The sequence below is a fragment of the Haemophilus sp. THUN1690 genome, assembly GCF_059704375.1.
This window is the reverse complement of record NZ_AP046582.1, coordinates 115,343-173,013: the sequence shown is the minus strand read 5'-3', so window position 1 is coordinate 173,013 and position 57,671 is coordinate 115,343. Positions and strand designations below refer to the sequence as shown.

Genomic DNA, 57,671 nt, shown 5'->3' with positions numbered 1-57,671 from the left:
TACACCAACTTTAGCCCAGTCCGCCATGATAAGTTCAGCCATACGTTTTGGATTTGGGTTAGAAGCTCGTACAACAGGTTGAATCCAAAAATCAGTTTCAAAACCATTTGGGTAACCCGCTTCTGCTAAAAGTTGTTTTGCTTTTTCTGGATCATACGGATAATCTTGAACTTCATCGTTGTAACTCCAAATTGTTGGAGGAAGTGGATTTTTAGCTGGTGTACCCGCGCCTTGGTAAACTGCTTCAATAATCGCTTTTTTATCCACTGCGTAGTTCAGTGCTTGACGAACTTTGACATTATCAAACGGTGCTTTTTCGGTATTGAATGCGATATACGCCACGTTCAAACCTTTTTGTTCCAAAAGTTGTACTTTTGGATCTGTTTTCATTTTGACTAAATCCGCTACATTCGGGAATAAAATTAAATCACAAGATCCAGCCTGTAATTTTGCATAACGTGTTGTCGCATCTGGCACAATATTGATAACTAAACGATCCAATGGTGTTCTACCTTTCCAATAGTTTTCGTTTGCTACATACTGGGCTGCCTGATCTGTTTTGTAATCAACAAAAACAAATGGGCCAGTCCCTACTGGGCGATTATCAATTGTTTCTGGCTTACCTGCTTTCAGCATTGCATCAGCATATTCTGCGGAATAAATAGAAATAAAATCCATACCTAAACTTGCCAAGAAAGTCGCATCTTTTTTGTTCAAGGTAATACGAATTGTGTTGTCATCTAGTTTTTCCACTGATTTTAACAATTCAGGGAATTTCATTGCTTTGAAATATGGATAAGTCCCCTTAGATACATTGTGATATGGATGATTTGGATCTAACTGACGTTGGAATGAAAATACAACATCATCTGCATTAAAATCACGTGTTGGGGTAAATTCTTTTGTTGTATGGAATTTAACACCTTTTCTTAGATGAAATGTGTAAGTTAAACCATCATCGCTAATTTCCCAGCTTTCTGCTAAAGCCGGTTCAATATCCGTTGAGCCTTTTTTAAATTCAACTAAGCGGTTATACACTTGTTGTGAGCTGGCATTATAAGATGTTCCCTCCATTACAAGTGCAGGGCTAAATCCTAAAGGTGCTTTTGCTGTACAGTAAACGAAAGTGTTGTTAGATGCAGATTTGGTTTCAGATTGTGCGGTCGGTTTATTTGCTGAACCTGATTGATCGCAAGCTGCTAATACAAGCGTTGCAGCCGCAAGAGTTAGTGTTGCTTTTAGCTTCATGATAGTTCCTCACTTTGTTGGCAAAGATTTATTCGAGCATAGTGATATACCAAAGATGCTAGATAAATCCTATCTAAAATAAATGTTTAATAAGATATAAGCAAATGTCGCTTTTTTTTAAATAAAAAAATTCTATGGATTATAACAAATTAATCTAAGGATTCTTCCGTAAATGATCACCATCATTTTTATGTAATTTCATAAGTGACCAAACTAAGGCGATTGCAAAAAGTGATGAGGTTAAGAAAGTATAGCTAAATGCCTGTTGTAAGCCATCACTTGCGCTAAAGAAATGTCTATAAAGATTTAGAATTATCGATGAAATGGCAATACCAAATCCAATCCCAACTTGCTGCACAATACTTAATACTGTAGAACCTGTGCCTGCCTGTTGTTTTGAAAGATCGCCTACAGTCAACGTATTAATTGAAGTGAAAATTATCGACATGCAAGCACCGTACCACATAAGATTACAAATAATCCAAGTCAGAGAACTTTGTTTATCCAACCAAGCCATGGAAATCACAGATCCCGCCATCAAAAGTGCTGATGAAATTAACGTTGTTTTATAGCCCCAACGATTTAAAATTCGTCCAATTAATATTTTCAAAATTACAGAAATTAACGCAATCGGTGCTAATAGCCAGCCTGACATTTCAGCACTGTAACCGAAAGATAATTGAAACATCAAAGGCAATAAAAAGGGAACGCCAGATGCAGATAATCGGATAAAAATATTGGCAATAATGCCTAATCTAAATGTACGAGTACGGAAAAGGGATAAAGGTAAAATGGCATCTTCATTGTTTTTGGCATAGCTACAATAAGCCACGAGTAACAGAATACCGACAACTAATACGCTATAGGTTGCAATTGGGCTATGCTGGCTTTCACCGAGTAAATCCAAACCAAGCGTGATGCCAACTAACCCTAATGCAAACAGTAAAAAACCTGTCCAATCTAGTTTCTCTGCTTCGCCTTTGATGTTACTCATCACTCTGCCCGATGCCAAAATCCCTAGTGCACCAATTGGAATATTAATTAAAAAAATCCAGTGCCAACTGGCGTGAATGACTAACCATCCACCTAAAATAGGCCCTAGAATTGGCCCAATCAAACCTGCAGTTGCCATTAAATTCCAAGCATTAACTAATTGTTGTTTAGGGACAGCTTGAATAATAGCTAAACGCGCCACTGGCATCATAAAAGCACCGCCTATCCCCTGAATCACTCTGGCTAAGATTAAACTTTCTAAATTAGGGGCCGCGGCACAAGCAACTGAACCTAAAATAAACGTGAAAACTGCACCGCGAAAAACGGTTAATGTCCCAAATTTTGCCGCGGACCACGCGGTTAGAGGAATAAATAATGCAACGGCTAAAGAATAAGCAATAATCGCCATTTGCATTTCAAAGGCGGGCTTATGTAAATCGGAGGATATCGCCGGTAAGGCAGTATTAAGAATGGTGGCATCTAGGCTCTGCATAAAAAGCGCCATTGCTGCTACCCAAGCTAAACCGCGATAAGCATTGGATTCAGTCATCGTGCTCCGTGAAAATGGTGCAACCAATTTTCAATAAAATCGGCAATTTTCGGAATGCGGTTAATATCCAACAAAGTGCGGTCAATTTCAAGGAGATAATTAGTAGCAACCGCCACAACATATTCGTCAATTTCGGGTAAAGGTTTTGCCATTTCTTGACGGTGAAGCAAAATCTTTGGAATAGGCTCTTGTTTAAAGCCTTCCACCAACACTAAATCCGTTAAAGTGTGGTCAAATTGTTGCGCTAAATAATCCAATGAAACAGGTTTTGGCGTTTCCGTCATGATCGCCCAGCGTTCATCATTCGCTAAAATGACTTGAGAAGAACCCACCTCTTTCATACGCCAACTATCTTTGCCTTCTTTATCAACTTGCATATTGTGATGGCTATGTTTAATCACTGAAACGCGAATGTGACGAGCGATAAGCTCTGGGATAAGTTTTTCTAATAATGTTGTTTTACCACTACCGCTATAACCGGTAATTCCAAATAAAGGAATCTGATTGTTCATAAAAATAACCTTAAAAATAACCGCACTTTAGATACCGAAAACCCCGAAAGATCGGGGTTAATAAATTAAGAATGTTTTGCTGCATAATTGGCAAAAATAAGTCCGCCAATAGCAAGAAGAGCAACAATGCCAAGCCCTATAGCAAGCCACATATTATTTTCCCTCCACTAATTGACGAAATTTACGCCCCATCACAAGGCAAGCATAAGCAATAATGAGCAAAAAACTAATATTTAATCCTTTTAGGAAAAGCGGTTGCTCGCCATAAAGTATAACAGGCATTGCTAGAATAGCAACTTTTGCCACATCATCACTAAGTTTTGACCAAGCCTCTAAAGAACTTTTCTCAATGGGTAATTTAAATAAATTCGGCATAGTTTCTCCGATAAATAAAAAAGAAATTTTGCTTAAATAAAAATAGAATTACTCAACTAGCTTTATAGCTTGCGATCTAGATCCAGCAATAATAAAAAGCGAATAAAAACTTAAGATAATATGCGCAATAAAACAGGCTGAAATTCTGTTTGTTGCCCTAATTTTCTGCTATAAGATTTTACAAAAATGAAAGAAAGTGCGGTTAATCCAAAGATTAAAATTGCACGCAAGATTTCATTATGGCTGATGTAATCAGATAACATCGTCGCAATCAATAAGGTCAAAAGCGGTACAACATACATCAATAATGCCGATAACAACATCGACTTTTCTTCTAATCCAATTTCAACAATTTGACCTTCTCGTAATGGCATTAATGTGTCCACATAAAAAATATGCTCGCCACGTTTACCGTTTAATTCGGAAAGACTTGATGTTCCACAACTGTTTTTAGCTGCACATTGGCCACAGGCACTTTGGGATTGGCATTTCACTTTGGCAATGCCATTTTCATAGCTAATAACAACGGCACTTTCTCTTAGCATTGGGATTCTCCCATATAAATATCAAAGCGATGATTTTTCGTTTCACGGCTAAAGTGTGGTTGTTTTCCACAAAGAAATTCTGCATAGTCAGGACGCTTCACGACCACACGTTTTTTAGCGAGTTGTAGTGCAGGTAAAAGTAATTCATCGGCATCTAAATCAGCCCCGACTAAATGCTGGAATACACGCATTTCTTTTTTTACTAGTGCAGATTTTTGTTTATGTGGATACATTGGATCGAGATAAACCACATCGGCATAATCGCTATTAGGATCAAGTTCATTAATATGGTGAACATTCAGCAAGCGCAAATTTTGTTGCAACATCTCACCGATTTCCTCATCTTGATAAGCACGATTTAGACCATCTTGCAGAAGTAAAAAAACAACAGGATGACGTTCTACTAAACAAACTTGGCAACCAATAGAGGCTAGCACAAAGGCGTCACGTCCTAGACCAGCTGTGGCATCAATAATCGTTGGCAATTCCGAACCTTTAATCCCTACTGCTTTCGCTACAGCTTCACCGCGACCACCACCAAATTTACGACGGTGAGCCATTGTCCCACCTACAAAATCAACATAAACCGCCCCGAGTTTAGGTTCGTCTAATTTACGAAGTTCTAAACGTTCATCGGTTTGAACAAGTGCAAGTGGGCTTTGTTCATCATGAATAATGTTATGTTCAGCACAAAGTGCGGTCAATTCTGCTAATGTTTTTTCTGGAGATTCAGAAATTAGTTGAATACCTACTTGCGAATGAGCCATACGCCGCTTTCCATGTGGTCAGTGTAAGGGAATTGGTCAAATAACGCTGCTTTTTCAATACGGTGCGTTTTTGATAGTTCAATAAGATTATCGCACAGCGTATGTGGATTACAGGAAATATACAAAATGCGATCGTAATTTTGTACAAGTTTCACTGTATCAGGATCAAGCCCTGCGCGAGGTGGATCGACAAAAATGGTATTACATTCGTAAGATTTTAAATCAATCCCTTTCAAGCGGTTAAAGGCTCGAACCCCATTCATTGCCTGCGTAAATTCCTCTGCCGACATACGGATAATTTGTAAATTATCAACTTTATTTTCAGCGATATTAAACTGTGCGGCGGCTACGGAAGGTTTGGCGATTTCTGTTGCCAATACCTTGCGGAAATTCTGTGCAAGTGCAATAGAAAAATTACCGTTTCCGCAGTAAAGTTCTAATAAATCGCCTTCGCTATTTTGGGTACAATCAATTGCCCATTCAAGCATTTTACAGTTTACCATTGGGTTTGGCTGGGTAAAACTATTCTCGACTTGGCGATAAACATAATTTCTGCCATTCACAGGTAAAACTTCATCCACATAATCTTGCTCAAAACAGATTTTTTGTTTACTTGCACGCCCGATTATTTGCACATCAAAATCTTGCTTTTCGAGTAAATCTTTTAGATTTTTAGCCGCACTTTCCCATTCTTCAGTGAGTGTTTTATGATAAAGCAAGCTCACAATAATCTTATTACTCAAAGTGCTAAGGTAATCAATTTGGAATAATTTTTTGTGTAGCACTTCTTGTTGTTTTAACAAAGGTAATAAGGTTTGCATCATGCGATTTATCAGCGTGCTAGCGATTGGAAATTCATCCACGCGATAACGCTGCAACGTCGCTTGATCAAACATAATATGGTAAAAATCATCTTGCTCGTGCCAAATACGGAACTCCGCACGCATGCGATAATGACTTGTTGGAGAGTCAAAAACTTGAATATCAGGCGCATTGAAAGGGCACAAAAGTGCGGTTAATTTTTCAAGTTTTTTTTGTAGCAGTTCGTTGTATTGAGAAATCGGTAATTGCATAGAAATTAGTATTCATAGGGCGTATGAAGACGAATCGTTCATACAAAGATAGGAGAATAAAGTTATCAGCCGTGAATTACGCGAGATTTCACAAGCTATCAAAAACAAAAGGCAGACTTCCGCCTGCCTTATTTAACGTCTCTTATTCGCCGGAATAATCTTCACCGCCAGAGGCAGCTTCACTCACATCACCAGATAAGGTGTAAACACGTTTTTTAGTGTTAATACGAGTACGATATTTATTCCAAGTTTTTTCAAAGAAAGTCTCTGCTGCGCGCTCACCACGGCAAAAAGCGACGAAATCTTTTTCTTCTTTAGTCGCTGGCTCACGTTCCCCTAAGTCTAATGCTTTGAACGCTTGGCCATATTGCTCAAGCACCTGTGATTCCTTGATTGTGTAATCACCGTGACGGGAAAAACCACGTGGGTAGTTTTTATCGTCAAAGAAACGACGCGTTACGCTAAAACTTGCAGCCATAATATTCTCTCTTCTTTCATTAATATTTACAAAATAGGGCAGGCATTAAACCAATTTTTCGTTATTTTTGCAATAAACCTTTTACGGTTTGCACATAATCTTTCACGAAATCATCGTAATTTAACCCTTCAGGGTTTACGCGGAATTTTCCATTTACATAAAAATCAGGTACGCCACGCACCTTAAATTGTTCTGCGGCATTTACTTGTTTATTGACCAAACCATTCACGGCAAAACTATTAATGCCGCCATCAAATTGCTCGGCGGTTACACCATTCGATAAGAAAATGGCTCGAATATCATCCATTGATTTCAAGGCATCCTTTTGAGCCGCTTCAAATAATGGTGCCTTTACTTTACTTTCTGCACCTAATGCCATTGCTAACGCCCAAGCACGCGTTAAATTTTCAGACTGGCGACCTAAGAAATTTACATGATATTGTTTAAATTTCACATCTTTTGGTAAAGCATCTGCGACTTGTTGTGGAATTTTGTATTCCATTTCAAAGGCGTAACAATGCGGGCAGTAGAATGAGAAAAACTCAATCACTTCTTTTTGCTGTGAAGCCTGTTGGCTCACTTGAACATATTGTTTACCTTCTTGTAAATCTGCTGCAAAACTATTTACAGACATAAGCGTGCTGATACCTAAACCTAACGCAAGTAATACTTTTTTCATTTGCTTTCCTTCTTATTTAATGATACCGCGAGCACGGAGCAATGCGGTTTTAAAATCTTCTTCGTAATCTTTTTTGAGACCAGGAATTGGCTCATGTTTATCTGTACCATCCATTTTTAACTGATAAATAATCACTTCATCAGTTAATTCATTTAATGGCTTTTGGAAACCTGATTCATTGGCAATTTTTTGCAAAATTTCCATTAAACTCAAATCTGGGTTTTTAGACCAATAAGGCTGTAAAAGTTCCAAAACTTCATTTAAACGCTTACATTTCATTGCTATTTCCTTTTTAATCGTAAAAAATAGGCAAATGATACTTGAAATAACGATAGATTAAAATATGACAATTACAATAAGCGCGGTAATTTTGGCTGGTGGCAAAGCACGCAGAATGGGTGGACAAGATAAAGGATTACAGATTTTAGGTAAACAATCTTTAATTCAGCATGTTATTCATCGCTTGCAACCACAAATTTATCAGATTTCAATTAACGCTAACCGAAACCAAACAGAATATGCAAAATTTGGCGTTCCTGTATTTTCCGATGAACTACCCGATTTCCAAGGGCCATTAAGTGGTATGCTAACAGCCCTAGAAAAGACAACAAGTGACTTCATCCTTTTTACACCTTGTGATACGCCTTTTTTCCCAACTAATCTTTTAGATAAACTCAAAAGTGCGGTTGAAAATCACCACACTTTAATTGCTTATGCTTGCGATGAAGAACGTGAACATCCCGTTTTTTGTTTGATGTCCGTTCAGCTAAAGGAAAAATTGCGACACTATTTAGCATCGGGTGAACGACGCCTTTTACAATTTATGAAAGAAAATGGCGGGATTTCAGTAAAATTCACGCAAGAAGAAGGTAACTTCGAGAATTTTAATACACTGGATGATTTAAAGAAAACAGTCATCTAACCGAACACTAACAAAAGTGCGGTTTATTTTTATTATTTCCGCGCACCAAATATCGCAATCAATTCTTTCACTTTTACGCGTTTTTCTGAATTCTGACTAATAGAACGTTGAACTTTTACCCGTTTAAATTTAGCACCGTTATAAATTTCACGCGTAAATTTAGTATCGTGATTAGAAATCAATATCGAGATTTGTTTTTCCTTTTGTATAGATTTCGCTAAATCAGCCAAAGTGCGTTGTTGCGCTAGGCCAAACTCATTGCCCGCATAACCAGTAAAATTAGTATCTTGTTGTAGCGGAGCATAAGGTGGATCACAATAAATCACCGAATCTTTATCAGCAAATTCAAAAGTTTTTTGAAAATCACAACACAAAAACACCGCACTTTGCGCTTTATGCGCAAAATAACGTAATTCATCCTCTGGAAAATAATGAGTTTTATAAGCTCCAAAAGGCACATTAAATTCATTTTTGCTGTTATAACGGCATAATCCGTTAAACCCAAAACGGTTCAAATACAAAAAAATAATCGAACGTTCGAAAGGATCCGTAGAAGCATTGAATTGACGACGTTTGGCATAGTAATAATCGGATGTATTGGCATCATCAGCGAAAAAGATCAGCTTACAAGCTTCAATATAACCCTCTACATTTTCTTTAACAATATTGAATAGATTGATTAAATCAGGGTTGATATCTGCCAAAATATAGCGTTCAAAATTAGAATTCAGAAATACTGCTCCAGCGCCCACAAATGGCTCAATTAAGCAGTTTTTTTTGTTTGGAAAGGCTTTATTTATTTCGTCCGTTAAACGAAATTTCCCCCCCGCCCATTTTAAAAATGGACGGTGCTTTAACTTGGGTTTTAAAGATTGTTTTTTCGGACGTAACATCTTAATCCGTTTGAGTACAACGACGAATTGCGTTTAACACGAGGGTATGAGCAGTATCATTCGCCACATAGGCTTGGCCTAGAGATTTGAGTAGCACCAGACGCAATTTACCCGCTAGAACTTTTTTATCACGCATCATATGCGGTAAATAGTCCTCCGGCTGCATCGTATCCGGTGATACGGTGGGCAAATTGGCACGAGCAAGTAATTTTTCAAGGCGAGACACATCTGCAATAGAAATATCTCCAAGTTCTTCCGAAAGCGCCGCTGCCATCATCATTCCAGTCGAAATAGCTTCGCCATGAAGCCAGTTTCCATAACCCAAGTGAGTTTCAATAGCATGGCCAAAAGTATGTCCAAGATTGAGCAATGCACGATCGCCTTTTTCTGTTTCATCTCTCGCAACCACATCCGCTTTAATTTGACAACAACGAGAAATACAATATTGAAGCGCCTCAGGATGCAAAGCAACAAACTCATCAATATGTTGTTCTAGCCATTCAAAAAATTCGTAATCTAAAATGGCACCATATTTGATAACTTCGGCAAGACCCGCATTTACTTGACGTTTAGGAAGCGTATTAAGCGTGAGCGTATCAATAATAACCATTGATGGCTGATAGAACGCACCAATCATATTTTTGCCTAATTCATGATTAACCGCCGTTTTACCGCCAACTGAAGAATCCACTTGTGAAAGTAATGTTGTTGGAATTTGAATTAAACGCACACCGCGCTGATAACTTGCCGCAGCAAATCCAGCAATATCGCCAATTACGCCACCGCCCAATGCAATAATCGTGGTATCTCGCCCATGATTACCTTGCAAAAGTGCGCTGAAAATTAAGTTTAAAGATTCAAGCGTTTTGTATTTTTCGCCATCTGGCAATAAAACATGATCGACCACGCAACCACGTTTTTCCAACGCATAGATGACTGTATCAAGATAAAACTGTGCAACCGTGGGATTCGTTACAATCATCACGCGATCCCCTCGTTTAATCGGGTAACTACGTTCATCTTGTAACAATCCGCTACCAATTAAAATAGGATAGCGACGCTCTTGCAATTCCACGTTGACGCACAGCATAATTTATCCTTAGGTGTGTTTAAAGTGCACCATTCAATCCATTCATATTATCAATTAAATCAACAATTTGATTTACCATTACTTTGGCATTTTGCTCATCGGTTGGCAAAGTGATGTCCGCAATTTCTTCATAAAGAGGGTTGCGAATTTTTGCTAAATCTTCCAATACTTGACGAGGATTATCTGTATCTTGGAGCAATGGACGTTTTTTATCACGTTGAGTACGTTGGAATTGTTTTTCCACCGTTGTTTCTAAATAAATCACGATACCGCGTGCAGATAAATAATTACGACTCTCTTTAGAAAGCACCGCGCCCCCCCCCGTTGAAAGTACAATACCTTGCATTTGAGTAAGCTCATTAATAATGCGTTCTTCACGCTTACGGAAGCCTTCTTCACCTTCCAAATCAAAAATCCAGCTAATGTCCGCGCCCGTACGCTCTTCAATCACGGCATCGGAATCAATAAAATCCATATTAAGCTGTTGTGCTAATTGACGACCGATAGTGCTTTTACCTGCACCCATTGGTCCCACTAAAAAAATATTACGTTTTTCCGCCATTGTTCTTTTCTAATTAAATTAAAGGTGAAATAAAAATTTGATCTTTCTAACAAAAATACACAGTCCAAAACAAATTTGACTACTTGAAAGATCTCCCCAAAAATGGCCTAGATTATCGCAATAAACCACCCTATTTTTCAACCTTTCTAGGGAATTTATTTTCCACGAGAAAGCATTCAGGTGTGGAATAATCAAGATTCTCAATCATCTATGACATCTTAAAGCAGCAAACTCATAACAAAAATAGCGCGTTAAGTACGCGCTATTTTTAGTCTATTTTTCAATTTTATTTTTTAGGTAACGCATCACTAGAAGCATTAAATTTCACATTTGATGAAGTGTAAGCCTCAAAGTGCGGATGTTTTTTCATAAATTTAATGAAGCTTTCCGCATCAGGCAAATATGTATCAACACCTTCATATTTAGGATCGTTAAATAATTTACCAAAAGTTTTGTAACCATCTTTACCGCTAGCTACATAGGCATTGGTACCAACAAGATAACGTTTATTATCATCAATTGATTCCCATTGTTGGGTTTGTTTATTCAAGACTTCCACGCTCACTAAGCGTTTACCTTCCGCATTTGGTGTTTCATTCGCTTCGTAACGAATGCCTGCGCCATAAGGGAATGCCCCTGTAGAACCATCAACTAAAGCAAATTGCATCGCATCTTCAAGTACTTGTTTCACTAACGAACCTTCCATTTTATAGGTATATAACGTATTCCCGAAAGGTAAGAAAGTATAAGCATCATTAAAGGTTACATTGCCCGGTAAAATATCTGCGCGTACACCACCTGCATTTTGAATGGTTAAATCCACCGTTTTGAGTTCGTTATACATCGTTTCTGCAATAAAGCGTGTCGCGATAGAACCTTCTGGATTAGAACCCGCTTTATTTGGGATACGGTTTGCTGAACCACCCGGCATTGCAGAGCCAGTGATGACGCCAACAATTTCTTGTGCTAAACGATCTTTTTCGCTTTTATATTTTGAAATAAGCATGTCTGTTTTAGCATCATGATCATCAAGTGAAATACTCTTCATTGATTTTAAAGTATCAAGCGCTTTTTTACGTTCATCGCCTGTTAATTCAGCCCATTTACCCTCCGCATTTTTCACTTGAAGTTTATGAGAACTCATTAACACGTGAGGAATTTTACGAGTAATAGACGCAATACCTTCAGGACTGAATTTAACACCTAAATCCCCCACAACAGCAGAATAAGCCCAACCTTCCATTACAAATACTGGTTCGCCATTCGGATTTTTAAATTCAAGTGGATATTCATAGATTACTGGCAATTTTAAACCACGTAATTCATCGTTTCCGTATAAATAATGTGAATCGCCAGTAACGATCACATCAATATCATTTACTTTTTGAGCGATTTCGATATTTTTTTCACTACCTGCATGTGAAAGTAAAATGATTTTATTAATACCTTGTTGTTTTAGCGCATTTGCCATAATTTGTGCGGTAGCAATTTCATCATAGAACTTCACATCCTTACCTGGTGAAGATGAATTAACCGTTTTATTCACGGTATCTAAACCGATAATGGCAATTTTCTCTCCATCCACAGTGAAAATATCGTAAGGTTTCCATTTGTTATATAAAATTGAATTTTTATCAGGAATAACATTAGCTGAAAGTACTGGAATTTTTAATGGCTCGAGTAGTTTTAATAAACCTTCATTACCAGCGTCAAATTCATGATTACCCAAAGTAAAATAATGGAAATTACCAGCATTCATGACAGCCGCATCAGCGGAACCGCCAAAAAGGGTGAAATACAGCGTACCGGTAATCGCATCACCAGCATGTAGCACTAATGGATTTTTATACTTTTTACGTAACTCATAAAGTTTTCCATTCACAGCAGAAAAACCGCCAATATCAACCTTTGTTTGTTGACCATTTAAATTAATTCTTGCTTCGTGCGGTTCCAAATAAGAATGGTGGTCGTTAATATGTAAGATACTTAACTCCACAGCTTTATGTGCTTGCGGCACTTCTTTAGCAAAGGTTGCACCTGAGCAAAGCATTGCTAACGCACTAACTGCAAAGGTAACTGATTTTTTAGATAAAAACATAATGGCTCCTTGTGAGTAAACGGATTAATTTAAGCCTTCAAGCATTGCTTGGAAAGTCTTATAACGAATAGCATAGTTATTGTGTTGAAGATTTTCACGTGCTTGATCTAAATACGAAAAATCATCAACCTCCACCCCTTTAAATTGGCGAGCAAACATCATATTAGCTAGAGCGAGGCGGGGCTTAATTTCTGAAGAAGGGGTTATCAAACTCACTCGATTCTCGGTAATAGAAAAAGTTGTTTGATTAGGAAAATCTTGACGTATCTGTTCAATAATTTTTTGAAATATGCCTTTAGCATCCAAAGACAATAATATGATTTGATCTGCTTTTGCTCCCCGTTCTCTTAAAGCCTGAACAAATTGCTCCGAATTATCTGTTTGACGAATATAAATTTTTGCCTGCTCATTCGCTAAAAAAGACACCAGTAAGTTTTTCTTCATTTCCTGAATTAAATTAGCATCGCCAGTATTTATCGGTTCAAAGTATAAATAATCAAGAAATTTAGGGGTGAGATTTTTATCTGTTTTAAAAATGCGAGTGAGGATTTTTTCGCTTATTTGGATCTGATTATCTAGGAATTGAGGAGGTAAAGAAAAAAGTGCTGTGAGTTTTTTCTGTAAAATCGAAACTTGTTGCTTTTCTTGCTTAGCCAAAGCGATTGAAAATTGTTGCTTTAAAGCCTCAGCGGACTCAGTAGATACTGATTGTTGAGAAGACGAAGGAGGACTCGCTATCACAGATTGTTGAATGCCAATACATGACGCTAATCCAAGTAACACCGAATGAAAACCGATTTTCATAATAAACCTCATTTAACTGATATTTTATCAATGTAAAATACCGCTTAACGCGTAAACTTGACCTAAAACTGCTTGAGAGTTTCTTACATTATACGTAAAACAAAATTGCATGTGAATGATAATGTTTACCTTTTCAAGAGAATATAACGTACTTATTAGAATGCTCATCAAAAACTTGCAATTTTGCTCAAAAAGTATAGAATTCGCAGGCTTTTTGTCTATATATACAGAGAAAAAAGTAAGCTATATTCTTAAATCGCTTTCGAGTTTAGGAATATTCTTTTAGTAATTAAACATTTAGAGGAAGGTTATGGTAACCATTCGTTTATCTCGTGGCGGAGCTAAAAAACGCCCATTTTATCAAATCGTAGTAGCTGACAGCCGTTCACCACGTGACGGTCGTTTCATTGAGCGTGTAGGTTTCTTCAATCCTATCGCACAAGGTAACGCAGAACGTGTTCGTATCGACCTTGACCGTGTTAACCACTGGGTTGGTCAAGGTGCATCACTTTCTGATCGTGTTGCTAGCTTGGTAAAAGAAGCACAAAAAGCAGCATAATTTTGCTTTTTGATTTAGTTCTTAAACTAAGATAGGTGAGAAATATGGAACAACAACGTATTGAAGTTGTGGGCAAATTAGGCTCAACCTACGGTATTCGTGGGTGGTTACGTATTTATTCATCAACAGAACAAGCTGAAAGCATTTTTGAATATCAACCTTGGTTTTTAAAAATCAAAGGTGAGTGGCAGCCAACAGAATTAGAAAACTGGCGTCATCATAATCACGAAATCATCGTTAAATTAAAAGGCGTTGATGATCGTGAAGCTGCACAAACTTTAGCAAATGTTGAAATTGGTGTAGATCTATCTGTTTTCCCAGAACTGGAAGAAGGCGATTATTACTGGCACGATTTAATTGGTTGCTCAGTCGTAAACCTAGAAGGTTATACAATGGGAACGGTGACAGAGATGATGGAAACAGGTTCTAATGATGTATTAGTGGTGAAAGCCAATACGAAAGATGCTTTTGGAAAACAAGAGCGGTTAATTCCGTTTTTGTATGAACAAGTAGTTAAAAGAGTCGATCTCACCACGAAAACTATTGAAGTGGATTGGGACGCTGGTTTCTAATCTCAAGTATGCACAAACGTAATGTAGTAGGCTTTTTATGTGGATAGGGGTGATTTCATTATTCCCCGAAATGTTTAAAGCGATTACGGAATTTGGGGTTACAGGTAGAGCCGTAAAACATAATCTTCTGCAAGTGGAATGTTGGAATCCAAGAGATTTTACATTCGACAAGCATAAAACCGTGGATGACCGCCCTTATGGTGGTGGTCCGGGAATGCTGATGATGGTGCAACCTTTACGGGATGCGATTCATGCTGCGAAAGCAGAGGCAGGAGAAGGTGCAAAGGTGGTTTACCTTTCGCCACAAGGACGTAAACTCGATCAAGGTGGCGTAACCGAGCTTGCTCAAAATCAAAAATTGATTTTGGTATGTGGACGTTACGAAGGTATTGATGAACGATTGATTCAAACTGAAATTGATGAAGAATGGTCAATTGGCGATTACGTTCTGACCGGTGGGGAATTGCCGGCAATGACATTAATTGATGCTGTTGCGCGTTTTATTCCCGGTGTATTAGGCAAGCAAGCCTCCGCAGAAGAAGATTCTTTTGCAGATGGTTTATTAGATTGCCCGCATTACACCAGACCAGAAGTGTTAGAAGGATTAACTGTACCACCCGTGCTGATGTCGGGACATCACGAAGAAATTCGGAAATGGCGATTAAAACAATCGCTGCAAAGAACATGGCTCCGACGCCCTGAGCTCTTAGAAGGCCTAGCTCTGACTGACGAACAACGTAAACTGTTAAAAGAGGCTCAAGCCGAGCATAACAGTTAGTTTCAGTTACATCTAGGATCAATAAAGGATCAAACAATGTCTAACATTATCAAACAACTTGAACAAGAACAATTAAAACAAAACGTGCCTAGCTTCCGCCCTGGTGATACTTTAGAAGTTAAAGTATGGGTAGTTGAAGGTAGCAAACGTCGTTTGCAAGCATTCGAAGGCGTGGTTATTGCAATTCGTAACCGTGGCTTGCACTCAGCATTTACTTTACGTAAAGTATCTAACGGCGTAGGCGTTGAGCGTGTATTCCAAACTCACTCTCCAGCTGTAGATTCTATCGCAGTTAAACGTAAAGGTGCGGTACGTAAAGCTAAACTTTACTACTTACGTGAACGTTCAGGTAAATCAGCTCGTATTAAAGAGCGTTTGGGCGAATAATTTCGCAAAGAAAAAGGCTTGGAATTCCAAGCCTTTTTTGCATTCATCATATTAATCAGCACTATAATACAATTTTCCGATTTCAATTTTTTGACGACCAGTCTCTTCTCGCCATTTATTACTATCACGTAAAGAATACACACAGCCGCAATATTCCTGTTGATAAAACCGCTCCCGCTTACTAATCTCAATCATGCGTTGCGAGCCACCTTCTTTACGCCAGTTATAATCCCAATAAATAACATCATCATATTTTTCCGCAGCACGATGTCCACAGCCATTGATTTGATTCATATCCTTCCAGCGAGAAATACCAAGACAACTAGTAAATACAGGGAAACCATGTTCATGAGCATATTCAGCAGCTTTTTCAAAACGCATATCAAAACACATAGTACAACGAATTCCCCTCTCAGGCTCCCATTCCATTCCTTTGGCACGATCAAACCAATTTTGACGATCGTAATCTGCATCAATAAATGGAATGCCAAATTTTTGGGCAAAACGAATATTTTCTTCTTTACGAATTAAATATTCTTTGAGTGGATGAATGTTTGGATTATAAAAATAAATCGTAAATTCAATGCCAGATGCAAGAATTGCTTCCATCACCTCACCCGAGCAAGGCGCACAGCATGAATGTAAAAGAAGTTTATTATGCCCATCTGGCAACTCAAGTTTTTCACGAATAAAAGGTGCGTTAGGATCTTTGCGTACCTTTTGTTTACGAGTTTTACCTTGAAAGTTAACCGCACTCTGCTCAGGTTTAGATTGAAATTCTGTATTCATAAAGTTTAATTAAAATTAATGGGTATCAAGTATATAAGCTAAATAAAGGGCTAATAATTTCTATCCACAGACAAATAAGCCAAAGAAATCAACGCCTTCTTATAATCAGTGTCTGGCAAAATTGCAATTGCATCTACAGCTTTTTGAGCTTCTTCTTTTGCACGACTCATCGCGTAATCTAAAGACTTATGCTCAGCCATAATGGCTAATACTTCATCAATAGCTTCACGTTTACCACCTTGCTCAATCGCTTCGCGAATTAAAGCCGCCTGTTGAGCATTACCATGACGCATAGCATGTAGTAGAGGAAGGGTTGGTTTTCCTTCAGCTAAATCATCGCCTACATTTTTACCTAGAGCTTGTGCATTTGCACTATAATCCAATACATCATCCACAAGCTGAAATGCAGTTCCAATATAACGCCCATAATCTTGTAAAGCCTTTTCTTGCACTTCTGTTCCGCCCGCAACAATTGTCGCAGCTTGACCAGCCACTTCAAACAAACGCGCAGTTTTACTATAAATTACACGCATATAATTAGCTTCGCTCGTTTCAGGATCATTAACATTCATTAGCTGCTGAACTTCGCCTTCCGCTAAAACGTTAGTCGCATCGGCCATGATTCCTAAAATCTTCAATGACTCTAATTGTGCAACTAATTGAAATGCACGCGTATAAATAAAGTCTCCTACAAGTACACTTGCAGCATTCCCAAATTCTGAATTCGCCGTAGCGCGCCCACGACGCATATCGGACTCATCCACCACATCATCATGTAATAAAGAGGCAGTATGAATAAATTCAACAAAAGTAGCACAAGTAATTGAACTAGCTCCTTCGAACCCTAAAGATCGAGCTGCGAGAACTGCGATCAATGGTCGGATCCGCTTACCACCGCCTTGAACAATATAAAAACCTAACTGTCCTATTAATGGAACATCTGAATTAAGCTGAGCAAAAATATTTTGATTCACTTTTTGCATGTCGGGATCTGCAAGTTTCTGGATCTCGTCTATGCTCATAAGATCTTGTTTCTTCATTTTTTCATCAATTATTAGCCAAAAGTGCGGTGCATTTTACCCGAATTTTCAGACTTTCTGAAATCAATCCGCAAATGAAGGGAATTTTTTTATTTTATTGTAAATAAATTCTTGCCATAGGTAGGATTTTTCCGTAGAATTTGCGACCTATTTATATGAATTTTTAAGTGTGGACTGCTAAAGAGCAGGGAAACACAATTAAGCGGAGTATTTATGTACGCAGTTTTCCAAAGTGGCGGTAAACAACACCGTGTGAGCGAAGGTCAAGTTGTTCGTTTAGAAAAACTTGAACTTGCAACTGGAGCAACAGTTGAGTTCGATTCTGTGTTGATGGTCGTTAATGGTGAAGATGTTAAAATCGGTGCACCAGTAGTTGCTGGCGCAAAAGTAGTGGCTGAAGTAGTTGCACAAGGTCGTGGCGAGAAAGTTAAAATCGTTAAATTCCGTCGTCGCAAACACAGCCGTAAACAACAAGGTCATCGTCAGTGGTTCACAGAAGTGAAAATCACTGGGATTCAAGCATAATTTCAGAGGAGATCAAGTAGATGGCAACTAAAAAAGCTGGTGGTTCAACTCGTAACGGTCGCGATTCTGAAGCTAAACGCCTTGGTGTTAAACGTTTCGGTGGCGAATCTGTATTAGCAGGTAGCATCATTGTTCGTCAACGTGGTACTAAGTTCCACGCGGGTAGCAACGTAGGTATGGGTAAAGACCACACCTTATTCGCAACTGCAGATGGCAAAGTTAAATTTGAAGTAAAAGGCGAGAAAAGCCGTAAATACGTAAGTATTGTTACTGAATAATTTAAAATCTATTCGATTGAAACGCCCTACAATTTTGTGGGGCGTTTTGTCTTTTTTAATTTCACATAAGCGAGCACGCAATGAAACAACAACCTTTATTAGGCTTTACCTTTGCGCTTATTACCGCTATGGCTTGGGGCTCCTTACCTATCGCTCTCAAACAAGCTTTATCTGTAATGAATGCGCAAACTATCGTATGGTATCGTTTTATTGTAGCGGCGATCTCATTATTAGCCCTACTTGCTTATAAAAAGAAATTACCTGAACTAATGAAAGTCGGCCAATATGCTTGGCTTGCTCTTATTGGGGTAATTGGTCTTACCGGCAATTTTCTATTATTTAGTAGCTCGCTGAATTATATTGAACCTTCGGTTGCACAAATTTTTATTCATTTATCCTCTTTTGGAATGCTTATCTGTGGTGTACTAATCTTCAAAGAAAAATTAGGGCTACACCAAAAGATCGGACTTTTCTTATTATTAATTGGTTTGGGTTTATTCTTTAATGATCGTTTTGATGTATTTGCCGGACTAAATCAGTATTCAACAGGTGTCATCTTAAGCGTAGCAGGATCCCTTATCTGGGTCGCTTATGGAATGGCACAAAAATTAATGTTGCGTAAATTTAATTCACAACAAATCTTGCTAATGATGTATTTAGGTTGTGCCATAGCTTTTATGCCGATGGCTGAATTCTCACAAGTACAAGAACTCACACCTTTAGCTCTGATTTGTTTTATTTACTGCTGTTTAAATACCTTAATTGGATACGGCTCTTATGCGGAAGCACTTAATCGTTGGGATGTATCAAAAGTCAGTGTTGTTATCACACTTGTACCTCTTTTCACGATCCTATTTTCTCATATTGCGCATTATTTTAGGCCAGCAGATTTCGCAGCACCAGAATTGAATAATATTAGCTATATTGGTGCATTTGTTGTAGTATGCGGGGCAATTTTATCCGCAATTGGACATAAATTATTACCGCATAAAACTCATTAAAGTGCGGTTTATTTTGGAGAAGTTTTAATGAAATTTATTGATGAATCCCTTATTCGAATTGAGGCTGGGGATGGTGGCAACGGTTGCGTAAGTTTCCGTCGAGAGAAATTTATTCCGAAAGGCGGCCCTGATGGTGGTGACGGTGGCGATGGTGGCGATGTATATTTACAAGCTGATGAAAATCTCAATACCTTAATCGATTACCGTTTTAATAAACGCTTTGCCGCAGAGCGTGGAGAGAATGGACGGAGTTCAGATTGTACAGGACGTCGCGGTAAAGATATTATTTTACCTGTTCCCGTAGGAACTCGCGCTATTGATAACGACACCAAAGAAACCTTGGGAGATTTAACCCAACACGGTCAAAAAATGTTAGTAGCTAAAGGTGGTTATCACGGTTTAGGGAATACCCGTTTCAAATCATCGGTAAACCGTGCACCGCGTCAAAAAACAATGGGAACACCGGGCGAAAAACGAGATTTATTATTGGAATTAATGCTACTTGCTGATGTGGGAATGCTCGGTTTACCTAATGCGGGTAAATCTACTTTTATTCGTGCCGTTTCAGCAGCTAAACCAAAAGTTGCAGATTATCCGTTTACTACCTTAGTACCAAGTCTCGGTGTTGTGAAAGTGGACGACTCACATAGTTTCGTAGTCGCCGATATTCCAGGATTAATTGAGGGCGCAGCAGATGGTGCTGGGCTAGGAATTCGCTTTTTAAAACATTTAGAACGTTGCAGAGTGCTTATTCATTTGGTCGATATTGCTCCAATTGATGGCTCTAATCCAGTAGATAATGTCGCTATTATTGAATCTGAACTTTTCCAATACAGTGAAAAATTATCAGAAAAACCACGTTGGTTAGTATTTAATAAAATTGATACGATGAGTGATGAAGAAGCTGAAGAGAGAGCTCGAGAAATTGCTGAACAATTAGGTTGGGAAGAAGACTATTACCTGATTTCAGCGGCAACAAGGAAAAATGTTCCACCACTTTGTCGTGATATTATGGACTTTATCATAGCAAATCCACGCGAAGCTGAAACACAACAAGTTGCGCCTGAAGAAGTGAAATTCAAATGGGAAGATTATCATCAAGAACAACTAGCGGAGCATCAATTTGATGATGACGAAGATTGGGATGATGATTGGACCGAAGAAGATGATGAAGGAATTGAGTTCATCTATAAACCTTAAGAAGGTCTGATTTTATAAGCATTAAAAATTCAAAAGCACCTAAACTATTGTTTAGGTGCTTTTATTATATAAAGGAAATACCTTAGATGAAAACTTCTAGTGTTTTACCCGCACTTTAACACTTGATTTATTATTTTTTACCAATTGTAAGTGGAGACCTCGTATAGGTTTGACTATTGGTTTCACACTCTCTGGAAGTTTGCTTTCTACACGTTGTTTAATTTGTGTTGTAGCATCTACTTTAAAATGAAGTTGACGGCTATGAGCATTCTTCATTTCAGTACGGGTTTTGACACCTTTTACTACAACCTGATTATGCTTAGCATTCACCCCAGCATTAGTTGCAGTTTGTTGTTTTTTCGCATTAACTTCAACTTTTGCGTCTGCTTTCACACCAGCAATAGTCCCATTATCCCAATCTTTTTTAGCACTTTCGGCCCATTTATCTACTGTTGGAACAGCGAGTTTTCCACTGCCATTAGCAGAGAGATTGACACTCACTTCATTCACTTTATTTGCTAGTTGTTCAGTGTGAGAATCCCCAGAAATTGTACCGCTTACATGATTTGCATTAACAGAACCACCCACAAATTTAGCGTTACCACCAGCATTAATTGTCGCTGTATTGGTATTCATAGCGGTTTCCGTATGAGTTTCATTACGAATAACATTTACCGATAAATTTCCGCTACCAGATGATGGCGTCCATTTTTGATCATTAACGCTGCCGCCTAATTTTAATCCTACGGATACATCGGTTTTGTTCACATTATCTTTTGCTGCTGTAAGTGATAAATTACCTTTACCTGCATTTAAATTAAGATTTTGAGATTGAGAGTTTACGCCTTGTAAATTCACCCCATTCTGTGCGGTAATATTGACATTCTCGCCGTTTACTGAAACACCAGTATGAGTTTTGCTATTACTAACATTTACGCCAACATTCGCATTAAAGTTAACATTAGATACATCAGCACCAATATTTACACCTAATCCTACGGTAGCTGCCGTATTTTGATTATGATTATTTCCTGCCGTGATATTTACTCGCTTACCCGATAAATTTGCATTTTCTGTAGCCTGTACATTAGTTCCTTGCAAATTTAACACGCCTTGAGTTTGGACATTCACATTTTTACCAGAAATAGAGCCTGTTACTGCTTGGCTTTGATTACCTTGGTTACCATTTGCAGACACACTTACATCAATAGATGGTACTGCAGCTCCCGCCGATGGTACAACCATTGCACCGACACCTAACTTAGCATCAAAACCACCACCAGATTGGTTCTTACTGTTTGTTGCTTGATTAAATTGTGCAGTTTGAGCATTAATATTCACATTTTCTTTTCCATGAATATTTGCTTGGCTATTTAATTTACCTGTGTTGATGTTTATATTTTTAGCGTTAATAGAACCTTGCACTGAATTGCTTTCATGATTGCTTGATTGACTATAATTTGCGCCTACATTAGCGGATACATTAAAACGTTGGAAATCACTCGTATTCGCAGAAACACCCACACTTGCTCCCGCATTCATTTTGTCTGTTGAAGTCTGATTAAAGACAGCAACAAGTTGATGATTTTGTGAGTTAAATTGAGCCGTTTCACCCACATTATATTTCGTTGCATTATCTTGAATATGATTTGCCGTTACATCCACATTTTTACCCGCTTGCAATGCTGAAGCATGATGAGTAACACTTGAGGATGTTTCACGCCCACCTTTTGCAGAAAGATCTGCTTGAACGCTAAATACTTTTTTATTATCAATGCTGGCTGAAACTGTTACTCCTACATTTACATTATTACCAAAACCATTATGGCTATCCTGTGCGGTAGAATGAACAATCTGTTTGGCATTTTCTTGAATATTTCCATTAGCCTGTACTTGTGTACCTTGATGCTCAATACGATTTGCATTAAGTTGAACATTATTTGCAGCGGAAAGCTTACTCACTTGTGCTTTATTATCTACAGATGAATTAAGTGAATGATTCACGCTTGTACCTAAAGTAGCACTGACTTTACTTTCTGTTACTGTACCAGTTAAACCGATATTCACCTCGTTTTTCACACTATTTTGGATAGATTCGTTAGAATCTGCTTTCGTAGAGATGTGATCAGCTTGAATAGTCAAATTACCTTTTGTTGCAGCAACTTCACTACCAGAAATCACCACTTTTTTTCCAGTTAAAGAGACGTCCCCACCTTTTAATGTTGAGGCAGTATGCGTCGTAGCTTGGCTATTTTGACTATTGTTATAGGCATGTAAACCCACATGGAATTTACCTTCTGCTTTTCTCGCATCGGGCTTTTTATCAATACTGATTTCAGCATCAGAATTAATACTTGGTTTACCTTTACTGTTATCTATATTTAAGTTAGCTGTTAAATGCTCATGCTGGAATGTATTTTTTAAGCCATCAAATCTCCCAAAAAGACTAAAGCCCACTTCATTTGAAGATTTTTCAATATGGTTAGTCGCACCTTTAATCTCAATACCGCTTTTCGCAGCAATATCCAGTAAACCAGCAGATTGAACATTTGAGCCTATAATACTGACATTTTTATTAGTAGAAAGCTGTAGGTTTGACTCTGATTTAAGCGTTGAACCATGCGCAGTGGAAGTATGTTCATAACTGCTTTTACGAGCTTTAGTTATATCAAAAATCGTCCCCTGACGAGCATAATCGTTCGAAGTTTTATCGGCATGAGCACTATCAATAGTTAAAAAACCCTCATTTCCTTTTACAACACCATTACCACCAGTCACCACTCGACTACCAGTAATATGGACGCCTCTTTTAGCATCTAATACAGCATCACCTCTTACGGTGAGATCTGAGCCATGAATAATCTCAGCGTTTCTCCCTGTTCCCACAGTTTTAGAACCAGCCAATCCCCCCCAAAAACGCATATGATCATTTAAACTATAATGCTCCGTTGTTTTTTCTGCGTTAAAAGTTAAATCTCCTTCATTTTTAGCTAACAAGTCTCCATCAACCTTAGCAACCACGCCGATAAGATTAACATCACCTTTGCCACCTAAAACAAGATCATTTTTCGTTGAAATTTCAGTTGCAGTATAACGTTGAATATGACTATCTTGATTGCTCGTGCCCGTTTTTAAACGAGCCGTTTCATTTTTGAAATCAGCATAAGCTGATTGAGATTGAGTCGCACTTGTGCCACGTAAAGTTATGCCTTGTTCGCCATAAAGTGCGGTTGTTTTTGCTGAAATATTTGCACCTTCAGTGGTCACTTTACCTTTTGTAGCAACTATATTGATATTGTCGCCTTCGATAGTCGTACGGTGAGTAATTTCTGTTTTGTTGCTATCCAATTCATTACGATACCAACTACCTTTGTTTTGAAACTTGCTGGATTTATTGGCAACAACCGTTTTTTCTGAACCTAAATGAACGCCACCACCATTGATTTGACTACTTTTAGCTTGAATATCGGCACCATTAATATTCAATTGATTAATAATATTAATATTAAGTTTATCTGCTTTAATATGTGTCGCTTGATAATTTTCAGAGGTGCCACTACGTTCTTCACGAACATTAACGGTTCCTACTTTGCCAGATTTACCTGAACTATAACCATCTCCACGACTTACTTTCCCATTTATATTAGCTTGACCAGCTGTAATACTAATTTCTTTTGCACTTAACTCTGTTGATTGAGCTGTAATTGTGGCTCGGTCATCTGCAGAATGAATACGAATTCGGCCAGCTTGAATACTACCAACCACTCTCCCATCTAATACTTGCCCTGTTTTTTCTGTCGTGGTTATTTTTAATGTTCCGTTATCTTCTCGAGTAATTTTATTTTTACCTGCGATAACATTTACCCCTTCACTTGTTGTGATTTGACCAGCAATATTTACTTGTGGTGCAATTAAATCAATATCACCACTTGTTGTAATTTTGCCATTGGTACTCAATTCCTTATCGCCAGTAACATCATAACCATTTAAATTTCCAGCCGATACTTGAGGTTTACCAACGACTAAAGAAGCTCTAGGGGTATTTATAAAATCACCACCTTCAACGCTAATTCCATTTGGGTTAGCCAATACATAATCAGCCTTATCCCCAAAAACTTCTTGTTTACCTGCAATTTTAGAAGGATTACGACTAATCACTTCATTAAGGATAACTTTTGCAGATTGAGTTTTGAGATTTGGGTTAGCATTAAGATCGCCAGCAAGTTGGGACTTTCCATTTTGACGCGCATTGTTTAAAACAGCGCCCGCTTGCTCTACGTTAAATTTATTATATCGGTTATGGGAAAGCCCAGAATTACTTGGATTAGCAATATTGATGATTTCAATATTTTGTTTTTTACTAACTTGAGTATTACTGTCTGCAGAATTGATCTCAGCAAAAGCTGACTGCCCTGCAATACTTAGTGTAATGGCGAGAGAAATTTTACTTAATGAGTAAGATTTAGACATATTATTACCTCTAAGATAAAAAAGAATTCAGAGACACTCACTATGTAGCTATAGCGCCTCTTAATAGTTATGAAAAGTTTTTGTATTAAAACAAAATCAGAGAAGTTCGACCAGTATTTAAAATCTAGAAAATGTGATCTATATCACAAGATTAAGATTTTTTATTAATTACACTAGAACAAATAGACAAAATTCGTTGAAATAAAACGCTCTTGCTTTACTCCATCTGATTTATCAAATAATCGTCCTGTTGCCCATTCAAGATTTGCTTGAAATGCTTTATAAGACCAATTTAATCCTATCGCATAAGCAAGTGCTTTTTCACGTTGATCTTCATTAACAGATTTCTGTACACCTAAATCAAACCCCAAATAAGGCGAAAATGTTCCTATTTTCGTTTGCTTGATCCAAGCAATATCGTTATGTGATACAAGAGTTTTTTCAGCCGATAGATTCAAATCATTTAGCCCACGAACACGATTATACCCTGTTAAATCCTCTTGTTTTACCGATGGTAAATAATGCGAACTATATTGCCCGGTGAGCTGATGAGAGTGACGAAAAAGCTCACTAGCTAACGCTTGATAACGATTAAATTTCAGATCCAAATTCCAACGTTTAAATTGAGATTCAGGTTGTTCTTCCCCTCTGTTGTTTCCCTGTTCGTAACGAATATCGACAACTAAGTTTCCATTTTCAAATAATTGGAGATGATTGATACCAACAGAAATACTAGAAAGTGTCGGACTTTGTAATGCCAACACTACATCTTCAAGACGATGCTTACTATTGAGTTTTTCAAATTGGGTAGAAAATGTAGATATATGATTCCCCCCCCGGTGGAAAACATATTCAGCTGAAATTCCAGCTTGAACAGTACGACCATTTTGCTGTAAAGAAAAGTTTTCCAGTATTAAAGGTGATTTAAATTGTGAGAAAGATGCAAAACTACTAAATGTCCAATATCCATATGGTAAAGAATAATGCAGTAACAAAGAGCGGTTAAATTGATAACGGGATTTTAAAGTATGTGCTCCACTTAAATATAACGTATCGGATAAACCAAACGGATTTCCAATGTTCACAGCAGCACGTGCTTGCCAACGTCCATAATTTTTTGACGCTCGATCATCTATACCAATAGTTCCTGAAATACGAGAAGTTGACTCATTACTAAAAGACAATCTTATTTCACCATTTTTAGCAGGCAAAACATCAACGGTCACATTGTTTCCAGGTATACGATTCGCTTGATCAAGTGCTTGATCAAGATCTTGCACTTTAAGGGGATTACCCAAAACATTTGGTAACAACTGATTTAAATTAAGTTGCTTATCATCACTTTCTAATGCTGTAGTTTTTCCTTCAAAAACATGCAAAGTTAATAAACCTGAGTGATCATCTTCAAATTGGAATGGATTATGAATATATCCCTTATCAATATATTCCTGTGTAAGCTGCTGACTAAGCTGATTCAGTCTTTTCTCATTTATGCACTCTTCTTTCTTTGGTAATAAGTGGTCTGCCTTAACAAGTGTCACGCCCTTAAATTGAATGCCTTGATAATTTAAACACGCTTTTGAAAGAGAATCATTTTTTGATTGTTGAGTAGCAGATTGAAAAGAATGTTGTTGAATCCAACGATTTTGATTCAAAGATTGAAATTCATTGAATTGCTGTTTAGTTTGTTGAAATGATTGAGCCAAATTGTCTGCTAAAACCATAGGTGAAGTAGCAAGTAAAAGAAATGAGAAAGAAAGGTATTTCATATGAGAAAGCTTAATAACAATTACAGTTTATATTCAGTATATCGGAATCTACTTCTTAGTTTAATAAGAGAAGTGCTTATAACTATAATCAAAACTAACGTTCTAATAATACTAAAACGCCATTTATACATTTATGAGTTCAAGATACTGAATCCGATAAACTTTATATAAATGGCGCGTAATGAGACTAAATCAATTTAGTCACTATCAAGAATAAAAATGGCAATTAGCCTTTAATGTATATCACTTCTTGCAAGCTAAGAATCAACGCTCAAAAATTTCAGAATCAGTAAAGAAATAGGCGATTTCACGATTTGCACTTTCCACACTATCCGAACCATGAACCGAATTCTCACGCTGGCTCAATGCAAAATCTTTACGAATTGTACCTTCTGCTGCAATTTCTGGATTCGTTGTACCAATCAAAGTGCGGTAATCTTTCACTGCATTTTCTTTTTCAAGAACAGAAACTACAATCGGTGAAGACATCATATAATCAACTAAAGGAGCAAAAAATTCTTTGCCTTGATGTTCTGCATAAAAGCCTTCAGCCTGCTCACGAGTTAAGCGTACCATTTTAGAAGCTATGATTTTAAAGCCATTTTGCTCAAAACGAGTTAAGATCGCCCCAATTAGATTGCGCTTTACCGCATCAGGTTTAATAATCGAAAAAGTTCTTTCTGTCATCATATCTCCTTACTTCAATGATTTTGATAACATTAAGTTTGCTAAAGTTTGCACACCAATCCCTGTTGCCCCAACAGCCCATAAATCACTACCAGATTTACGATAAGTCGCAGAACAATCAATATGCAACCAATTTTTCTGATAATTTTTTATAAAATACGATAAAAATGCAGTTGCAGTGCTTGCACCCGCTCCAACTGGAACCGAACCAATGTTAGCAATATCTGCAAAAGATGAATTAATTTGTGATCGATGAAAATCTTCAAATGGTAAACGCCAAAAAGGTTCATTTTCTTCTTGTGCTGATTGGAAAAGATTCTTCACGAGATCATCATCCATAGATAATACCGAATGATAGTCGTTTCCTACAGCCACTTTTGCAGCCCCAGTTAACGTCGCACAATCAATAATAAAACCTGGATTTTGGTTATCAGCTTCAATCAATCCATCAGCCAACACCAAACGCCCTTCAGCGTCAGTATTGAGCACTTCTGCTGTCACGCCATTTTTATAAGTAATAATATCACCCAGTTTAAATGCATTATTGCTTACCAAATTTTCTGCACAACATAAATACAATTTAACACGTTGATTTAATCCATGAGCGATAGCAAAACCTAAAGCCCCCGCTAATAACGCAGCACCGCCCATATCGGTTCGCATTGTACTCATTCCATCACTTGGTTTGATGCTATAGCCGCCACTATCAAAAGTAATCCCCTTGCCAACTAAACAAGCTAACACTGGCGCATTCGGATCTTGCGTTGGATTGAAATCAAGTTGCAACATAGCGGGCAAGTTAGCAGAGCCTTTACCCACAGTCCAAATTCCATGATAACCTTGTTGCTCAAGTTCCTCACCAGAAATAATCTTAAAATTTACCGCACTTTTTTCATTATAAATGTCTACTTGGTTTAAGATAAATTCAGCCGCACGCTCCGCTAATTTAACTGGCGTTAAACTTTGTGCTGGTTCATTAATAATTCCACGCACAAAATCACTACATTCGATACGAGCTAACAATTCATCTTGCGGTTCATCATCTAAATGTGGAAACTCAATCGCGTAATCTTGTTTTGCAGTATAAAAACCTTGATAAAACGCCCAGCAAAATTCCAAATTCCATTCTTCACCAATCAACTCCACATCTTTAATCCCCTGTCCACGTAATTTACGTGCAGCTTGTTGAACTAAAGTGCGGTCAGTTTTTTCATTATTTTTTAAATGAATCGTAGCTTTATTAGAGTCAAAGCTCAAAATAGCATTTTTTCCCCAAGCGTCAGAGGCTAACGAATTTGAAATCGTGATTTGCATATCTTCCCCATACATAAAACAAAAAAGGATTAAAAAACTATACCAGTTTTATACCTAATTTCACATCATTCAATCATGAATAACAAGCATTTTACAAATATTTAAGGTAGAATCTACTAAATTTAAGTTTGTACATGCTTTTATTCGTATGATTCAAGAAAAACATCTAACGTTTACAATTAACCTCTTAGTTTCTCTATTTTTCTTAACCGTTTTAATCATTCCAAAGGGTTATAACTATGCACCAATAATATTAAGCGCAATTGGATTGATTTATTTCATACCATTAAAGAAAAAACTATCTTTTAGCTCTGAAGATAAAAAACTGATTTTTTCTTTTTTATTTTATTTCTGCACATTCTTATTATCTATCATTATCAATAAAGATGGGATGAGAGAAATAGATAATCCAAGCCGACTTCTTTTATTCATCCCCCTACTACTTTTATTCAAAAACTTTCCAATAAAAAGGAAAACAATTTTATATGCGATACCTTCTAGTGCATTAATTACTGGATGTGTTGCGTTATTTCAGAAGTTTGCATTAGGATATGAAAAACCATTTCCTGAAACAATGCATATACAAATGGGTGATATCGCCATATCTTTAGCAATATCAAGTCTTATTATTAGTATCTATTTTTCTATAAAAAAAGAATATAAATCAGCACTATTTGGAATGATTGGTCTGATACTAGCTGTAAGTACTAGTGCGCTATCTGGGGCTAGAGGTGGATGGATTGGCTTCCCTATTGTATTTTTTATTGTTTTAGTTCTATATAGAAAATATATTAATAAAAAATTAATTCTATCTTTATTTATAATAACCACCCTGGGATTTTCCACATTACTTTCAAGCTCTAAATTTGGAATTGAGCAACGTTATAATGAAGCAAAATCAGATATCATTAATTACTTTGAAGAAAGTAATAAAGATACATCCTTAGGGGCTCGCTTTGATATGTGGGAAAATGCATTAGTTGCTATTAAGGAAGCACCTATATTTGGTCATGGTAGTGAAGGATACAACCAATTTAGAGATCGACAAGTGAGCTCAGGACAAATGGCTAAAACAACTTTAGGCTTTAAAAGTTTACATAACCAATATTTAGAATCCTGGGTGAAACGAGGGTTAATTGGATTTATAGGATTAATTTTTGTTATTCTAATACCATTATTTTTCTTTATTAAAAATTTAAATACTGAAAATTTAGAAATAAAATGCATTACTATCCTAGGAATTACACATATTATTTCTCACTTATTCTTTTTCACGAGTCAATCATTTTTAGCCCATAATTCAGGTAATATCTTTTATTTTTTTACTTGCCTTATATTTTATTGCCTAATTAAACGAAAACAAACTTAAATAATAAGATATCAGGTATTATCCTCTTTTACTTTATTTTGATTAAGATTTCTATTACACAAGTATAATGTTACCGTCTGACGAAGTCCTTGTTCAAAGGTTATTTGCGGTTGCCAACCTAATTCTGCATGAATTTTAGAACAATCCAATGAATATCGCACATCGTGACCGGGGCGGTCTTTTACAAAAGCAATTAAATCTTCGTAATACTTAATGTGATTAGGCTTATTTGGTGCAAATTCTTCGAGTAATCGGCAAATTATTTTAACCACTTCAAGGTTTGTTTTTTCACAATTTCCACCGATATTATAGTTTTCCCCGACTCGGCCTTTTGTTAAAACTAAATATAAAGCTTGAACATGATCTTCCACAAATAACCAATCACGAATTTGCTGCCCATCACCATAAATTGGCAAAGGCTTCCCCATCAGCGCATTTGAAATCATTAAAGGAATGAACTTTTCAGCATGCTGATAAGCCCCATAGTTATTGGAACTGTTTGTGATAATCACTGGCAAACCATAAGTGCGATGCCAAGCGTGCACCAAATGGTCACTCGCCGCTTTTGAGGCTGAATAAGGGCTACTCGGATGATAAGGGGAATGTTCAGTAAAGGCGGGATCAGAAAGGGATAAATCCCCATACACTTCATCAGTAGAAATATGATGGAATCGAAAGGCTGATTTTTTAGCCTCATCTAAGGTATGCCAATAATTCTTAGCAACTTCTAACAACGTATAAGTACCAACAATATTGGTTTGAATAAAATCAGCCGCTCCTGTAATAGAACGATCAACATGACTTTCTGCCGCCAAATGCATCACTGCATCCGGCTGATATTTGTCAAAAATACTTTCTAGAACCTTAAGATCACAAATATCAACTTGCTCAAAAGCATAACGAGGATTGTTTTCCACCTCTTTCAAAGCTGATTGATTTGCCGCATAGGTCAGTTTATCAATATTAATAACAGAATCTTGAGTATGATTAATGATATACCGAATAAGGGCGGAACCGATGAAGCCGGAACCGCCGGTGATAAGGATACTCTTCATTAATAAGCCCCAGTTTTCTTACAAACCACTTTAACAGTTTTAAGTAAGATCACAATGTCATTCCATAGAGACCAGTTTTTAGCATACCAGGTATCAAAATAAACTCGCGTTTCATAGCTCACATTATTTCGCCCACTGACTTGCCATAAGCCAGTCATTCCAGGTTTTGCCATAAGGTAATAATCAACGTCCTCTTGATAATAAGATAATTCCTTTTTCACTATTGGACGAGGTCCGACTAAACTCATTTCACCTTTAAGTACATTCCAAAGTTGAGGTAGCTCATCTAGGCTTCTCGCTCTTAACCATCTGCCTATTGGTGTAATGCGTGGATCATCTTTAAGTTTGAAGTCTTTTTCCCATTCTAATCTAGCACTTTCATCCGTTGCCAAAATCTTTGCTAACACTTCATCTGAATTATTCACCATTGTTCGAAACTTCAAACATTTGAATTTCTTTTTGTGCTGACCAATTCTTGAATGCTCGTATATGAAATTACCGCCATCTCTTGTGATTATAAAATATAAAGGAATACAAAATGGTAACAATAAAAGTAAGAGAAAAGATGAGCCTAAGATATCAAAGGTTCTTTTAACAATCTTAGATGAACGTTTTGCTAAATTATTATTTACTCTAAAAAGCACCATTTCTTGGCTAAATAAAAAAGACATATCCGTGCCATAAAGTGGAATACCTCGAAAATCAGGAATTACTGAAATAGAACGGCATCCTTTACGAATTAAATAACGTAACCAAAAATCTTGTTTGGCTTTATTTTCTTCATCAATCGCCAGAATAAACTGAGTAAATTCTGGCGACACTAATTTCATTAGCAACTCAGGGTTATGGCGCATAACGGGAATACACTCAATAAATTCTGAATGGTAATCTTCCGTTGTCGCAAACAATTTTATGTCGAATCCTAAATACGATTCATTATTTAAAGCGTTAAATACCTCTTTAGCATTTTTCCCATTGCCAATAATGATAGTTTCTTTTAGATACATTCCGCTTTTTATCAAAAGCTTTTTTACAAGAATCCGGAAAAAAGGAAGTCCAACAAAGATACAAATCCAAGTTACAGACCAAAAATAACGGGAAACATATAGACGAGAAAAGGCAACTATCGCCAATTCAATAATGAAAAGGATCAGTAAGGTCCGGATAATTTCTTTTAATTCAAACCAAAACGGTTTGCGGTAAGTATAGTGCCGTAATCGTATCCAAAACCATAACACACCAACAAAAGATACACAGGCATGAATCAATACATAGTCATTAAATTCTTCCAAAGGAAAATAAAAACGGCCGCCACGAGTGATATCTAACACTTCATAAGCAATAAATAATGAACTAAAAAGTGTTAAAAAATCAGTAGCTAACAAAATAAATTTACACCACGTAATTTTATGCATAGTGAAATCCTTATTTTAAAAATTTCCGTTTTAATAAATTAATCGCTTTTTTTAACAAATTCTCGCCTTCCAAATTAACTACCGGAATTTCACAAAACTTTAACTGATGATGAACCAACCAAACATTGAATAAGCGCTCAGCAATAAAACCAAATACTCTTTTTTGGTAGCTATCATACTGGGTTATATCTATTCGCCTTTCTAATTCAAACAAAATAGGGAAAAGCCATTCACAGTATTCTGATGCTTTCTCTGATGACATGACAAACATATTATAAATATGTATCTTTCGGCCTTGCATAATTGCATCAAAGCTCGTTATGTACTCAGGATGCAATTCAGAAATAATTTCCCTTGTACAATTCAGATCCTTAACATGATGGGCATGTTGGTAGTGAGAATAAATTGATTCAATAAAATAATTTCGTTTTTTCGGTAAAATCGCATCATATTTTTCTAGAAGAGATAGCAACTCTCTTTCTGATGCAATATGCTGTTTCTTCAAACATAACTTTTTACCTGCAAAATAACGGCGATAGTGTACTAACCCAACATATTGGTTATTTTTAAAGATACCATTTTGCCAAGCCCAATAAAGTCCTGTTAATTCACAAAAACTACTATTTTTTTCAGCTATATTCACACCAACACTATCTTGGTAAAACCTTTCATTTTTTAGATCACTTGTAGTCTTCCCTACCACAAACAGCGGGCGATAGCATGCAGAATCTGGAAACTCATAGTCTTTATGTGTGATCACTAATACAGTAAGCTTTTGCATGTTATTTTAAGTAATCCTTGTGATGAGAAAAGTCATTAGTCAGCCCATGCCACATTGCACGCCAAGCAAATAGTAAACGAGAAAAGCTTGGCTGAGTAAATGCATAAAACCAAGTCGTTTTAACAAAAAAAGCCAGAGCATAAATAAACCCTTTATGCTTGGCAAAAGTAGCAATTGTATTACGACAAAAACAATATTGTTTTAAATCTGAATGTGCATTATTAAACCGTAATTTACCAAAAAACATTGGTTCTGATATAGAACTTGCAATAGGATGATAAAATAATGCATCAATCACTGTCAAAATATTGGCACGGCATGCCTCTGCACGCATTGTATATTCTCTCTCATCTCCCCAAATAAAGTATTCCTGCATAGGAAATCCCATTTGTTGGACAAGATCCCTTCCGATTAATGTACCATTAAAAGGCAATACTGTATCCTTAATTTGATTATCTATTTTTAAAGATTTAGGGATATCAGAGTAATGATCAATTACTTGTAAACTATTTGGCAACCGTAAGCTAAAACTTAGTTTTTCCTTGCCTTCACAATCAATCACAATAGGGCCAATATAGCAATTATGAGATACATAAGGTAAAAGCTTTTCCAAACATGTTTCAGCTGGAAATCCATCATCATCCATCAACCAAATATAATCAAAACCTTGTTCAAACGCATACTTGATCCCTTCATGGAATCCACCTGCTCCCCCCATATTTTCGGGCAAGGTGATGAAAGTAAAAGCATCATTATTTGTCCAACCATGCTCACCTAAAAAATCAGCTGTGCCATCAGTACTGGCATTATCAATCACCACAATATGAGATAAAGGATGTGTTTGGGCTTTTAGCGCATTTAAACAATTTAATAATAATACTTTGCGGTTAAACGTTACAACCACTGCACAAATTGATTTTTCAGCATGCATAATCAACTCAATTTTATTTAAACAAAAGCCATACACGAAATCGTATATGGCTTTATTTCTAGACTCGCTATACTTTAGTCCATATTTACATAAAAAGGTTTAAGTGCGGTCTGTTTTTCTAATGATTCTTTTACAACATCAGCTGTTTCTAAAGCTTCTTTAATCGTCACATCCATATCTAAATAACGATAAGTACCTAAACGCCCGACAAAAGTCACTTGCGTTTCCTTGTTCGCTTTTTCAACATATTGTTGTAAAAGAGCTTTATCTTTCACTAAACGAATCGGGTAATACGGAATATCATTTTCACCACATAGACGGCTAAATTCACGATAACAAATTGTTTTCTCGTGTTGTTCCCATGGCGCAAAGTGTTTATGTTCTGAAATACGAGTATAGGGTACTTCTTCATCACCATAGTTAATTACCGCATTACCTTGGAAATCACCCTCATCACGGAATGCCTCAAAATCTAAGGTACGATAACCTAAGCGACCTAACTCAAATCCGAAGTACGCATCTAACGGACCTGACCAGAAAATATGATCAAATTCAGCTTTCATCGATTCAGCAAATGGTGTATTTAAACGCACTTCAATATTTTCATGATCTAAAATCGCTTCCACAATTTGCGTATACCCCTCTTTTGGCATACCTTGGAATTTATGTGCAAAGTAGTTATCGTCATAATTAAAACGCACAGGTAAGCGTTTTAAAATGCTTGCCGGTAACTCTTTTGGCTCAACACCCCATTGTTTTTTAGTGTAACCATAGAAGAAAGCTTTATACAAATCCTTACCTACAAAACGCATTGCTTGCTCTTCAAAGGTTTGCGGATCAGTAATAGACAAATCTGCTTGCGCTTCAATTAAAGCTTTTGCTTCTTTCGGGGAGCACGTTTTTCCAAAGAATTGGTTAATCGTATGCAAGTTAATTGGGAGAGAATATACCGCACCTTGGCTAATCGTTTTTACACGATTAACAAATGGCATAAACTCACCAAAGTTGTTTACATAATTCCATACTCGCTCATTATCAGTATGGAAAATATGTGGGCCATAAACATGCACCATTACATTCGTTTCAGCATCACGTTCAGAGTGACAGTTACCTGCTACATGGCTACGAGAATCGATAACAACCGTTTTATAACCTTTATCTGCTAATTCGCGAGCGATAACGGCATTGGAGAAACCTGTGCCGACCAAAAGAAAATGCTTTTGCAAAGTAATATCCTAAATTAAGCCTTAAAATATTCTACATATAAACGCAACGCATTTGCTAACATTGCTTCTTGTCTATGTGGTTTATCAAAATGTAATGGAATCATAGATAAGAACAGCAAGATTGTTGGTGCAATAATAGCTTTATTTGATAACTCCGGAATTAGTGATTTTTGCATAAACATAGACTGAACTTGTTTCAAACGTGAATCTAAGTTAAATCTAAGTTTTACACCAATCTCATCACTTTTTTCAAGGTGGAATGCATCAGCGATAATAAAGTCATATAAACCAATGAAAGAATGGCAGAGTTTTGCCAAATCGTAACTTTGATTTCCGTAAATAGTTAATTCTTGCTGAATATTCAATCCTCTAGGGTCGATCACTTTTACACTATTGCTGCGAGAATCATACATTACATTACTAAAACATAAATCACCATGCACAACAGCTGGGACTTCAGGTAATGCTAATGAAGCATCAATGCACTCTTGTGCAATTTGGCGTAGAGGTGGCAAGTCTTTTCCGTTATAACGGGTAGGCTTATCTAGATCAATACTTTTCTGTTTTGCATAAGCTTCTAAGCGCTCATAAGTTTTATCTGCGTAAAGAGCGGTCGAATCTTGGTGAATTTTTTCAATAAGCCCTTTATCATCATAAGAAAAATATTTGCGAGATTCATTCATATAAAATGAAATCAAACCAAGCACTTTTTCCCAAAAAGCTACTGGATTTCTACCATGGACGAAAATCTCATTTAATGGCAAGATAGGGAGATACTCAGTTTCATAGAACGGATTACCTTGTTCTGTTTTCCCAGACTGAATTAATTGTGGTGTAAAACGTTTTAATTCCGCAGGTAATTGTTGGAACCAATTTGCTTCAGCCTCAATTTTTCTTGGTGGAGTACCTGATTTCCATACCACACCGTTTTCAATTTTTAATGAATTAAAGGCTCGTTGTGTCGTAATAGTTGAGCGCGATTGGAAATAAGTATTGATATGCCCAAAGTCATACCATGAATCTACGTTCTCATAATCAATGCCTTTCTCTTCTTCATAAATTTTAACTGATTTTACAAAATCTCCTTGAGAAAGAGCTAATGCCCTCACAAAGGCTTTAGGGCTAGAAAATGCAAAGAAACCGCACCATACGGCATTAAAATCTTCAACTTCCCAAGTGTAGTCATCTTGAGGTTTACCTAAACCAACACAATCAATATCTTCAGGAAAGCACCCTAATAACGTATCGCCATGTAGTAATCTTAATGTTTCATTTTCATAACCAATGGCATTTAGGACATAAAGAAGTGCCATTCCCAATGAAATACCGTCTTGAACAAAGATTGGCTCAACATTAAGCTCTTGAAGTAATAATGATTCATCAATGCTTATAGCATAATTACTAGGAAGAGAAACAATAATTTTTTGTGAAAATTGCTTACGTAATGCATTCACTTGATATGAAAGCAATTTCTTATTTCCAATAGGCAAAAAGCAAGGTGGAATTGAACCAAATTCATTACGAAATTCTGCATTCACATAAGCCGCTGAATTAATTAGAATCATATTCACCATCCATTTTTGTTAATTTACGGATTTCATCATAGCTCATTGAAACAAATTCATCGGGGCGAACAGCACGATCATCCACATAAAAGCCATCATACCCGCACCAAGGTTTACCGACATAAATTTCATCATAAGGGACATTATGGCGATCTAGCCAGGTCATAATAATCGGTAATGTATTAACATTGATCTTGCCAACGTTGCCTTCATAAGTTCTCATATTACGGCTTGAGCTAATAACGATTTCAAACCCCTTTGCTTTATATTCGCGTAACTTTTCAATTACCGGAATTATCGGTTTAGCATTTCTATAATCTCCATTCTCCGTAAGAGTAATGGTATTATCTAAATCCATAATTAAACGTTTCATATTATGGCTCCTACTTTATTTAATAATGCTAGATATTCATCTGGTGTTCCACAAAACAGAATTTCATCATTAGGGATAAGATCGTAATAAACAACTTTTCCTTGAGTAATTAAGTCATTATAAAGTGGCGCTATGTAATATTCATTTTTTGTAGTATTACCTGAATGTTTGGCATCTAAAAACAATTTCTCAAATACAGATTTATTTTTAAAATAATATAAACCATCGCTACACAAATCAGAGATTCGTTCTTTCTCAGTAGTGCGAATAACTTTTTTAGACATTCCATCAGGCATAGCAAAAGACCAATGGTCTCCTTCACCTTTAAAAACTTCTAGATAACCATCACATTCATTAACCCAATTTGGTTTCACAAAGTCAATTATTCTAGAATCAATATTAAAAATATAAATCTCTTTATCTTCTTTAATATGCTTGATACCTTGATAAACTGTATCAGCCTGCCCTAAGGTTTCTTCGGGTAAACAAACTAATTCATAATCAGTGATACCTAAGTTTTTGATTTCTACTTCTAGAAAATCCTTAGTTTCATAAACATCACGATAAATAAAAACAAATTTATCTGATTTGAAATATTGCGCAAAAGATTTTACGGACCAAGCAAAAACACTTTCACCGTTCAAATTAAGTTGATATTTAGGTTTAGTATAACCAGCTTTAAAAAAACGGGAGCTTAAGCCCGCCATTGGGATGATAAACATAATGAATTCCTAAATATATCAATTAAAATAATTTAAACTTCAATACAAATTTAGTGATTAATTTTCTAAATTTAGATGGATACCAATAATCTTCAATTGGTTTCACTAACTTCATCATAAAACGTAATAGATTTTTTTTCTTATTACGTGCAACTCCTGCTAGATAATAACCTTTATCTAGAAATTTAGGCTTGGTTAAATTAATGTAGTTATAATACCAATCAGCGAACATGATACAATTCATTGAAGCGAACATTGAATGATAGTCTCGATGATATTTAGGGAAATTAAACCCTATTTGCCAAGGATCTAGAACAACAACCTCACGCGCAAGAAATTCTCTATATGACTCCATCACCTCAATCCGTGCATCATTATGGTATTGAGGAACAACATAACCTAATTTATTTGCATAAGATACTGTCAAGTACTGTTCTACAACTAATCTTGGTAAAAGCTCTCTATCCCAATAGGTACTTCCTTTCGCATAGTCATGAGATAAGTACCATTCAGCATCTTCCCTTGTCAGATGTTCACATCCCCAGTATTCTAACAATCGTTGTGTAGTTCCAAACTGAAACCAATCACTAGTATGAAATGGCATATGATGATAAGTTGTTCCATCAATAGTAAATAAAGAACAAGTTACAATAGTACTATCGCTTCCAAATTTCTTAAAATAGTCTAAAAATCCAGCATGCGTTAGCTCAGCATCTGAGCGCATCTTAACTGCATATTTAGTTTTTGTTTTTAACAATGCATTATATGTAGATACAATTTGTCTATTAATATTATTCTGATGAGCAGGATCTACTCTATGAATACCAATAAATGAGCCAGGATCTTTATTAAATATAATTTCATCTAATTCCCATGAATCTGGAATTATAGATCCCTCCCAAGTAGATAATATTACCTTACAACCCGGAAGAATTTTTTTTAATTTTTTTAAGGTATAATGAAATACAAGCCCATCTTCCGCAGTATATGGTTTTGTTGCACCTTGAAAAATGACTGTGATATCTTTTGGATTCATTATAAATCTCCATTAATGTTATTTATACTAATTCTAATAGTGTTCTGCATATCTCTACTAACTCTCTTAACTCCAAAAATATTATTAATATCAAACACAGACCATTTTATATTTTTTCCATCAATAAGTTCAGTATAGCCTTTAAAATATTCTGCATTAGAATCCACTATTGCATTAATATCTCTAATATTTATTTGGTACTTTAACAACCTTAAAACCAACAAGTTAATTATATACTTTAATGCTTTATAGGTGATTCCATCTCTATCAAATAGAGCTAGATACTTATTTATATATTTAAAAAATGTATGATCGAATCTATGCACTTCAGAAAAAATGTATGGAAGTCCGTTATTCTCTATATTTTTCTTATTCGCAAACGAAGAAAAAATAATCTCTTCTTTAGGATATGGTCTATTACTTTTTAATAAATTAGGATTTTTATCAACTTCTTTAATAAGCTCTTCCAATAATGATATTTCATACATGGAACCTTCTATTTGAGATCCTAGTAAGTGATTATCAAAGAAGTTCATCATAGGAGGATCTCTTAATGCTCTTCTACCTACCCACCAAAATGAATCTTCGATTATAGGACGTAGATTAAAAATATTTTTTCTATTTTTCACATAGTCAAATATACCTTTTTTAACAAGCATGTCATTTGAAGAATGGAAAATAACTTTTTCTGCATCACCTAAAGTTAGTATATAGCGAATATTTTCTAAATGTGCATTTAAAATCCCCCCCCAACTCGTTTCTACTTGTTTAGGATTCACCAACACATTATTAACATTTTCTTTAGATAATTCAGATTTCAAATTATCTAAAGAAAATGCTGCACCTTTTGATAAATGCAAAACAATCATTGCTTCGGGGAAGAACTTATAAAAATTCTTAGCTTGATCAATGATTATTTCTATTTTTTCATGTACGGGGATTGAAATATATATCATTTTATTTAAACAATTTAGAATGAGAGCCGACTCTATATGATGTTATCTCTTTTTTTTCTATATCCCTTTTATATATAGGTAATCAGGACGTCCATAACATTCGAGGTAGCCAATATAATTGCCTATTAAGGAATTTTCTTCATATTCTCTAGGCAGTAAATTACCTGTTTGAAGTAACTCAATAACCTTTAAAATAATGCCTTTAGCCTTTGAGTTATTCTGATATTTCTTCACGTCCTTTTTTGAATTGACTAGTCAAAATAACATCAAAAATAGTGTTACCAACCTAAATCTTTTTTAAGCCCATCAATATTAGAATATCTAGATAAATTAATATTGTTTTCTGCATCATAAATTGCTTGCATTGTTTCAGCATTAGGTTCTACCAGTCCTGAAGGAAGCTCAGCCGTTGGATGAATCTTGTCACGAAAAACATTCATCACTCATTCTTCAAGATTTTCTCGCTGAATACCTGAAACAGACCCATCATCTTCTACCACCGAATAAAATTTTGCCACCTTGGAAATTATCCAAAGTGACAATTTCTTTAGCCAGTTGCTAAGGGTGAATATCATCAGGCTTAAATTCAATTCCTGAATTTTCACCATTTTCTAAAATTTCTTTTAATTCGCCTTTATTTATAGCTATTACCCTGCATAAAGTGGGATCACATCTTCAGCGTTACCACTGGCTCGAACAACGCCTTTATCCAACCAAATCACATTTTGGCAAAGCGCTTTAACTTGATCGATAGAATGGGAAACAAAAAGCAAAGTTGTGCCACCAGAGAGCATATCTTCCATACGTTTTTTACATTTTTCTTGGAACGCGGCATCGCCTACGGCAAGCACTTCATCCACAATTAAAATTTCAGGTTTTACAATGGTTGCCACGGCAAAGCCTAGGCGCGCTGCCATCCCTGATGAAAAGTTTTTAATTGGCACATCCACAAAATTTTGCAGCTCAGCAAACTCAATAATTTCATCAAAATGTTGCTCCATAAAGGCTTTTTTATGCCCTAAAAGTGCGCCATTAAGATAAATATTTTCTCTTGCGGTAAGTTCACCATCAAAACCAGCACCCAGCTCAATAAGAGGAGCAATATTGCCATGCACTTCAACCGTACCTTTGTAAGGCTTTAAAATGCCACAGATTAGCTTTAAAAGTGTGGATTTTCCTGAACCATTGGTACCAATTAAGCCCCAAGACTCCCCACGTTTTACTTCAAGATTTACATCTTTTAACGCCAAAAACTCTTGAAACATCAAATCACCTTTCAGCATTTTGATTATGTATTCTTTTAGCCCGTTGAAGCTTTCTGTCGCCATATTAAAGCGCACAGTAGCATCGGTAACTTTAATCACAGTGTCGTTCATCATATATATAAAATAAATTCATCTTGTTTTTTATTGAAGTACCATGTGCCAAAAATTAACGCAATAAAAGCAACTGCAAAGCCTGCTAGAATTAGTTTCAAGTCAGGAAACGTTGCAGATAAAATAATATTTCTAAATTGTTCAACATATAAATACATTGGATTTAATGCTTTGTAATAAAACAAATATTTCTCAGGGATAATAGATACTGGGTAGAATATTGGAGTACAATACATCCACATAGAAATAAACACTCCCCATAAATACTGAACATCTCTAAAAAATACTGTCACCGCTGCTAAAAATAAGCCAACCCCCAAACTAAAGACAAACACCTGAAAAATAACAATAGGAAAAAATATTAAGGCTAATGAAAAATCAGCCTTAGTTACTATCATTACTAATAATAACGCACCTAATGAAAATACTAAATTAACTAAAGAACTCCCAACTTTTGATATAGTAAATACATATTTAGGCACATAAGTTTTTTTCAATAGCGCAGCATTGCCAGTAATAGATCCTACTGACATATTTGTTGCTTCCACCATGAAATTAAAAATAATTTGCCCAGTTAATAGATAAAGCGGAAAATTAGGAATGTTTGATCTAAAAATATTAGAAAACACAAATACTAAAACCCCCATTAACATTAATGGGTTTAAAACACTCCAAAGATAACCTAAATAACTTCTTCTATACTTTAATTTAATATCTCTTACAACAAGCTGTTTTAATAGCTCATTAAATGCATAAAATCGGCGAAATTTGCCTACAAATTTATTTAGCATAATCTAGTCCTATCTATAATCGGATTTCGATTATACACGAATTCAACGTGATATCACATACAAAAAGTGCGGCCAAAAATGACCGCACTTTCTCATTTAGCAACTAGAAATCTATTGTTTCTTATGCATAATACATCTCAAACTCAACTGGATGTGGTGTCATATTTAAACGTTCTACTTCTTTACGTTTAATACTAATAAATGCTTCGATAAAGTCTTTCGCAAACACACCAGCTTGCGTTAAGAATTCATAGTCTTTTTCTAATGAATTCAACGCTTCTTCTAATGAGCTTGCTACCGCTGGAATATCTTTTAATTCTTCTGGTGGAAGATCGTAGAGATTTTTATCCATTGCATCGCCTGGGTGGATTTTGTTTACTACGCCATCAAGGCCAGCCATCAATAATGCAGCGAATGCAAGATATGGATTTGCCAATGGATCTGGGAAACGCGCTTCAATACGAATTGCTTTTGGGTTGGTTACTGCTGGGATACGGATTGAAGCAGAACGGTTGCTTGCAGAATAAGCCAACAATACTGGTGCTTCAAAACCTGGTACTAAACGTTTATATGAATTAGTACTTGGGTTGGTGAAAGCATTTAATGCTTTAGCATGCTTAATGATACCGCCGATGTAATAAAGTGCGGTTTCAGAAAGGCCTGCATATTTATCACCTTGGAAAATATTTTTACCGTCTTTGCTTAATGACATATTGCAGTGCATGCCTGAACCATTGTCACCCGTGATTGGTTTAGGCATAAAGCAAGCGGTTTTACCGTGTTCTAATGCCACGTTTTGTACCACATATTTATAGATTTGTGTTTCATCCGCTTTCAAGGTTAAGCTATTGAATTTCGTTGCAATTTCATTTTGACCTGCGGTTGCCACTTCATGGTGATGAGCTTCGATGACTAAGCCCATTTCTTCTAAAATTAAACACATTTCAGAGCGAATATCATGAGCCGTATCAATTGGAGCAACCGCACAGTAACCACCTTTTTTCAATGGGCGATAAGCGTTATTGCCTTCTTCATATTTTTTATTCGTGTTCCAAGCAGCTTCTATATCATCAATAGAAAAAGACGCTTTGTTCATTGATACATTAAAACGCACATCATCAAATAAGAAGAATTCAGGCTCTGGGCCGAAAAAAGCTTGATCCGCAATACCTGTTGAACGCATATAATTTTCTGCACGAATTGCAATAGAGCGCGGATCGCGATCGTAGCTTTGCATTGTCGTTGGTTCATAAACACTACAACGAATAGAAAGCGTTGGAATTTGCGCGAATGGATCGATCACTGCAGTTTCAGCGATTGGCATAAGCAACATATCGGCTTTATTAATAGTCTTCCATCCTTCTACAGAGGAACCATCAAACATCTTACCGTCTTCAAACATTTCTTCATCCACAAGGCTTACTGGAATTGATACACCATGCTCTTTGCCTTTAATATCAGTGAATCGAAGAAGTACAAATTTCACATTATTTTCTTCAATTAGCTTAAATACATTGGCGATTGCATTTGCGTTTGGCATTAGGGAGTCCTCTATAATTAGTCCGATTAAAATAAGTTCGCATTATAACGTAACCATACTATTTTTTCATGAGATTTATTTTTCTTATTCTAGTCATAGCAGAAAAAGAAAAATACATGTATAATTTTTGCCCTTTCGACAAATGTAGAAACGCAGGGTGCAACTCGTTGCACCATTTTTTATGTAACGATGTAATAAGAAATTGCATCTCATCTAATCAAAGCATTAAACAATGAAAAACGAAATTGATATTAAAAAACTCCGTAACATCGCAATTATTGCGCACGTTGACCATGGTAAAACCACTCTTGTAGATAAACTTCTTCAACAATCTGGTACTTTTGAATCTGCACGTGGTGATGTAGATGAACGCGTTATGGACTCAAACGATCTTGAAAAAGAACGTGGCATTACCATTCTTGCAAAAAATACCGCGATTAACTGGAATGACTACCGCATTAACATCGTGGATACTCCAGGGCACGCAGACTTCGGTGGTGAAGTTGAGCGCGTACTTTCTATGGTGGACTCTGTTCTATTAGTTGTTGATGCGTTTGATGGCCCAATGCCACAAACGCGTTTCGTGACCCAAAAAGCGTTCGCTCATGGTTTAAAACCTATTGTCGTAATTAATAAAGTTGACCGCCCTGGTGCGCGTCCAGACTGGGTTGTGGATCAAGTGTTTGACTTATTCGTAAATCTTGGTGCAACAGATGAACAGTTAGACTTCCCTATTATCTATGCTTCAGCGCTAAATGGTGTTGCAGGTCTTGAGCATGAAGAATTAGCAGAAGATATGACCCCGTTATTTGAAGCCATTGTGAAACATGTAGAACCACCAAAAGTAGAACTTGACGCGCCATTCCAAATGCAAATTTCACAATTAGACTACAACAACTATGTAGGTGTTATTGGTATTGGTCGTATTAAGCGTGGTTCGATTAAACCAAACCAACCTGTTACTATCATCAATAGTGAAGGAAAAACTCGTCAAGGTCGTATCGGTCAAGTACTTGGTCATCTTGGTTTACAACGTTATGAAGAAGATATTGCCTACGCGGGCGATATCGTGGCAATCACTGGTTTAGGTGAATTAAATATTTCTGATACGATTTGTGATATCAACGCAGTTGAAGCGCTTCCATCATTAACTGTTGACGAACCAACAGTAACCATGTTCTTCTGTGTAAATACCTCTCCATTTGCGGGGCAAGAAGGTAAATACGTTACATCACGTCAAATTCTTGAACGTTTAAATAAAGAATTGGTTCACAACGTAGCGTTACGCGTAGAAGAAACCCCAAACCCAGATGAATTCCGTGTTTCTGGTCGTGGTGAATTACATCTTTCTGTGTTAATTGAAAATATGCGCCGCGAAGGTTATGAGCTTGCCGTTTCTCGCCCTAAAGTAATCTATCGTGATATTGACGGTAAAAAACAAGAGCCATACGAACAAGTAACTATTGATGTGGAAGAACAACATCAAGGTTCTGTGATGGAAGCATTAGGTATCCGTAAAGGTGAAGTTCGCGACATGTTGCCTGACGGTAAAGGTCGTGTTCGCTTAGAATACATCATTCCTAGCCGTGGATTAATTGGCTTCCGTGGTGACTTTATGACCATGACTTCTGGTACAGGCTTACTTTACTCAAGCTTTAGCCACTACGATGAAATCAAAGGTGGAGATATCGGTCAACGTAAAAATGGTGTGTTGATTTCTAATGCAACAGGCAAAGCACTAGGCTATGCATTATTTGGCTTACAAGAACGTGGTAAGTTAATGATTGATGCAAACGTAGAAGTTTATGAAGGTCAAATTATCGGTATTCATAGCCGCTCAAATGACTTAACCGTAAACTGCTTACAAGGTAAAAAACTAACCAATATGCGTGCCTCAGGTAAAGACGATGCGATTGTGCTGACTACACCTGTAAAATTCAGTCTTGAACAAGCGATTGAATTTATCGATGACGATGAGTTAGTGGAAGTAACACCTGAGTCGATTCGTATCCGTAAAAAACTTTTAACGGAAAACGATCGTAAACGTGCAAATCGTACAACGACAAGTACTAGCACGCATTAATAAACAACGCTAGCACGAAAATTTGTAAAAAATTAACCGCACTTTGGGATACAACTAAAGTGCGGTTATTTTTATGCTCAATTTACTAAGGAGAAAGTCTTTCTCTAATCCAATTATCACTTGCCTTGCGATAACGAATGCGATCATGTAAACGGCTTGGTCGCCCCTGCCAAAATTCCACGGTTTCTGGCACAACTAAATAGCCGCCCCAATAATCTGGTCTAGGCACGTTTAATGGATGTTTAGCTGCAACCAATGCTGCTTTTGCTAGCAACGATTTATAATTAGAAATCACCGCACTTTGCTCACTTGCCCAAGCTCCTATACGACTGGTGTAAGGTCGGGTAGCAAAATATTTATCGGATTGCTCTGATGGGATTTTAACCGCCTTACCTTCAATTCGCACTTGGCGTTCCAATTCAGGCCAAAAGAAAGTCAGCGCAACATAAGGATTACGCTCAATACAACTACCTTTTCGACTAAGATAATTCGTAAAGAAGACAAAACCTTGCTCATTGACTTCTTTTAGCAATACCATTCGGCTATTTGGGCGACCTTGTTCATCAACAGTCGCAATATTCATTGCAGTAGGCTCGTTAACTTGCGCATGAATTGCCTCCTTCTGCCACTGTTCAAATTGCGAGATTGGATTTTCATGGCAATCATGTTGTGAAAGCACTCGTTTAGTATATTCATCGCGAATATTGTGTAACTCCATTTTCTCTCCTTTCAAATTTGATGAAAAACGCAAATAGAATAAAGGCTGTAAAATCGTTCGTCAATTTTCATAAAATAAAACTCAAATGACATCGAATCTTGCAATTATTTGAAATATGCGTATTATCTAGCCCCCTATATTCAACCTCGGGTTCCCTAACCCCGATTTATTTAAACTAAAAAGGTACAACATGAAATTAAACTCCCCGATCTTTAATGATCAACAAAAACGTCGTGCAATCATCTGGCTCAGCTTTTTCCACATATTCATCATTGCAGCGAGCAATTACTTTGTACAAATCCCTTTTGAAATCACGCTAAAATTAACCGCACTTGGTGCAGCAAATGATTTTTCTTTCCACAGCACTTGGGGAACGCTCACATTCCCATTTATCTTTTTGGCTACTGATTTGACTGTGCGTATTTTCGGTGCGGAAGATGCGAGAAAAATCATCTTCGTGGTGATGTTTCCTGCACTTATTGTAAGTTATGTCATATCTGTTTTATTCTCTGAAAGCAAATTCCAAGGTTTTGAATCATTAACGCGTTTCAATCTGTTTGTATTCCGTATTGCTATTGCGAGCTTTGCAGCTTACGTGGTAGGACAATTACTTGATGTGATCGTATTTAACCGTTTACGCCAGTTAAAAACATGGTGGGTGGCGCCAACTAGCTCAATGACATTCGGCTCAATGGCTGATACGTTTGTTTTCTTCAGTGTAGCCTTCTACCAAAGTGCAGATCCTTTTATGGCTGAACACTGGGCACAACTCAGCTTTGTAGATTATCTATTTAAATTATTTATAGGAATTATCTTGTTCGTCCCAGCCTATGGCGTAGTATTAAATGTCATTTTACGAAAACTACAAATGCTCGTAGCAGAACGCGTTCCTGCATAAACCAAATTTCTGGCGTATATAAAACAATTAACCCCGCTCTTTTGAGTGGGGTTAATTATTATTACGTTGCTAAAACAGTGTGGTAAAAAAGTATAAATTTATAACCTCACTTTTTTATATCAAAAAAATATATTTTCTAGCTAAAAGTTATTGGCGCTACCTTCTTATTTTTTTAGAAAATACCGACCTACTTAGTTCTAAAAGAGAGGAATATTTATGCTTTTAACCGGATTACTTTGTGGAATTTTACTCGGATTTGTCATGCAGCGGGGGCGCTTTTGTATTACTGGCGCATTTCGCGATATGTATGTCACCAAAAATAACAAAATGTTTGTAGCCCTTTTATTGGCGATTACCGTGCAATCCATCGGTTTCTTTCTCTTAAAAGAAATCGGTGTATTAAATCTGGATCCGGCTGAAAATTTTGCCTTTTTAGCAGTAATTATCGGTGCCTTTGTATTTGGCATTGGTATTGTTCTTGCTGGCGGTTGTGCAACAGGCACATGGTACCGTGCTGCAGAAGGATTAGTCGGCAGTTGGGTTGCTTTATTCACTTATATGTTATTAAGTGCCATCATGCGTACTGGTCCATTAGGGGAATTCAATAAAACTTTACGTAGCATCAATATCGAACAACGCAATATTTATGATACATTCGGTATCTCACCTTGGTGGTTAGTCGCATTATTAACTTTAGTAACAGCCTTTTATGTATACAAACATCTCAGTAAACCAAGCGTAAAAATCGCGGCATTAAAACCAAAGAAAACGGGACTTGCTCACTTATTATTTGAAAAACGCTGGCACCCATTTTTCTCTGCTGTATTAATCGGATTAATCGCACTTGCTGCTTGGCCACTCAGTATCGCTACTGGTCGTGAGTTTGGACTTGGGATCACGGGTCCATCCGCTAATATTATGCAATTCCTCGTTACTGGCGACGGTAAATTTATTAACTGGGGCGTATTCTTAGTTTTAGGGATTTTTATCGGCTCATTCATCGGTGCGAAAGCGAGCAATGAATTTCGTGTCCGCGTACCAGATGCCACCACGATTCTACGCAGCGGACTCGGCGGTATTCTCATGGGTATTGGGGCAACCCTTGCAGGTGGTTGCTCCATCGGTAACGGTTTAGTCGAAACTGCCTTTTTCTCTTGGCAAGGTTGGGTCTCATTGCCATTGATGATTCTCGGCACCTGGGTAGCCGCCTACTTCACCATTATCCGTCCACAACGTTTAAAATTAACAAAAACATCATAAGGAGTTTATATGATCGTTAAATTACCAACACTCGGCCTAGTTTGCCCCTTTCCTCTCATTGAAGCCAAAGAAGCTATGACTAAGTTAAATAAAGGAGATGGCCTAGAAATTGAATTTGACTGCACACAAGCCACCGAAGCTATTCCCGCTTGGGCGGCTGAAGAAGGCTATGAAGTCACAAACTTCGAGCAAATTGATGATGCCAAATGGTCAATTACAGTGATTAAATAACACACAAATCAAATCCTAAATATCTTTTCCATTAGCTTGGTCAGAATAGCTGGCCAAGCACTCAAAAAAGCAAGCAAGCAAGCAAGCAAGCAAGCAAGCAAGCAAGCAAGCAAGCAAGCAAGCAAGCAAAATAATAAAATCAATAAGTTAAAATTACATTGTAAATAAAGTGTAAATTTCTTAATTTTTCCTTCCTTTATTTTAAATTTCAGTTAGAATGCGCGCCTTATCGCCCTGTGCGTACGATTTTCAAACAATAAAATTGCGTTTGATTAGAACCTATAAGTATATTTTAAAGGACTTTATTATGAGACTTTCCAAACTTTTTACTGCAGCGATGGCAGCTTTCATGCTATCTGCTTGCTCATTAAACAACGAAAAATGGTCAAATTTTGATAATCAATCAACGAGTGTGACACCACAAGAAAATCATGCTGGCTTAGTTTTCTATCGCACTGATGCTGGAGCAAACCCAATCGCAGTCAATATCAAAGTAAATGGCGAATACCTGTCTTCTCTTCAAGTCGGGGGATTCACTAAAACTGAAATTTGTGCAAAACCGACCGCACTTGAAACTCACTATGTTGCAATGAAGCCTGCAACAAACTTAACTGTCAATCTCGCGAAACGATCTGTTCATTATTTCTACGTCGATACCTCTAATGCATCAAAACCTCAACTAAAAGAGGTGGATGCAGCAATAGCACAAGAAGCTTTAAAAATGCTTAAGCATCAAGCTAATACTATTTCTCGTGTAAATAACACCGCTTGTGCAACTCATTAATCAATTAAGGGAGATTATTTATGTCAAAAAATATTAGCGTAAAGATTAATAACGGCAATAAAACTATTGAAACTGTCAAATTAAATTCAGCAAATCAAAAAGTTATCATCAAAGCACAACCTCATGTGAACTATGAATTGGTTGATGAAGCAACGCAATATGCCCCTGAAATGATCGACACCAAACGTGTTGGCAACGATCTTCATATTGCCTTTGAAGGCACCGATATCAATAAAGAAAGCGATTTAGTCTTAGAAGGCTATTATGAACATGATAATACTGAATTAGTATTAGGTATGGCTGAAGATGGTCAATACTATGCTTACGTGCCACAAAGTGGCGTGGAAAGCGATGCGGTGACATTGCTTGCAGATCAAGTTTTTGCACCACAAGCATTAGGCGGAAACAGCGTCACAGCACCATTCTGGGCATTTAATCCAAGCTGGTTATGGGTAGCGGCAGGGGTCGCTGCTGTAGGTGGTATTATTGCAGCAGCAAGTGGCAGTCATGGTGGCGGCTCATCAAATAACGCTGCTGACAAACCATCTAATAATAGTGATAAAAATAATGGGGCTGTACTAGATAACGCTAATAACAATGGGAATACTGCTAAAGACACCACTGCACCGGCTAAACCAACTGTTGAAGCGAAAGACAATGGCTCAGTGGACGTAACGCCTCCTGCAGATGCAGATACCCAATCTGTAGAAGTGAGCTACACAGATGAAGCGGGTACACCGAAAACTGCAACCTTGACTAAAGGTAACGATGGCAACTGGACTTCAAACGATCCAGATGTTGCAGTAGATCCTGTTAGCGGTAAAACAACCATCCCTGCAGATAAAGTGAAAGATGGCTCACCAGTGACGGCGAAAGCAACTGATACTTCAGGTAACACAGGTGAAGAAGGTTCTGCGAATGCGGGGAATAATCCTGACACCACGGCACCGGCTAAACCAACTATTGAAGCGAAAAAGAATGGTTTTGTTTATATTACTCCACCTGCAGATGCTAAATCGGTTGAAGTGCACTACATTGATGAAAAGGGAAATCCGCAAACAGTCACAATTACTAAAGATGCTGATAAAGGTTGGGTATCATCTAATCCAGAGAATATCTGGCTTAATTCAGAAACTGGCAAAATAACTCTTCTAGCACATAAAGTGAAAGGTGGCTCTCTAGTAAGGGCCTCGGCAACGGATAATAAAGGTAACACCAGTGAAGAAGCAACGAATACAGGTGAAGAAGCAACGGCAAATGCGGTTGACATTCCAGATACTTATGGGCCAAGCAATCCAACAGTAACTTATTTACAAGATCGTTCTGCAAGCGTAACAATGCCAAAAGAGGCCGAGGTTGGTGATTTTGTTGTAATTAAACGAAAGGCTTATAGAGATTACGATGATTCAGATGGAGAACAAGATGAGATTCATACTGGTGAAACTTTAGCCACCTTGACTAAACAACAGGATGGTAGTTGGATTTCAGATAAACCAGAGAACGTGCCGAATGTTAAGGCAGGCAATGATAATACGATTATTCCAGCGAATAAACTTAAAGGATTCCAAAGTGTAGATGCTTATGCAGAGGATCCTGCAGGTAATTCAAGCCCAGTAAATTTAACTTATGATTTGCCTGAGGAAATGGATTCTCCCAAGGTAACCGTAAAAGATGTTTTTGTGGAAATCACCCCTCCTGCAGATCAAGACCTTAAGTCGATGAAGGTAAGATATACCGATAAAGCAGGGACACAAAAAATCACAATCTTAACGAAAGGTGAGGACGGTAATTGGACTTCGGACAACCCGGATGTGACGGTTGAGCTCGCGACGGGAAAAACGATGATTTCAGTGGATAAAATAAAAGCTGGTTCGACATTAAGTGCGACAGCGTTTGCTAATTCGGGTATAATTAGTAATTCGGATTTCCAGAGAGTAGGTGAAGCCCCTAAGACTCCTGCACCAAGCGCACCGGAAATCATTCCATCGACTACAGATGGTTCAGTCACCGTGAAAGTACCAGATGATGCAAAAGTGGGCGATAAGGTTGACGTAAGCATAGTTCCTGAAAAGTCTGACATATTTTTGAACCCAGAGGATTCTAATATAGGTGTCGGAGTGACTTTAACCAAAAATGCAGATGGTAGCTGGACTTCAGACTATCCTATAATGTTACCAAATATTGCAGCGGGTCAGAACAGCACAACCATTCCACAAGACCAAGTAAAAGATGGTTCTAATGTGACCGCTCAGGCGAGAAATCCTGATTACAACTATAGCGCAAAAGTAACGGCTCAAGCGGGTGAAGATACTGGAGATGCTAAAGATCCTAATGAGGGTGGGGTATCATCTAATACTATAGATAGTAACGGTATGGGCAGTAGTGGTGATGACTATGCAAGCTTTGAGCAAATTGCGGGTACCATTAATATGGGCGCGGGTAATGATATTCTTGAAGCGCGTTCTACACTCTCCCCGTTCAACTATTTATACACATTCTCCAAAGCAAAAGTAGATATGAGCTCTGGCAATGATATCGTAAGAACATCTGGTGATATAGACTCACGAGCATCTATTAATGGTGGTGATGATTTCGATACACTTGAGTTTGTGAATCGAGACGGCAAAGCGATTGCAACCTCGCTTTCAGCGATCTCTAACTTTGAGAAAATTGATATTAAAGGTACGTTAAACAACTCAGTTTTTATCCACAAAAGTGATGTTGAGAGAAACCACAGTGCTAAACCAATGGTTGATGATAGTGGTAAATCTCACAACAATGTGTTAATTATTGATGGTGATGAAGGTGATAAAGTGAATTTAAGTGAGATTAGCAAAGTTGCAAGCTCACAAGTTAATTATGAAGGCAAGACTTATCATGTTTACCACTCTGGTTCTAACGAACTCTGGGTTGATTCAGATGTTGCTGTTGGTTAATTTGTAACGTCTATTAGAAAAACGCACCTTCGGGTGCGTTTTTTATAAAAATCGAGAAAAGCAGGTTATGAAGTCACAAACTTCGAGCAAATTGATAATGCCAAATAGTCAATTACAGTGATTAAATAACAATCAAATCAATGAGTTAAAGCAAGCAAGCAAGCAAGCAAGCAAGCAAGCAAGCAAGCAAGCAAAATAATAAAATCAATAAGTTAAAATTACATTGTAAATAAAGTGTAAATTTCTTAATTTTTCCTTCCTTTTTTTTAAATTTCAGCTAGAATGCCCCGCTTAAAAGTCTACGAGCGTTCAGTTTTTAATCACTCGTGTTTTTTCTAAACTATTTTACAATTATAAAAGGACACTAAATATGAAACTTCATAAATTATTAGTAACAGCATTTGCTGTTTTTGTACTAACAGCTTGTACACTAAGCAATGAACATTGGTCAAACTTTGATAATCAATCAACGAGTGTGACACCACAAGAAAATCATGCTGGCTTAGTTTTCTATCGCACTGATGCTGGAGCAAACCCAATCGCAGTCAATATCAAAGTAAATGGCGAATACCTGTCTTCTCTTCAAGTCGGGGGATTCGCTAAAACTGAAATTTGTGCAAAACCGACCGCACTTGAAACTCACTATGTTGCAATGAAGCCTAAAACAAACTTAACGGTCAAGCTCGCGAAACAATCTGTTCATTATTTCTACGTCGATACCTCTAATGCATCAAAACCACAATTAAAAGAGGTAGACGCAGCAACAGCACAAGAAGCTTTAAAAATGCTTAAGCATCAAGCTAATACTATTTCTCGTGTAAACAATACTGCTTGTGCAACTCATTAATCAATTAAGGGAGATTATTTATGTCAAAAAATATTAGCGTAAAGATTAATAACGGTAATAAAACTCTTGAAAGCGTCAAATTAAATTCAGCAAATCAAAAAGTTATCATCAAAGCACAACCTCATGTGAACTATGAATTGGTTGATGAAGCCACACAATATGCCCCTGAAATGATCGACACCAAACGTGTTGGCAACGATCTTCATATTGCCTTTGAAGGCACCGATATTAATAAAGAAAGCGATTTAGTCTTAGAAGGCTATTATGAACATGATAATACTGAATTAGTATTAGGTATGGCTGAAGATGGTCAATATTATGCTTACGTGCCACAAAGTGGCGTGGAAAGCGATGCGGTGACATTGCTTGCTGATCAAGTTTTTGCACCACAAGCATTAGGCGGAAACAGCGTCACAGCACCATTCTGGGCATTTAATCCAAACTGGTTATGGGTAGCGGCAGGTGTGGCTGCTGTAGGTGGTATTATCGCGGCAGCAAGTGGCAGTCATGGTGGCGGCTCGTCAAATGACGCTGCTGACAAACCATCTGATAATAACGCTAAAGACACCACTGCACCAGCTAAACCAACTGTTGAAGCGAAAGACAATGGCTCAGTATCAGTGACTCCTCCAGCAGATCCGGATACCCAATCTGTAGAAGTAAACTACACCGATGAAGCGGGTACACCGAAAACCGCAACCTTGACTAAAGGTGAAGATGGCAACTGGACTTCAAACAATCCAGATGTTGCGGTAGACCCTGTTAGCGGTAAAGCAACCATCCCAGCAGATAAAGTACAAGATGGCTCTCCAGTGAAAGCGAAAGCGACTGACAATGCAGGTAACACTGGTGAAGAAGGTACTGCGAATGCGGGTGAAAATGCAGATATAACTGCACCTGGTAAACCAACTCTGAAAGTATTAGGAAATTATTCTGTAAGTGTACAAATGCCAAATGACGCTGAAGTTGGAGATTTTGTGATAATTGAAGCAAATGGGCTTCCTTTAGCTACGTTGACTAAACAGCAGGATGGTAGTTGGATTTCAGATAAACCTGAAACTGTGCCAAGTATTGATGCAGGTAAAGATACTACTATCATTTCAAATAATACACTTGGAAAGTCCAGTGGGATAACGGCTGAGGCGAAAGATCCTGCAGGTAATAGCAGCGGAGAAGCATGGGTTTTCCGGGTAACCCCACCTGTACTAATATCTGCTCCAGAAGTAACTGCAAAAACAGATGGTTCTGTAGAAATTACTCCACCAACATACACTACTACGTCTGTAGAAGTGAGCTACACTGATGAAGCGGGTACACCGAAAACTGCAACCATTACTAAAGGTACAGACGGCACTTGGACTTCGAATAACCCAGATGTTGCGGTAGAACCAGCAACTGGTAAAGCGACGATTCCAGCAGATAAAGTGCAAGATGGTTCGCCAGTAAAAGCGAAAGCAACTGATAATACAGGTGACATTAGTAATGAAGGTACGGCTAATGCAGGTAATAATCCTGATACCACTGCACCGGCTAAACCAACTGTTGAAGCGAAAGATAACGGCTCAGTGGAAGTAACTCCTCCTGCAGATGCAGATACTAAATCTGTAGAAGTGAGCTACACTGACGAAGCGGGTGCACCGAAAACGGCAACCTTGACTAAAGGTAATGACAGCAACTGGACTTCAAACAACCCGGATGTTGCAGTAAATCCAGCAACGGGTAAAGCAACCATCCCAGCAGATAAAGTACAAGATGGCTCACCAGTGAAAGCGAAAGCAACTGACACTGCAGGCAACACAGGTGAAGAAGGTACAGCGAATGCGGGTAATAATCCTGATACTACCGCACCAGCCAAACCGACAGTTGAAGCGAAAATGAATGGTTTTGTTTATATTACTCCACCTGCAGATGCTAAATCGGTTGAAGTGCACTACATTGATAAAGAAGGAAATCCGCAAACAGTCACGATCACTAAAGATGCTGATAAAGGTTGGGTATCATCTAATCCAGATAATGATATCTGGCTCAATTCAGAAACTGGCAAAATAACACTTCCAGCACATAAAGTGAAAGGTGGCTCTCTAGTGAAAGCCTCAGCAACGGATAATAAAGGTAACGCAGGTGAAGAAGCAACAGGTGAAGAAGCAACGGCAAATGCGGTTAACATTCCAGATACTTATGGGCCAAGCATGCCAGAAGGAATGGCTTTAGAAGATCGTTCTGTAAGAGTAACAATGCCAAAAGAGGCCGATGTTGGGGATTTTGTTGTAATTAAACGAGTTATTTATAAAGAGCGCAATGATTTGGGTTCGGGACAGCAGGATGATGATAATATTAATACTGCTGAAACTTTAGCGACCTTGACTAAACAACAGGATGGTAGTTGGGTTTCAGATAAACCAGAGAACGTGCCAAATGTTGATGCCGGCAAAGATAGTACTATTGTTCCAGCTAATAAACTTAAAGGATTCAAGAATATATATGTGCAGGCGCTAGATCCTGCAGGTAATGAAAGCGCAGTACCGGCAATTTATCTTCGTAACGAAATGGATGCTCCAAAGGTAACCGTAAAAACAGATGGTTTTGTGGAAATTACCCCTCCTGCAGATCAAGACCTTAAGTCGATGAAAGTAAGATATACCGATAAAGCAGGTACACAAAAAATCACAATGTTAACGAAAGGTGAGGACGGTAATTGGGCTTCGGACAATCCGGATGTGACGGTAGAGCCAGCGACGGGTAAAGCGATGATTTCAGCGGATAAAATACAAGCTGGTTCGGAATTAAGTGCGGGAGCGTTTGCTAATTCGGGTATAATTAGTTATTCGGATTCCCGTACAGTAGGTGAACCCCCTAAGACTCCTGTACCAAGCGCACCGGAAATCATTCCATCGACGACGGATGGTTCAGTCACCGTGAAAGTACCAGATGATGCCAAAGCAGGCGATTCTGTTGAAGTAAGAATAGTTCCTGAAAATTCTGGTATATTTTTGAACCCAGAGGATTCTGCTATATCTAGATACATAACTTTAACCAAAAATGCAGATGGTAGCTGGACTTCCGACGATCCTACAATGTTACCAAACATTGCAGCAGGTAAAAACAGCACAACCATTCCACAAGACCAAGTAAAAGATGGCTCTAATGTGACAGCTCAGGCGAGCAATTCTGCACATGACTCTGGCGAACCGGTAACGGCTCAAGCAGGTAAAGATACTGGAGATGCTAAAGATCCTGATGAGGCTGGGGTATCATCTAATACGATAGATAGTAACGGTATGGGCAGTAGTGGTGATGATTATGCAAGCTTTGATCAAATTGCGGGCACCATTAATATGGGTGCGGGTAATGATATTCTTGAAGCACGCTCTACAGAAATACCGTTCAGCTATTTATACACATTCTCCAATGCAAAAGTAGATATGGGCTCTGGCAATGATATCGTAAGAACATCTGGTATGATAGGATCATCTGGTTATCATGTGCACTCAGGAGTATCTATTAATGGTGGTGATGATTTCGATACACTTGAGTTTGTGAATCGAGACGGCAAAGAGATTATGAGCTCGATTTCACCGCTCTCTAACTTTGAGAAAATTGATATTACAGGTACGTTAAACAACACAGTTAATATCCACAAAGATGATGTTGAGAGAAACCACAGTGCTAAACCAACGGTTGATGACAGTGGTAAATCTCACAACAACGTATTAATTGTTGATGGTGATGAAGGTGATAAAGTGAATTTAAGTGAGATTAGTAAAGTTACAAGCTCACAAGTTGATTATAAAGGCAATACTTATCATGTTTACCTCACTGG

At 37.3% G+C, this 57,671-nt stretch carries 55 protein-coding genes (2 of these 55 running past the window's edge); 18 read left to right on the top strand and 37 right to left on the bottom strand.

Features of this window, described 5'->3' with window-relative positions; genetic code table 11:
• The 10 genes from AC6H22_RS00810 to AC6H22_RS00765 form a co-directional block, all read right to left on the bottom strand.
• Positions 1–1,248, bottom strand: the 5' portion of a protein-coding gene (locus AC6H22_RS00810; protein WP_046952682.1) for an ABC transporter substrate-binding protein. 396 nt of this gene lie to the left of the window's left edge; the window shows 1,248 of its 1,644 coding nt (coding positions 1–1,248); its start codon is at positions 1,246–1,248; its stop codon lies beyond the left edge, outside the window.
• 154 nt (positions 1,249–1,402) lie between these two features.
• A complete protein-coding gene (locus AC6H22_RS00805; protein WP_118817256.1) occupies positions 1,403–2,791 on the bottom strand; it encodes an MDR family MFS transporter in 1,389 nt (462 codons plus the stop codon).
• The gene (gene mobB / locus AC6H22_RS00800; protein ID WP_046952680.1) at positions 2,788–3,303 is read right to left on the bottom strand and encodes a molybdopterin-guanine dinucleotide biosynthesis protein MobB; all 516 of its coding nucleotides are present in this window, start codon (positions 3,301–3,303) and stop codon (positions 2,788–2,790) included. Before mobB ends, AC6H22_RS00805 begins: the two co-directional genes overlap by 4 nt.
• Positions 3,304–3,456: 153 nt before the next feature.
• Positions 3,457–3,678 carry a hypothetical protein gene (locus tag AC6H22_RS00795; protein WP_046952679.1) on the bottom strand — a complete coding sequence of 74 codons (222 nt, stop codon included), beginning with the start codon at positions 3,676–3,678 and terminating at the stop codon, positions 3,457–3,459.
• Positions 3,679–3,788: 110 nt separating this feature from the next.
• The gene (locus AC6H22_RS00790) at positions 3,789–4,223 is read right to left on the bottom strand and encodes a SoxR reducing system RseC family protein (RefSeq protein ID WP_046952678.1); all 435 of its coding nucleotides are present in this window, start codon (positions 4,221–4,223) and stop codon (positions 3,789–3,791) included.
• Positions 4,217–4,990 (bottom strand): class I SAM-dependent methyltransferase, encoded by a 774-nt coding sequence (locus AC6H22_RS00785; RefSeq protein ID WP_046952677.1) that lies wholly within the window; start codon positions 4,988–4,990, stop codon positions 4,217–4,219. Before AC6H22_RS00785 ends, AC6H22_RS00790 begins: the two co-directional genes overlap by 7 nt.
• Positions 4,972–6,063: a tRNA (uridine(54)-C5)-methyltransferase TrmA gene (gene trmA, locus AC6H22_RS00780; protein ID WP_046952676.1), complete on the bottom strand. Its 1,092-nt coding sequence runs from the start codon at positions 6,061–6,063 to the stop codon at positions 4,972–4,974. The genes AC6H22_RS00785 and trmA overlap by 19 nt, the downstream gene beginning before the upstream one ends.
• 142 nt (positions 6,064–6,205) lie before the next feature.
• Positions 6,206–6,541 carry a MaoP family protein gene (locus AC6H22_RS00775; RefSeq protein ID WP_005626449.1) on the bottom strand — a complete coding sequence of 112 codons (336 nt, stop codon included), beginning with the start codon at positions 6,539–6,541 and terminating at the stop codon, positions 6,206–6,208.
• Between the two features lie 61 nt (positions 6,542–6,602).
• On the bottom strand, positions 6,603–7,220 hold the full coding sequence (gene dsbA, locus AC6H22_RS00770) for a thiol:disulfide interchange protein DsbA (RefSeq protein WP_308566928.1): 618 nt from the start codon (positions 7,218–7,220) through the stop codon (positions 6,603–6,605).
• Positions 7,221–7,232: 12 nt separating this feature from the next.
• Positions 7,233–7,499 carry a YihD family protein gene (locus AC6H22_RS00765; protein WP_497512888.1) on the bottom strand — a complete coding sequence of 89 codons (267 nt, stop codon included), beginning with the start codon at positions 7,497–7,499 and terminating at the stop codon, positions 7,233–7,235.
• 64 nt (positions 7,500–7,563) lie between these two features.
• On the opposite strand from AC6H22_RS00765, the gene mobA reads away from it, so the two are divergent.
• Complete coding sequence (gene mobA / locus AC6H22_RS00760) at positions 7,564–8,142, top strand: molybdenum cofactor guanylyltransferase MobA (RefSeq protein WP_497512887.1); 579 nt, start codon at positions 7,564–7,566, stop codon at positions 8,140–8,142.
• 32 nt (positions 8,143–8,174) lie between these two features.
• Here mobA and AC6H22_RS00755 read toward each other — a convergent pair whose 3' ends face one another.
• From AC6H22_RS00755 to AC6H22_RS00735, 5 genes are all read right to left on the bottom strand, one after another.
• A complete protein-coding gene (locus tag AC6H22_RS00755; protein WP_497512886.1) occupies positions 8,175–9,035 on the bottom strand; it encodes a Dam family site-specific DNA-(adenine-N6)-methyltransferase in 861 nt (286 codons plus the stop codon).
• Position 9,036: 1 nt separating this feature from the next.
• Positions 9,037–10,125 (bottom strand): 3-dehydroquinate synthase, encoded by a 1,089-nt coding sequence (gene aroB, locus AC6H22_RS00750; protein ID WP_497512885.1) that lies wholly within the window; start codon positions 10,123–10,125, stop codon positions 9,037–9,039.
• Positions 10,126–10,144: 19 nt separating this feature from the next.
• Positions 10,145–10,687, bottom strand: a complete 543-nt coding sequence (aroK, locus tag AC6H22_RS00745; RefSeq protein WP_118817262.1) for a shikimate kinase AroK — start codon at positions 10,685–10,687, stop codon at positions 10,145–10,147.
• 286 nt (positions 10,688–10,973) lie between these two features.
• Complete coding sequence (gene nadN, locus AC6H22_RS00740; protein ID WP_118817263.1) at positions 10,974–12,785, bottom strand: NAD nucleotidase; 1,812 nt, start codon at positions 12,783–12,785, stop codon at positions 10,974–10,976.
• 24 nt (positions 12,786–12,809) lie between these two features.
• The gene (locus tag AC6H22_RS00735) at positions 12,810–13,589 is read right to left on the bottom strand and encodes a hypothetical protein (RefSeq protein ID WP_118817264.1); all 780 of its coding nucleotides are present in this window, start codon (positions 13,587–13,589) and stop codon (positions 12,810–12,812) included.
• Between the two features lie 310 nt (positions 13,590–13,899).
• Between AC6H22_RS00735 and rpsP the strand changes: the two genes are divergently transcribed.
• Genes rpsP through rplS form a run of 4 tightly spaced genes read left to right on the top strand, consistent with a single transcriptional unit; the run spans position 13,900 to position 15,885 of the window.
• Complete coding sequence (gene rpsP / locus AC6H22_RS00730; RefSeq protein WP_005626429.1) at positions 13,900–14,148, top strand: 30S ribosomal protein S16; 249 nt, start codon at positions 13,900–13,902, stop codon at positions 14,146–14,148.
• Between the two features lie 44 nt (positions 14,149–14,192).
• Complete coding sequence (rimM, locus tag AC6H22_RS00725; RefSeq protein WP_070590304.1) at positions 14,193–14,720, top strand: ribosome maturation factor RimM; 528 nt, start codon at positions 14,193–14,195, stop codon at positions 14,718–14,720.
• 37 nt (positions 14,721–14,757) lie between these two features.
• Positions 14,758–15,498, top strand: a complete 741-nt coding sequence (gene trmD / locus AC6H22_RS00720) for a tRNA (guanosine(37)-N1)-methyltransferase TrmD (RefSeq protein WP_046952671.1) — start codon at positions 14,758–14,760, stop codon at positions 15,496–15,498.
• Positions 15,499–15,534: 36 nt separating this feature from the next.
• Complete coding sequence (gene rplS, locus AC6H22_RS00715) at positions 15,535–15,885, top strand: 50S ribosomal protein L19 (RefSeq protein WP_005626422.1); 351 nt, start codon at positions 15,535–15,537, stop codon at positions 15,883–15,885.
• A 51-nt stretch (positions 15,886–15,936) separates the two neighbouring features.
• On the opposite strand, the gene AC6H22_RS00710 is transcribed toward rplS, so the two are convergent.
• Together AC6H22_RS00710 and ispB are read right to left on the bottom strand one after the other, a co-directional pair.
• A complete protein-coding gene (locus tag AC6H22_RS00710) occupies positions 15,937–16,674 on the bottom strand; it encodes an epoxyqueuosine reductase QueH (RefSeq protein ID WP_005645533.1) in 738 nt (245 codons plus the stop codon).
• 50 nt (positions 16,675–16,724) lie between these two features.
• On the bottom strand, positions 16,725–17,714 hold the full coding sequence (ispB, locus tag AC6H22_RS00705) for an octaprenyl diphosphate synthase (RefSeq protein WP_497515200.1): 990 nt from the start codon (positions 17,712–17,714) through the stop codon (positions 16,725–16,727).
• 213 nt (positions 17,715–17,927) lie between these two features.
• On the opposite strand from ispB, the gene rplU reads away from it, so the two are divergent.
• From rplU to cgtA, 4 genes are all read left to right on the top strand, one after another.
• A complete protein-coding gene (gene rplU, locus AC6H22_RS00700; RefSeq protein ID WP_005626416.1) occupies positions 17,928–18,239 on the top strand; it encodes a 50S ribosomal protein L21 in 312 nt (103 codons plus the stop codon).
• Positions 18,240–18,259: 20 nt separating this feature from the next.
• Positions 18,260–18,517 carry a 50S ribosomal protein L27 gene (rpmA, locus tag AC6H22_RS00695; protein ID WP_005626413.1) on the top strand — a complete coding sequence of 86 codons (258 nt, stop codon included), beginning with the start codon at positions 18,260–18,262 and terminating at the stop codon, positions 18,515–18,517.
• Between the two features lie 80 nt (positions 18,518–18,597).
• Entirely contained in the window at positions 18,598–19,518 is a 921-nt protein-coding gene (locus tag AC6H22_RS00690) for a DMT family transporter (protein ID WP_046952667.1), read from the top strand.
• Between the two features lie 27 nt (positions 19,519–19,545).
• Positions 19,546–20,718: an Obg family GTPase CgtA gene (cgtA, locus tag AC6H22_RS00685; protein WP_046952666.1), complete on the top strand. Its 1,173-nt coding sequence runs from the start codon at positions 19,546–19,548 to the stop codon at positions 20,716–20,718.
• A gap of 96 nt (positions 20,719–20,814) precedes the next feature.
• On the opposite strand, the gene AC6H22_RS00680 is transcribed toward cgtA, so the two are convergent.
• The 4 genes from AC6H22_RS00680 to pepB all read right to left on the bottom strand — a co-directional run bounded on the left by AC6H22_RS00680 (position 20,815) and on the right by pepB (position 28,958).
• A complete protein-coding gene (locus AC6H22_RS00680) occupies positions 20,815–25,188 on the bottom strand; it encodes a two-partner secretion domain-containing protein (RefSeq protein WP_497512883.1) in 4,374 nt (1,457 codons plus the stop codon).
• Positions 25,189–25,361: 173 nt separating this feature from the next.
• Positions 25,362–26,957 carry a ShlB/FhaC/HecB family hemolysin secretion/activation protein gene (locus AC6H22_RS00675; RefSeq protein WP_497512882.1) on the bottom strand — a complete coding sequence of 532 codons (1,596 nt, stop codon included), beginning with the start codon at positions 26,955–26,957 and terminating at the stop codon, positions 25,362–25,364.
• Positions 26,958–27,221: 264 nt separating this feature from the next.
• Positions 27,222–27,644: a nucleoside-diphosphate kinase gene (gene ndk / locus AC6H22_RS00670; protein ID WP_497515198.1), complete on the bottom strand. Its 423-nt coding sequence runs from the start codon at positions 27,642–27,644 to the stop codon at positions 27,222–27,224.
• A 9-nt stretch (positions 27,645–27,653) separates the two neighbouring features.
• The gene (pepB, locus tag AC6H22_RS00665; RefSeq protein ID WP_497515197.1) at positions 27,654–28,958 is read right to left on the bottom strand and encodes an aminopeptidase PepB; all 1,305 of its coding nucleotides are present in this window, start codon (positions 28,956–28,958) and stop codon (positions 27,654–27,656) included.
• 148 nt (positions 28,959–29,106) lie between these two features.
• Here pepB and AC6H22_RS00660 point away from each other — a divergent pair, with 148 nt between their 5' ends.
• On the top strand, positions 29,107–30,327 hold the full coding sequence (locus AC6H22_RS00660; protein ID WP_497515195.1) for an O-antigen ligase family protein: 1,221 nt from the start codon (positions 29,107–29,109) through the stop codon (positions 30,325–30,327).
• A gap of 11 nt (positions 30,328–30,338) precedes the next feature.
• Here the strand turns inward: AC6H22_RS00660 and rfbB are convergent, their stop codons facing one another.
• The 15 genes from rfbB to glnA all read right to left on the bottom strand — a co-directional run bounded on the left by rfbB (position 30,339) and on the right by glnA (position 44,094).
• Positions 30,339–31,382 (bottom strand): dTDP-glucose 4,6-dehydratase, encoded by a 1,044-nt coding sequence (gene rfbB, locus AC6H22_RS00655; protein WP_497515193.1) that lies wholly within the window; start codon positions 31,380–31,382, stop codon positions 30,339–30,341.
• Positions 31,382–32,797 (bottom strand): undecaprenyl-phosphate galactose phosphotransferase WbaP, encoded by a 1,416-nt coding sequence (wbaP, locus tag AC6H22_RS00650; protein WP_497515192.1) that lies wholly within the window; start codon positions 32,795–32,797, stop codon positions 31,382–31,384. The genes rfbB and wbaP overlap by 1 nt, the downstream gene beginning before the upstream one ends.
• Before the next feature lie 10 nt (positions 32,798–32,807).
• Positions 32,808–33,578: a DUF4422 domain-containing protein gene (locus AC6H22_RS00645; RefSeq protein WP_497515190.1), complete on the bottom strand. Its 771-nt coding sequence runs from the start codon at positions 33,576–33,578 to the stop codon at positions 32,808–32,810.
• A gap of 1 nt (position 33,579) precedes the next feature.
• Positions 33,580–34,509, bottom strand: a complete 930-nt coding sequence (locus AC6H22_RS00640) for a glycosyltransferase family 2 protein (RefSeq protein ID WP_497515188.1) — start codon at positions 34,507–34,509, stop codon at positions 33,580–33,582.
• A gap of 74 nt (positions 34,510–34,583) precedes the next feature.
• Positions 34,584–35,735: a UDP-galactopyranose mutase gene (gene glf, locus AC6H22_RS00635; protein ID WP_497515186.1), complete on the bottom strand. Its 1,152-nt coding sequence runs from the start codon at positions 35,733–35,735 to the stop codon at positions 34,584–34,586.
• A gap of 14 nt (positions 35,736–35,749) precedes the next feature.
• On the bottom strand, positions 35,750–37,300 hold the full coding sequence (locus AC6H22_RS00630; protein WP_497515185.1) for a phosphotransferase: 1,551 nt from the start codon (positions 37,298–37,300) through the stop codon (positions 35,750–35,752).
• The gene (locus AC6H22_RS00625; RefSeq protein WP_497515184.1) at positions 37,287–37,673 is read right to left on the bottom strand and encodes an HAD-IIIC family phosphatase; all 387 of its coding nucleotides are present in this window, start codon (positions 37,671–37,673) and stop codon (positions 37,287–37,289) included. Before AC6H22_RS00625 ends, AC6H22_RS00630 begins: the two co-directional genes overlap by 14 nt.
• Entirely contained in the window at positions 37,670–38,395 is a 726-nt protein-coding gene (locus AC6H22_RS00620; RefSeq protein ID WP_497515183.1) for a glycosyltransferase family 2 protein, read from the bottom strand. Before AC6H22_RS00620 ends, AC6H22_RS00625 begins: the two co-directional genes overlap by 4 nt.
• A gap of 22 nt (positions 38,396–38,417) precedes the next feature.
• Positions 38,418–39,431 (bottom strand): WavE lipopolysaccharide synthesis family protein, encoded by a 1,014-nt coding sequence (locus tag AC6H22_RS00615; protein WP_497515181.1) that lies wholly within the window; start codon positions 39,429–39,431, stop codon positions 38,418–38,420.
• The gene (locus AC6H22_RS00610) at positions 39,431–40,387 is read right to left on the bottom strand and encodes a hypothetical protein (RefSeq protein WP_497515180.1); all 957 of its coding nucleotides are present in this window, start codon (positions 40,385–40,387) and stop codon (positions 39,431–39,433) included. Before AC6H22_RS00610 ends, AC6H22_RS00615 begins: the two co-directional genes overlap by 1 nt.
• 57 nt (positions 40,388–40,444) lie before the next feature.
• Positions 40,445–40,621: a type II toxin-antitoxin system YafQ family toxin gene (locus AC6H22_RS00605; protein WP_497515179.1), complete on the bottom strand. Its 177-nt coding sequence runs from the start codon at positions 40,619–40,621 to the stop codon at positions 40,445–40,447.
• A 44-nt stretch (positions 40,622–40,665) separates the two neighbouring features.
• The gene (locus AC6H22_RS00600; RefSeq protein ID WP_497515177.1) at positions 40,666–40,827 is read right to left on the bottom strand and encodes a hypothetical protein; all 162 of its coding nucleotides are present in this window, start codon (positions 40,825–40,827) and stop codon (positions 40,666–40,668) included.
• A 207-nt stretch (positions 40,828–41,034) separates the two neighbouring features.
• Complete coding sequence (locus AC6H22_RS00595; protein WP_007241916.1) at positions 41,035–41,766, bottom strand: ABC transporter ATP-binding protein; 732 nt, start codon at positions 41,764–41,766, stop codon at positions 41,035–41,037.
• Positions 41,763–42,554, bottom strand: coding sequence for an ABC transporter permease (locus AC6H22_RS00590; protein ID WP_497515176.1), 792 nt, complete (start codon positions 42,552–42,554; stop codon positions 41,763–41,765). Before AC6H22_RS00590 ends, AC6H22_RS00595 begins: the two co-directional genes overlap by 4 nt.
• Positions 42,555–42,675: 121 nt before the next feature.
• A complete protein-coding gene (glnA, locus tag AC6H22_RS00585; protein ID WP_497515175.1) occupies positions 42,676–44,094 on the bottom strand; it encodes a type I glutamate--ammonia ligase in 1,419 nt (472 codons plus the stop codon).
• A 232-nt stretch (positions 44,095–44,326) separates the two neighbouring features.
• Between glnA and typA the strand changes: the two genes are divergently transcribed.
• Positions 44,327–46,177 carry a translational GTPase TypA gene (typA, locus tag AC6H22_RS00580; RefSeq protein WP_005645535.1) on the top strand — a complete coding sequence of 617 codons (1,851 nt, stop codon included), beginning with the start codon at positions 44,327–44,329 and terminating at the stop codon, positions 46,175–46,177.
• An 85-nt stretch (positions 46,178–46,262) separates the two neighbouring features.
• Here typA and pdxH read toward each other — a convergent pair whose 3' ends face one another.
• The gene (gene pdxH, locus AC6H22_RS00575; protein WP_497515173.1) at positions 46,263–46,895 is read right to left on the bottom strand and encodes a pyridoxamine 5'-phosphate oxidase; all 633 of its coding nucleotides are present in this window, start codon (positions 46,893–46,895) and stop codon (positions 46,263–46,265) included.
• 190 nt (positions 46,896–47,085) lie between these two features.
• On the opposite strand from pdxH, the gene AC6H22_RS00570 reads away from it, so the two are divergent.
• The 7 genes from AC6H22_RS00570 to AC6H22_RS00540 form a co-directional block, all read left to right on the top strand.
• Complete coding sequence (locus AC6H22_RS00570) at positions 47,086–47,793, top strand: 7-cyano-7-deazaguanine/7-aminomethyl-7-deazaguanine transporter (protein WP_497515171.1); 708 nt, start codon at positions 47,086–47,088, stop codon at positions 47,791–47,793.
• A 216-nt stretch (positions 47,794–48,009) separates the two neighbouring features.
• Positions 48,010–49,053, top strand: coding sequence for a YeeE/YedE thiosulfate transporter family protein (locus AC6H22_RS00565; RefSeq protein ID WP_497515170.1), 1,044 nt, complete (start codon positions 48,010–48,012; stop codon positions 49,051–49,053).
• 9 nt (positions 49,054–49,062) lie between these two features.
• On the top strand, positions 49,063–49,284 hold the full coding sequence (locus tag AC6H22_RS00560) for a sulfurtransferase TusA family protein (protein WP_497515169.1): 222 nt from the start codon (positions 49,063–49,065) through the stop codon (positions 49,282–49,284).
• Positions 49,285–49,591: 307 nt separating this feature from the next.
• Positions 49,592–50,068, top strand: coding sequence for a hypothetical protein (locus AC6H22_RS00555; RefSeq protein ID WP_497515168.1), 477 nt, complete (start codon positions 49,592–49,594; stop codon positions 50,066–50,068).
• A 20-nt stretch (positions 50,069–50,088) separates the two neighbouring features.
• The gene (locus tag AC6H22_RS00550) at positions 50,089–53,004 is read left to right on the top strand and encodes a cell wall anchor protein (RefSeq protein ID WP_497515166.1); all 2,916 of its coding nucleotides are present in this window, start codon (positions 50,089–50,091) and stop codon (positions 53,002–53,004) included.
• Between the two features lie 370 nt (positions 53,005–53,374).
• A complete protein-coding gene (locus tag AC6H22_RS00545) occupies positions 53,375–53,851 on the top strand; it encodes a hypothetical protein (RefSeq protein WP_497515165.1) in 477 nt (158 codons plus the stop codon).
• Between the two features lie 20 nt (positions 53,852–53,871).
• Positions 53,872–57,671, top strand: the 5' portion of a protein-coding gene (locus AC6H22_RS00540) for a hypothetical protein (RefSeq protein WP_497515164.1). The gene runs 43 nt beyond the window's last position; the window shows 3,800 of its 3,843 coding nt (coding positions 1–3,800); the start codon lies at positions 53,872–53,874; its stop codon lies off the right edge, out of view.

Excerpts from the sequence above, each read along its gene's own strand:
- AC6H22_RS00565 (WP_497515170.1), top strand. The coding sequence starts at position 48,010 with ATGCTTTTAACCGGATTACTTTGTGGAATTTTACTCGGATTTGTCATG.
- AC6H22_RS00675 (WP_497512882.1), bottom strand. The coding sequence starts at position 26,957 with ATGAAATACCTTTCTTTCTCATTTCTTTTACTTGCTACTTCACCTATG.
- rplS (WP_005626422.1), top strand. The coding sequence starts at position 15,535 with ATGTCTAACATTATCAAACAACTTGAACAAGAACAATTAAAACAAAAC.
- typA (WP_005645535.1), top strand. The coding sequence starts at position 44,327 with ATGAAAAACGAAATTGATATTAAAAAACTCCGTAACATCGCAATTATT.
- rimM (WP_070590304.1), top strand. The coding sequence starts at position 14,193 with ATGGAACAACAACGTATTGAAGTTGTGGGCAAATTAGGCTCAACCTAC.
- AC6H22_RS00710 (WP_005645533.1), bottom strand. The coding sequence starts at position 16,674 with ATGAATACAGAATTTCAATCTAAACCTGAGCAGAGTGCGGTTAACTTT.
- rpsP (WP_005626429.1), top strand. The coding sequence starts at position 13,900 with ATGGTAACCATTCGTTTATCTCGTGGCGGAGCTAAAAAACGCCCATTT.
- trmD (WP_046952671.1), top strand. The coding sequence starts at position 14,758 with ATGTGGATAGGGGTGATTTCATTATTCCCCGAAATGTTTAAAGCGATT.
- AC6H22_RS00630 (WP_497515185.1), bottom strand. The coding sequence starts at position 37,300 with ATGATTCTAATTAATTCAGCGGCTTATGTGAATGCAGAATTTCGTAAT.
- AC6H22_RS00545 (WP_497515165.1), top strand. The coding sequence starts at position 53,375 with ATGAAACTTCATAAATTATTAGTAACAGCATTTGCTGTTTTTGTACTA.
- mobA (WP_497512887.1), top strand. The coding sequence starts at position 7,564 with ATGACAATTACAATAAGCGCGGTAATTTTGGCTGGTGGCAAAGCACGC.
- AC6H22_RS00785 (WP_046952677.1), bottom strand. The coding sequence starts at position 4,990 with ATGGCTCATTCGCAAGTAGGTATTCAACTAATTTCTGAATCTCCAGAA.
- aroB (WP_497512885.1), bottom strand. The coding sequence starts at position 10,125 with ATGCTGTGCGTCAACGTGGAATTGCAAGAGCGTCGCTATCCTATTTTA.
- AC6H22_RS00600 (WP_497515177.1), bottom strand. The coding sequence starts at position 40,827 with ATGAATGTTTTTCGTGACAAGATTCATCCAACGGCTGAGCTTCCTTCA.
- nadN (WP_118817263.1), bottom strand. The coding sequence starts at position 12,785 with ATGTTTTTATCTAAAAAATCAGTTACCTTTGCAGTTAGTGCGTTAGCA.
- dsbA (WP_308566928.1), bottom strand. The coding sequence starts at position 7,220 with ATGAAAAAAGTATTACTTGCGTTAGGTTTAGGTATCAGCACGCTTATG.
- trmA (WP_046952676.1), bottom strand. The coding sequence starts at position 6,063 with ATGCAATTACCGATTTCTCAATACAACGAACTGCTACAAAAAAAACTT.
- AC6H22_RS00640 (WP_497515188.1), bottom strand. The coding sequence starts at position 34,509 with ATGCATGCTGAAAAATCAATTTGTGCAGTGGTTGTAACGTTTAACCGC.
- AC6H22_RS00625 (WP_497515184.1), bottom strand. The coding sequence starts at position 37,673 with ATGAAACGTTTAATTATGGATTTAGATAATACCATTACTCTTACGGAG.
- AC6H22_RS00560 (WP_497515169.1), top strand. The coding sequence starts at position 49,063 with ATGATCGTTAAATTACCAACACTCGGCCTAGTTTGCCCCTTTCCTCTC.
- AC6H22_RS00680 (WP_497512883.1), bottom strand. The coding sequence starts at position 25,188 with ATGTCTAAATCTTACTCATTAAGTAAAATTTCTCTCGCCATTACACTA.
- AC6H22_RS00550 (WP_497515166.1), top strand. The coding sequence starts at position 50,089 with ATGTCAAAAAATATTAGCGTAAAGATTAATAACGGCAATAAAACTATT.
- pdxH (WP_497515173.1), bottom strand. The coding sequence starts at position 46,895 with ATGGAGTTACACAATATTCGCGATGAATATACTAAACGAGTGCTTTCA.
- aroK (WP_118817262.1), bottom strand. The coding sequence starts at position 10,687 with ATGGCGGAAAAACGTAATATTTTTTTAGTGGGACCAATGGGTGCAGGT.
- AC6H22_RS00795 (WP_046952679.1), bottom strand. The coding sequence starts at position 3,678 with ATGCCGAATTTATTTAAATTACCCATTGAGAAAAGTTCTTTAGAGGCT.
- ispB (WP_497515200.1), bottom strand. The coding sequence starts at position 17,714 with ATGAAGAAACAAGATCTTATGAGCATAGACGAGATCCAGAAACTTGCA.
- mobB (WP_046952680.1), bottom strand. The coding sequence starts at position 3,303 with ATGAACAATCAGATTCCTTTATTTGGAATTACCGGTTATAGCGGTAGT.
- AC6H22_RS00610 (WP_497515180.1), bottom strand. The coding sequence starts at position 40,387 with ATGATATATATTTCAATCCCCGTACATGAAAAAATAGAAATAATCATT.
- AC6H22_RS00645 (WP_497515190.1), bottom strand. The coding sequence starts at position 33,578 with ATGCAAAAGCTTACTGTATTAGTGATCACACATAAAGACTATGAGTTT.
- ndk (WP_497515198.1), bottom strand. The coding sequence starts at position 27,644 with ATGACAGAAAGAACTTTTTCGATTATTAAACCTGATGCGGTAAAGCGC.
- AC6H22_RS00660 (WP_497515195.1), top strand. The coding sequence starts at position 29,107 with ATGATTCAAGAAAAACATCTAACGTTTACAATTAACCTCTTAGTTTCT.
- rplU (WP_005626416.1), top strand. The coding sequence starts at position 17,928 with ATGTACGCAGTTTTCCAAAGTGGCGGTAAACAACACCGTGTGAGCGAA.
- AC6H22_RS00775 (WP_005626449.1), bottom strand. The coding sequence starts at position 6,541 with ATGGCTGCAAGTTTTAGCGTAACGCGTCGTTTCTTTGACGATAAAAAC.
- wbaP (WP_497515192.1), bottom strand. The coding sequence starts at position 32,797 with ATGCATAAAATTACGTGGTGTAAATTTATTTTGTTAGCTACTGATTTT.
- glnA (WP_497515175.1), bottom strand. The coding sequence starts at position 44,094 with ATGCCAAACGCAAATGCAATCGCCAATGTATTTAAGCTAATTGAAGAA.
- AC6H22_RS00590 (WP_497515176.1), bottom strand. The coding sequence starts at position 42,554 with ATGCTAAATAAATTTGTAGGCAAATTTCGCCGATTTTATGCATTTAAT.
- AC6H22_RS00690 (WP_046952667.1), top strand. The coding sequence starts at position 18,598 with ATGAAACAACAACCTTTATTAGGCTTTACCTTTGCGCTTATTACCGCT.
- pepB (WP_497515197.1), bottom strand. The coding sequence starts at position 28,958 with ATGCAAATCACGATTTCAAATTCGTTAGCCTCTGACGCTTGGGGAAAA.
- rfbB (WP_497515193.1), bottom strand. The coding sequence starts at position 31,382 with ATGAAGAGTATCCTTATCACCGGCGGTTCCGGCTTCATCGGTTCCGCC.
- AC6H22_RS00805 (WP_118817256.1), bottom strand. The coding sequence starts at position 2,791 with ATGACTGAATCCAATGCTTATCGCGGTTTAGCTTGGGTAGCAGCAATG.
- AC6H22_RS00755 (WP_497512886.1), bottom strand. The coding sequence starts at position 9,035 with ATGTTACGTCCGAAAAAACAATCTTTAAAACCCAAGTTAAAGCACCGT.
- AC6H22_RS00570 (WP_497515171.1), top strand. The coding sequence starts at position 47,086 with ATGAAATTAAACTCCCCGATCTTTAATGATCAACAAAAACGTCGTGCA.
- AC6H22_RS00595 (WP_007241916.1), bottom strand. The coding sequence starts at position 41,766 with ATGATGAACGACACTGTGATTAAAGTTACCGATGCTACTGTGCGCTTT.
- cgtA (WP_046952666.1), top strand. The coding sequence starts at position 19,546 with ATGAAATTTATTGATGAATCCCTTATTCGAATTGAGGCTGGGGATGGT.
- AC6H22_RS00790 (WP_046952678.1), bottom strand. The coding sequence starts at position 4,223 with ATGCTAAGAGAAAGTGCCGTTGTTATTAGCTATGAAAATGGCATTGCC.
- AC6H22_RS00735 (WP_118817264.1), bottom strand. The coding sequence starts at position 13,589 with ATGAAAATCGGTTTTCATTCGGTGTTACTTGGATTAGCGTCATGTATT.
- AC6H22_RS00555 (WP_497515168.1), top strand. The coding sequence starts at position 49,592 with ATGAGACTTTCCAAACTTTTTACTGCAGCGATGGCAGCTTTCATGCTA.
- AC6H22_RS00615 (WP_497515181.1), bottom strand. The coding sequence starts at position 39,431 with ATGAATCCAAAAGATATCACAGTCATTTTTCAAGGTGCAACAAAACCA.
- rpmA (WP_005626413.1), top strand. The coding sequence starts at position 18,260 with ATGGCAACTAAAAAAGCTGGTGGTTCAACTCGTAACGGTCGCGATTCT.
- AC6H22_RS00620 (WP_497515183.1), bottom strand. The coding sequence starts at position 38,395 with ATGTTTATCATCCCAATGGCGGGCTTAAGCTCCCGTTTTTTTAAAGCT.
- AC6H22_RS00765 (WP_497512888.1), bottom strand. The coding sequence starts at position 7,499 with ATGAAATGTAAGCGTTTAAATGAAGTTTTGGAACTTTTACAGCCTTAT.